The 57,671-nt window shown below is 56.8% G+C and carries 51 protein-coding genes and 2 pseudogenes (1 of these 53 running past the window's edge); 24 read left to right on the top strand and 29 right to left on the bottom strand.

The window, feature by feature from the left end:
• On the bottom strand, window positions 1-3,582 hold the beginning of the coding sequence (locus AC6R19_RS07855; RefSeq protein WP_500579244.1) for a tandem-95 repeat protein. 5,184 nt of this gene lie to the left of the window's left edge; the window shows 3,582 of its 8,766 coding nt (coding positions 1-3,582); the start codon lies at window positions 3,580-3,582; its stop codon lies off the left edge, out of view.
• An 824-nt stretch (window positions 3,583-4,406) separates the two neighbouring features.
• Here AC6R19_RS07855 and AC6R19_RS07850 point away from each other — a divergent pair.
• Window positions 4,407-4,598, top strand: a complete 192-nt coding sequence (locus AC6R19_RS07850; protein ID WP_500579243.1) for a hypothetical protein — start codon at window positions 4,407-4,409, stop codon at window positions 4,596-4,598.
• On the opposite strand, the gene AC6R19_RS07845 is transcribed toward AC6R19_RS07850, so the two are convergent.
• Complete coding sequence (locus AC6R19_RS07845) at window positions 4,574-5,602, bottom strand: DNA-binding protein (RefSeq protein WP_500579242.1); 1,029 nt, start codon at window positions 5,600-5,602, stop codon at window positions 4,574-4,576. The two genes, AC6R19_RS07850 and AC6R19_RS07845, sit on opposite strands and share 25 nt — an antisense overlap.
• Window positions 5,603-5,837: 235 nt before the next feature.
• Here AC6R19_RS07845 and AC6R19_RS07840 point away from each other — a divergent pair, with 235 nt between their 5' ends.
• Window positions 5,838-6,761 carry a site-specific integrase gene (locus AC6R19_RS07840; protein WP_500579241.1) on the top strand — a complete coding sequence of 308 codons (924 nt, stop codon included), beginning with the start codon at window positions 5,838-5,840 and terminating at the stop codon, window positions 6,759-6,761.
• A 281-nt stretch (window positions 6,762-7,042) separates the two neighbouring features.
• Here the strand turns inward: AC6R19_RS07840 and AC6R19_RS07835 are convergent, their stop codons facing one another.
• From AC6R19_RS07835 to AC6R19_RS07780, 12 genes are all read right to left on the bottom strand, one after another.
• On the bottom strand, window positions 7,043-7,174 hold the full coding sequence (locus AC6R19_RS07835; protein ID WP_500579240.1) for a hypothetical protein: 132 nt from the start codon (window positions 7,172-7,174) through the stop codon (window positions 7,043-7,045).
• Between the two features lie 1,496 nt (window positions 7,175-8,670).
• Window positions 8,671-8,889, bottom strand: a complete 219-nt coding sequence (locus AC6R19_RS07830) for a hypothetical protein (RefSeq protein ID WP_500579239.1) — start codon at window positions 8,887-8,889, stop codon at window positions 8,671-8,673.
• Window positions 8,890-9,006: 117 nt separating this feature from the next.
• The gene (locus AC6R19_RS07825) at window positions 9,007-9,783 is read right to left on the bottom strand and encodes a hypothetical protein (RefSeq protein WP_500579238.1); all 777 of its coding nucleotides are present in this window, start codon (window positions 9,781-9,783) and stop codon (window positions 9,007-9,009) included.
• A gap of 67 nt (window positions 9,784-9,850) precedes the next feature.
• A complete protein-coding gene (locus AC6R19_RS07820; protein WP_500579237.1) occupies window positions 9,851-10,774 on the bottom strand; it encodes a hypothetical protein in 924 nt (307 codons plus the stop codon).
• A gap of 318 nt (window positions 10,775-11,092) precedes the next feature.
• Window positions 11,093-11,572 (bottom strand): hypothetical protein, encoded by a 480-nt coding sequence (locus AC6R19_RS07815; protein WP_500579236.1) that lies wholly within the window; start codon window positions 11,570-11,572, stop codon window positions 11,093-11,095.
• A gap of 8 nt (window positions 11,573-11,580) precedes the next feature.
• A complete protein-coding gene (locus AC6R19_RS07810; protein ID WP_500579235.1) occupies window positions 11,581-11,784 on the bottom strand; it encodes a hypothetical protein in 204 nt (67 codons plus the stop codon).
• 15 nt (window positions 11,785-11,799) lie between these two features.
• Window positions 11,800-11,994 carry a hypothetical protein gene (locus tag AC6R19_RS07805; protein ID WP_500579234.1) on the bottom strand — a complete coding sequence of 65 codons (195 nt, stop codon included), beginning with the start codon at window positions 11,992-11,994 and terminating at the stop codon, window positions 11,800-11,802.
• Between the two features lie 280 nt (window positions 11,995-12,274).
• Complete coding sequence (locus AC6R19_RS07800; protein WP_500579233.1) at window positions 12,275-12,445, bottom strand: hypothetical protein; 171 nt, start codon at window positions 12,443-12,445, stop codon at window positions 12,275-12,277.
• 119 nt (window positions 12,446-12,564) lie between these two features.
• Window positions 12,565-13,683 (bottom strand): SAVED domain-containing protein, encoded by a 1,119-nt coding sequence (locus AC6R19_RS07795; protein WP_500579232.1) that lies wholly within the window; start codon window positions 13,681-13,683, stop codon window positions 12,565-12,567.
• A gap of 12 nt (window positions 13,684-13,695) precedes the next feature.
• Entirely contained in the window at window positions 13,696-14,157 is a 462-nt protein-coding gene (locus tag AC6R19_RS07790; RefSeq protein WP_500579231.1) for a M67 family metallopeptidase, read from the bottom strand.
• Entirely contained in the window at window positions 14,154-15,188 is a 1,035-nt protein-coding gene (locus AC6R19_RS07785) for a HesA/MoeB/ThiF family protein (protein ID WP_500579230.1), read from the bottom strand. Before AC6R19_RS07785 ends, AC6R19_RS07790 begins: the two co-directional genes overlap by 4 nt.
• An 803-nt stretch (window positions 15,189-15,991) precedes the next feature.
• Complete coding sequence (locus AC6R19_RS07780) at window positions 15,992-17,206, bottom strand: nucleotidyltransferase domain-containing protein (RefSeq protein ID WP_500579229.1); 1,215 nt, start codon at window positions 17,204-17,206, stop codon at window positions 15,992-15,994.
• Window positions 17,207-17,448: 242 nt separating this feature from the next.
• Between AC6R19_RS07780 and AC6R19_RS07775 the strand changes: the two genes are divergently transcribed.
• The 6 genes from AC6R19_RS07775 (at window position 17,449) to AC6R19_RS07750 (ending at window position 23,178) form a co-directional block, all read left to right on the top strand.
• Window positions 17,449-18,531, top strand: coding sequence for a bifunctional nicotinamide-nucleotide adenylyltransferase/Nudix hydroxylase (locus AC6R19_RS07775; RefSeq protein WP_500579228.1), 1,083 nt, complete (start codon window positions 17,449-17,451; stop codon window positions 18,529-18,531).
• 201 nt (window positions 18,532-18,732) lie between these two features.
• Entirely contained in the window at window positions 18,733-19,575 is an 843-nt protein-coding gene (locus AC6R19_RS07770) for a metallophosphoesterase (RefSeq protein ID WP_500579227.1), read from the top strand.
• Entirely contained in the window at window positions 19,572-20,132 is a 561-nt protein-coding gene (locus AC6R19_RS07765) for a 3'-5' exonuclease (RefSeq protein ID WP_500579226.1), read from the top strand. The genes AC6R19_RS07770 and AC6R19_RS07765 overlap by 4 nt, the downstream gene beginning before the upstream one ends.
• 109 nt (window positions 20,133-20,241) lie before the next feature.
• The gene (locus tag AC6R19_RS07760) at window positions 20,242-20,949 is read left to right on the top strand and encodes an AHH domain-containing protein (RefSeq protein ID WP_500579225.1); all 708 of its coding nucleotides are present in this window, start codon (window positions 20,242-20,244) and stop codon (window positions 20,947-20,949) included.
• Between the two features lie 8 nt (window positions 20,950-20,957).
• Complete coding sequence (locus tag AC6R19_RS07755; protein ID WP_500579224.1) at window positions 20,958-21,521, top strand: hypothetical protein; 564 nt, start codon at window positions 20,958-20,960, stop codon at window positions 21,519-21,521.
• Between the two features lie 241 nt (window positions 21,522-21,762).
• Window positions 21,763-23,178, top strand: coding sequence for a nicotinate phosphoribosyltransferase (locus tag AC6R19_RS07750; RefSeq protein WP_500579223.1), 1,416 nt, complete (start codon window positions 21,763-21,765; stop codon window positions 23,176-23,178).
• Window positions 23,179-23,334: 156 nt separating this feature from the next.
• Here the strand turns inward: AC6R19_RS07750 and AC6R19_RS07745 are convergent, their stop codons facing one another.
• The 4 genes from AC6R19_RS07745 to AC6R19_RS07730 all read right to left on the bottom strand — a co-directional run bounded on the left by AC6R19_RS07745 (window position 23,335) and on the right by AC6R19_RS07730 (window position 26,759).
• Window positions 23,335-23,820: a 5' nucleotidase, NT5C type gene (locus tag AC6R19_RS07745; RefSeq protein WP_500579222.1), complete on the bottom strand. Its 486-nt coding sequence runs from the start codon at window positions 23,818-23,820 to the stop codon at window positions 23,335-23,337.
• Window positions 23,821-23,858: 38 nt separating this feature from the next.
• On the bottom strand, window positions 23,859-24,572 hold the full coding sequence (locus AC6R19_RS07740) for an NUDIX hydrolase (protein ID WP_500579221.1): 714 nt from the start codon (window positions 24,570-24,572) through the stop codon (window positions 23,859-23,861).
• Between the two features lie 187 nt (window positions 24,573-24,759).
• A complete protein-coding gene (locus tag AC6R19_RS07735) occupies window positions 24,760-26,217 on the bottom strand; it encodes a DEAD/DEAH box helicase (RefSeq protein ID WP_500579220.1) in 1,458 nt (485 codons plus the stop codon).
• A gap of 5 nt (window positions 26,218-26,222) precedes the next feature.
• Window positions 26,223-26,759, bottom strand: a complete 537-nt coding sequence (locus AC6R19_RS07730) for a VspR family transcription factor (RefSeq protein ID WP_500579219.1) — start codon at window positions 26,757-26,759, stop codon at window positions 26,223-26,225.
• A 58-nt stretch (window positions 26,760-26,817) separates the two neighbouring features.
• Here AC6R19_RS07730 and AC6R19_RS07725 point away from each other — a divergent pair, with 58 nt between their 5' ends.
• Window positions 26,818-27,075 (top strand): helix-turn-helix domain-containing protein, encoded by a 258-nt coding sequence (locus tag AC6R19_RS07725; protein ID WP_500579218.1) that lies wholly within the window; start codon window positions 26,818-26,820, stop codon window positions 27,073-27,075.
• Window positions 27,076-27,320: 245 nt separating this feature from the next.
• On the opposite strand, the gene AC6R19_RS07720 is transcribed toward AC6R19_RS07725, so the two are convergent.
• Window positions 27,321-27,953: a tyrosine-type recombinase/integrase gene (locus tag AC6R19_RS07720; protein ID WP_500579217.1), complete on the bottom strand. Its 633-nt coding sequence runs from the start codon at window positions 27,951-27,953 to the stop codon at window positions 27,321-27,323.
• 301 nt (window positions 27,954-28,254) lie between these two features.
• On the opposite strand from AC6R19_RS07720, the gene AC6R19_RS07715 reads away from it, so the two are divergent.
• Genes AC6R19_RS07715 through AC6R19_RS07700 form a run of 4 tightly spaced genes read left to right on the top strand, consistent with a single transcriptional unit; the run spans window position 28,255 to window position 33,226 of the window.
• The gene (locus tag AC6R19_RS07715) at window positions 28,255-28,974 is read left to right on the top strand and encodes a hypothetical protein (RefSeq protein WP_500579216.1); all 720 of its coding nucleotides are present in this window, start codon (window positions 28,255-28,257) and stop codon (window positions 28,972-28,974) included.
• A complete protein-coding gene (locus AC6R19_RS07710) occupies window positions 28,947-30,839 on the top strand; it encodes a hypothetical protein (protein WP_500579215.1) in 1,893 nt (630 codons plus the stop codon). Before AC6R19_RS07715 ends, AC6R19_RS07710 begins: the two co-directional genes overlap by 28 nt.
• Window positions 30,836-31,792, top strand: a complete 957-nt coding sequence (locus AC6R19_RS07705; protein ID WP_500579214.1) for an ATP-binding protein — start codon at window positions 30,836-30,838, stop codon at window positions 31,790-31,792. Before AC6R19_RS07710 ends, AC6R19_RS07705 begins: the two co-directional genes overlap by 4 nt.
• Before the next feature lie 3 nt (window positions 31,793-31,795).
• Window positions 31,796-33,226, top strand: a complete 1,431-nt coding sequence (locus tag AC6R19_RS07700; protein WP_500579213.1) for a hypothetical protein — start codon at window positions 31,796-31,798, stop codon at window positions 33,224-33,226.
• A 662-nt stretch (window positions 33,227-33,888) separates the two neighbouring features.
• On the opposite strand, the gene AC6R19_RS07695 is transcribed toward AC6R19_RS07700, so the two are convergent.
• Window positions 33,889-37,161 carry an autotransporter family protein gene (locus AC6R19_RS07695; RefSeq protein WP_500579212.1) on the bottom strand — a complete coding sequence of 1,091 codons (3,273 nt, stop codon included), beginning with the start codon at window positions 37,159-37,161 and terminating at the stop codon, window positions 33,889-33,891.
• Window positions 37,162-37,437: 276 nt separating this feature from the next.
• Window positions 37,438-38,499 (bottom strand): DNA-binding protein, encoded by a 1,062-nt coding sequence (locus tag AC6R19_RS07690; protein WP_500579211.1) that lies wholly within the window; start codon window positions 38,497-38,499, stop codon window positions 37,438-37,440.
• Window positions 38,500-38,740: 241 nt separating this feature from the next.
• Here AC6R19_RS07690 and AC6R19_RS07685 point away from each other — a divergent pair, with 241 nt between their 5' ends.
• The 6 genes and pseudogenes from AC6R19_RS07685 to AC6R19_RS07660 all read left to right on the top strand — a co-directional run bounded on the left by AC6R19_RS07685 (window position 38,741) and on the right by AC6R19_RS07660 (window position 43,254).
• Complete coding sequence (locus AC6R19_RS07685; protein WP_500579336.1) at window positions 38,741-39,742, top strand: tyrosine-type recombinase/integrase; 1,002 nt, start codon at window positions 38,741-38,743, stop codon at window positions 39,740-39,742.
• A 327-nt stretch (window positions 39,743-40,069) separates the two neighbouring features.
• Window positions 40,070-40,369: pseudogene (locus AC6R19_RS07680) on the top strand (BufA1 family periplasmic bufferin-type metallophore).
• A gap of 21 nt (window positions 40,370-40,390) precedes the next feature.
• Window positions 40,391-41,365 carry an MNIO family bufferin maturase gene (gene bufB, locus AC6R19_RS07675; RefSeq protein WP_500579210.1) on the top strand — a complete coding sequence of 325 codons (975 nt, stop codon included), beginning with the start codon at window positions 40,391-40,393 and terminating at the stop codon, window positions 41,363-41,365.
• Window positions 41,362-42,120, top strand: coding sequence for an HvfC/BufC N-terminal domain-containing protein (locus tag AC6R19_RS07670; RefSeq protein ID WP_500579209.1), 759 nt, complete (start codon window positions 41,362-41,364; stop codon window positions 42,118-42,120). The genes bufB and AC6R19_RS07670 overlap by 4 nt, the downstream gene beginning before the upstream one ends.
• Before the next feature lie 15 nt (window positions 42,121-42,135).
• Window positions 42,136-42,633 carry a DoxX family protein gene (locus AC6R19_RS07665; RefSeq protein WP_500579208.1) on the top strand — a complete coding sequence of 166 codons (498 nt, stop codon included), beginning with the start codon at window positions 42,136-42,138 and terminating at the stop codon, window positions 42,631-42,633.
• 279 nt (window positions 42,634-42,912) lie between these two features.
• Window positions 42,913-43,254 (top strand): BufA1 family periplasmic bufferin-type metallophore, encoded by a 342-nt coding sequence (locus AC6R19_RS07660; RefSeq protein ID WP_500579207.1) that lies wholly within the window; start codon window positions 42,913-42,915, stop codon window positions 43,252-43,254.
• A 65-nt stretch (window positions 43,255-43,319) separates the two neighbouring features.
• Here AC6R19_RS07660 and AC6R19_RS07655 read toward each other — a convergent pair whose 3' ends face one another.
• Window positions 43,320-44,600 carry an aminotransferase class V-fold PLP-dependent enzyme gene (locus tag AC6R19_RS07655; protein WP_500579206.1) on the bottom strand — a complete coding sequence of 427 codons (1,281 nt, stop codon included), beginning with the start codon at window positions 44,598-44,600 and terminating at the stop codon, window positions 43,320-43,322.
• A 358-nt stretch (window positions 44,601-44,958) separates the two neighbouring features.
• Between AC6R19_RS07655 and AC6R19_RS07650 the strand changes: the two genes are divergently transcribed.
• The 3 genes from AC6R19_RS07650 to AC6R19_RS07640 all read left to right on the top strand — a co-directional run bounded on the left by AC6R19_RS07650 (window position 44,959) and on the right by AC6R19_RS07640 (window position 50,033).
• Complete coding sequence (locus tag AC6R19_RS07650; protein ID WP_500579205.1) at window positions 44,959-46,641, top strand: VRR-NUC domain-containing protein; 1,683 nt, start codon at window positions 44,959-44,961, stop codon at window positions 46,639-46,641.
• Window positions 46,642-46,658: 17 nt separating this feature from the next.
• Complete coding sequence (locus AC6R19_RS07645; RefSeq protein ID WP_500579204.1) at window positions 46,659-49,136, top strand: ATP-dependent DNA helicase; 2,478 nt, start codon at window positions 46,659-46,661, stop codon at window positions 49,134-49,136.
• Window positions 49,137-49,229: 93 nt separating this feature from the next.
• Window positions 49,230-50,033, top strand: a complete 804-nt coding sequence (locus AC6R19_RS07640) for a CLCA_X family protein (protein WP_500579203.1) — start codon at window positions 49,230-49,232, stop codon at window positions 50,031-50,033.
• Window positions 50,034-50,054: 21 nt separating this feature from the next.
• Here AC6R19_RS07640 and AC6R19_RS07635 read toward each other — a convergent pair whose 3' ends face one another.
• The 6 genes from AC6R19_RS07635 to AC6R19_RS07610 are packed head-to-tail and all read right to left on the bottom strand — an operon-like array spanning window position 50,055 to window position 55,082.
• Complete coding sequence (locus tag AC6R19_RS07635) at window positions 50,055-50,543, bottom strand: hydrogenase maturation protease (RefSeq protein WP_500579202.1); 489 nt, start codon at window positions 50,541-50,543, stop codon at window positions 50,055-50,057.
• The gene (locus AC6R19_RS07630; RefSeq protein WP_500579201.1) at window positions 50,543-51,853 is read right to left on the bottom strand and encodes a Ni/Fe hydrogenase subunit alpha; all 1,311 of its coding nucleotides are present in this window, start codon (window positions 51,851-51,853) and stop codon (window positions 50,543-50,545) included. The genes AC6R19_RS07635 and AC6R19_RS07630 overlap by 1 nt, the downstream gene beginning before the upstream one ends.
• Window positions 51,840-52,661, bottom strand: a complete 822-nt coding sequence (locus AC6R19_RS07625) for an NADH-quinone oxidoreductase subunit B family protein (protein WP_500579200.1) — start codon at window positions 52,659-52,661, stop codon at window positions 51,840-51,842. Before AC6R19_RS07625 ends, AC6R19_RS07630 begins: the two co-directional genes overlap by 14 nt.
• A complete protein-coding gene (locus AC6R19_RS07620) occupies window positions 52,637-53,455 on the bottom strand; it encodes an FAD/NAD(P)-binding protein (RefSeq protein WP_500579199.1) in 819 nt (272 codons plus the stop codon). The genes AC6R19_RS07625 and AC6R19_RS07620 overlap by 25 nt, the downstream gene beginning before the upstream one ends.
• Entirely contained in the window at window positions 53,452-53,934 is a 483-nt protein-coding gene (locus AC6R19_RS07615) for a cyclic nucleotide-binding domain-containing protein (protein ID WP_500579198.1), read from the bottom strand. Before AC6R19_RS07615 ends, AC6R19_RS07620 begins: the two co-directional genes overlap by 4 nt.
• Entirely contained in the window at window positions 53,931-55,082 is a 1,152-nt protein-coding gene (locus tag AC6R19_RS07610; RefSeq protein WP_500579197.1) for a 4Fe-4S dicluster domain-containing protein, read from the bottom strand. The genes AC6R19_RS07615 and AC6R19_RS07610 overlap by 4 nt, the downstream gene beginning before the upstream one ends.
• A gap of 132 nt (window positions 55,083-55,214) precedes the next feature.
• Here AC6R19_RS07610 and AC6R19_RS07605 point away from each other — a divergent pair, with 132 nt between their 5' ends.
• Together AC6R19_RS07605 and AC6R19_RS07600 are read left to right on the top strand one after the other, a co-directional pair.
• Window positions 55,215-55,775, top strand: a complete 561-nt coding sequence (locus tag AC6R19_RS07605; protein WP_500579196.1) for a GNAT family N-acetyltransferase — start codon at window positions 55,215-55,217, stop codon at window positions 55,773-55,775.
• Window positions 55,776-55,828: 53 nt separating this feature from the next.
• Window positions 55,829-56,377, top strand: coding sequence for a GNAT family N-acetyltransferase (locus AC6R19_RS07600; protein ID WP_500579195.1), 549 nt, complete (start codon window positions 55,829-55,831; stop codon window positions 56,375-56,377).
• A 144-nt stretch (window positions 56,378-56,521) separates the two neighbouring features.
• Here AC6R19_RS07600 and groEL read toward each other — a convergent pair.
• Window positions 56,522-57,538: pseudogene (groEL, locus tag AC6R19_RS07595) on the bottom strand (chaperonin GroEL); the annotation flags it as partial.
• Window positions 57,539-57,671 lie beyond the last annotated feature (133 nt).

Raw genomic sequence — 57,671 nt, 5'->3', positions numbered from 1 at the left:
ACCACCAGAGCCGTTTCGCACCATATGCCGCACGGTGATTGAACGGCCACCGAGGCGCACCAGGTCGGGCAACCCATCTCCGTTCATGTCGAAAAGGTCGTAGGACAGTGCCGCACAGCTCCCCGATGAGCATAAATCACTTTCCTCACTTTCGGTTTCAAATTCCGTGCCTTTCGAGAGCGCCACTTTCCAGTTGTCTATGGTCCCACCGGCGGTGCTGGTAACGCCGTGGACCAGATCTGCCTTTCCGTCATTGTTGACATCTACGACATACCACGTATTTCGGTCACTCGAATGTGCCTTATGTTTGACACTTCGTTTATAGAGCCAGCCGTTCAAGCCACCGGTGGACACCCTGAAATAGATATTCTCATTGGAGTCCATCTGAAGCCAAACCAGGTCCATTCGGCCATCGCCGTTGACATCTCCCGGTTTACCGCCGAGAAACTGCCAATCCATCCCGAAAGCGTGTGTAGGTCCCGATATGACATCTGCGGCACCAAAAACCTGCGCAGGATCACTCCAAGTGAAGCTTGTGGCGGGTAGGCAGTTGTTATTGACACATTCTTCAATGCTCTCCAGCAAGCTGCGATTACTAGCAGCACTAGCCTTGTAGTTAAGAACGTAGCTACGTAGTTCTTGGCCCTCAGAATAGGATTTGATCTCCCTGAGGCGTTTGCGCAATGTCTGTTCAGCACCCAGGAAATATCCTTCAGAGCTATCCAGCCTCGAATCATCATAGACAAAATCAATATAACTGGTCGCGGCTGTAGACCCATTACTGGCGTAATCGATACGATCTATGACCAGCTCACCAAGCGTTAAATCAGACTGATAGGAGAAGTGGATGGTATTGCCGGCACTGTCGCCAAAGGTAGTCTGTGCCCAAACAGTCTTGCCACTCCGCCCCTCTACCTGGCCTTCCAGATAACTGTCGGTCGAGTCTCCATAATATGATATCGATCCATCCTTGCGCTGAACGACAAAGTAATCCGGGTTACCCGAGGGACCTCCAACCGATTGCACGCGAACAAAAGTATCGATTTCCGTGCGATAGTAAGTACCGCTTTCCCCGTAGTTTCCGGAAACCGCGACGAGACGACGACCATCCAGACAGAACCTGTCTGTCGATGACAAGTTGATAGTGGCATCCGCTCCATCCTGCTCATAGGTCTGTCGGCAGCGCGTAATGGTTGACAGGCCGGCAATATTCCAGCCCACTCCCATCAAGCCATTTCCAGCCTGACTGGAGTAGTTCAAGGATATTTGGGGCGCAACACCACCAGACGAAGGGCCAGTCATAATGGGGATGGAGTATGTGGCCGCGCCGGATTCATCTACCCTAAACTCACCTGCAGTTTCTCCAACCAGATCACTGGCTATCACTGCGGAGCCGCTAGCCGGAGGAATCGCAATTTGCGCAGGGGCTTCACCCGACTGGCTCGGCGCCTCGGAGATCGCCACTTGGAAATTGCTGGACTCTATATACTCTGAACAGGATTCGGTGCCGGAAACATTGCTGCACACGGCGACCCTGGCCCGGTAAACACCATCCCCCTCACCAGCCAGATCTATATCCGTACCCGTGCCTCCGCCGAGGTAAGTATTGAGCATATTCCAGGAAACGGTGTTGTTGGCAGTATCCACCACGCCGAGATCCAGCTTGTAGGTCTGGGAATCACTCTTGGCACTGGCCCATACCAGGTCGAACTCACCGTCGAAACTGACAAGGGGGCTCACAGCCAGGCGATCTACAAGGGGGTTTACCGTGACAAAGAAGCTCTCCGTTTTAGAGGCGGAGCCGTCAGAAACGGTTATGCTGATTTCCGAGCTGCCATATTGTTCCGCTGCTGGGCTTATATTGATTGTCCGGGCAGAACCGCTGCCGCCCAACTGCAGGTTCCCTGCAGGAACAAGGAATGGGTTACTACTCGAAACTGAAACATCAAGATTTGAAGCCGCGGTCTCGACATCGCCAATAGTAAATGGGATCTCCGTAGATCCTTGGCCTGGTGCCAGTACGACGTCAGATATCTGAGTAATGGTTGGAATATCGTTGATCGGGTTTACAGTCAAGTTAAAAGCCATTTCTGCTATCTGCGCGCCATCAGAAACCTTAACCGTAATGGTCGAGCTGCCGCTTTTATTTGAAACCGGTGTAACTTTAACTGTTCGATTAGTCCCGCTTCCACCGAATACTATGGCACCATTAGGAACCAATGAGACGTTGCTCGACACCCCGGTAACAGTCAGTGAAGCGGCTGCAGTTTCTTCATCACCGACAGTAAACCCGATATTGCCGGTATTGCCATCTTCATTAATGGTTCTATCAGAAATCGAGGTTATCGTTGGGAAATCATCTACAAATCGAATAGTCAATGACTGGTTATCTGAATCCTCGCCAAACTGATTAGTGCATGTGATAGATGTGTTGACAATCTGGTCAACACTCATTACCGAGGATGCGGTATAGACAAGACTTCCCGAAGCTCCGCTCACACCGGATATTCCAGTTGCCGAACAGTTTGTAATATTGGTCCCACTCCAGGAGTAAGTGGAGGCACCCCCTTCATTAATCGTAGCTGGCGAAAAACCAGCACTTACCGTGGGCGGCCTTTCCACAGACACTGTCGTCGTGCCTAGAGTAGATGACGTAACAACGTCGTCATAAGTAACGGGATTGATGTTACTTATCCAGGCTTTAATCGTGTATTCATAATTGCCATTTAACGTTTTATTAAATACCTTACTCGTAGAGGATCCATTATTATAAGTCGTTGATCCGGCACCGCGGGTTTCGATTATTTCATAAAAGAGAAGCTCTCTGCGTCCGGGAATTTCTGATATCGGGCTCCATGAAAGCGTAAAACTTCCGGTAGAAGTAGAGTTCGGAGCAGTAAGGCTCGAAACGGAAACTGGAACAGTAATTACATCGGCTGCAGATCCATCGCTAACCTTTATCTGGAACGAATCATCACCGCTATACCCGGCAGATGGAGTGTAAGTAAATGTCCTGGATATGCCCGATCCAAAGCCGGTAACGGATCCATGGGAAGGAGTACTGTTTTGACTCCAGGTCAAACCATCTCCGTCTGCGTCGTCGGCCGACAATTCAAAAGCAACTGAATATCCCTTTCCAGTTTCGATGGCGAAACTGCTGCCTTCCAAGATAACCGGAGGAGCGTTTACTTCATTTACCGTGAGCATAAATGATTCGGTAGCCGTTTTAGCGCCATCAGAGACCTGAATTGTGATAGTGGCTGTTCCGAAGCTATCAGCCTTGGGCGTAACCTTAACCGTGCGATTGGTGCCACTCCCTCCAACGTTGATGTTGCCATTGGGCACCAGCGAAGTATTGCTTGAAGAGGCGCTCAACGAAAGCGAGCCGGCGCTGGTTTCTTCGTCGCCTATGATAAATGAGATATTTCCAGTGTTAGTATTTTCGTTAATCGTCTTATTGGATATCGAGGAAATACTGGGGTTGTCATTTATATAGTTAACTGTCAGGGATTTCGTTATTGAAACTGATCCCCCGGTCCCGGAGCATGTCAGTTTTACGGTAACCGTTTGGTTGCCACTCATATTGCTGGAAGCATTGTACGTTTTGCTTCCTGATTTACCACTTACTCCAGATATACCTGTAGCGGAACATCCGGTAGCGTTTGTTGAACTCCACGAGTAGGTAGAGCTTCCGCCCTCGTTGATGGTATTTGGATTGAAACTAGCACTTGCGGTCGGTGGTTTTTTTACTGAAACAGTTTTTGAACCTAATGTTGAAGATGTGACATAGTCGTCGTGAGTAACGGGGTTTATATTGCTTATCCATGCGACTACTGTATATACATAATCCCCGTTAACACTCTTGTTAAAGGACTTACTACTGGAGCTAGAAGCCACGTTGTAACTATTGGTGGCGCCTCCTATAGTTTCCTTAACCTCATAATAGAGTACTTCTTTACGGCCCGGGACTTCCGAAACTGGATCCCAAGAAATTGTGTATGACCCAGTTGTCGAAGTGCTTGGCCCGTACACGGCAGCGTTCGCGACATTTCCTATTGCAAGCAAACACCAGACTATCAGCTGTACAGCTATGGCTTTTGCCATTTTCCCCAACCCCTAAACCCGTTATGTATTTTTTTAAGGAATATTTAGAGTAATATAACCAAAGTTTAGGGTTAGAGCGATAGCGAAACGCGCAGAGCAAAGCGTGATATGCGTCACGTTTTGCGAGAGGGAGAGGGGATTCACTGGTGTCGAGGGTTGGCAGGGATTCTGGAAATTTTCGCCAAAACGGCGGTAACTTGTTGTTTCTATAGGTTTTTTTCGAAGAAAACCCCTTGCAAACCGTTCTTATTGTTGATTAAGAAGCCACCTGTTGGGATGATCGCCCGCAAACCATACAGGATATGGAGATCATCGAGTTCGGCTACGCCATTGCCGCCATTGAGGGTATTGTCACCAGTACTTGTCTCACCGCCCCTCACATCAATCTCGAGGCCCTCGTAGGGCTGAAGTTCGAGGGCCGTCAACACCGCGATGAAGGCGGCGCAAAAAACATCGCCCGCCTGCTGCCTTATATGGGCCTGTCCGGAGTCTGAGCCTCGGCCACTGTGGGATTGCTGTCTTTCGCCTCTGCGATCGCCTTGAAGTGGCTCAAGCTGGTCCGAGCCTCGGCGAGAGAGATCTCGAGTTCTGTTTGCCGACGCGCATTTTCTTTGAGTTCCTGTTGAGCTTGTGCCAACTGCTCCTGCATCAGATTGCTCTCACTGGATTTCGAGCTCAACTGGGCGTTGGTTTTGCTGAGCTGTTCGCGTACGGCCGTCAGCAGCTGTTCTAACTTTCTGAGCGCATCTTCCTGGCCGCCGACCTGCTTGCGTGCTGCACCTAGCTCGCTGGTCAGGCGGGCGTTGTCCTTATTAAGCTGGGTGAGTTCGCCCTGCTTTACGATGACGGACTGGTTGGCCTGGCGGAGTTCGGCCTGCAGTTGTTGCACCTGCTGTTCGTGCCGGCGAATGTCCTGGTCTCGTTGCTCTTTGCTGGCTTGGCGGAAATGCTCAAGGGCATCCCTCGCATGCTGGTGCTTGTCTTCCAGAGACTTCAGGTGGGTATCTTTGTCTGCCAGGCGCCCCTCCAGATCCGCCACCTGTTGTGCCAGTCGCTGGGATTTCAGCTGTTCGGATTGACGCTCTGCAGAGGATTCTTCCAGTGAGGCCCTGGATGTCGCCAGCCGCTGATCCAGGCCTTCTGCCTTCTCCCGGCTCTCCTTCAGCGCGGCCTCCAGGTTCTCACGCTCCCGCTTCCATTGGGCTTCCCGCTCAGCGTGGCGCTTCTCGGCCTTAGTGACCAGCTCGCTGGCTTCTTCCCGCAGCCGGGCTGCCAGCCGTGCCACTATTTCCCGAAGCGTTTCGCTGAGGAGTTGCTCGTCGTCGAGGCGGGTGCTTTCGGCCTCCTCGATCTCCTTGAGATACCGGTGAATGGTGGACTTGGAGCCGGTATTGCCCAGCTCTATCCGTATCGCATCCAACGAAGGGTTCTCGCCCCGAGCCAGCACCGCATCGCGGGCCAGCTGGACCTGGGCTTTGTTGATGCCTGCGCGCGCCATTGGTGCCTCCTATTATTATGTACCATAGTATGTATTATGTATTTACATACTAAATTGAGGTGTGGTGCTGCGCAATAGTTAGCCAAAATTATCTAGAGATAATATGGAATTATCCATTGTTAGATGCCCTCTTTGCCGTAGAATGGCCACTTCACAGTACGAAAGCTCTGTCACTGGGTTCATTCCTAGCGACTCCACCAGCACCCCTACCCCGGCAACCCGGGAAGAAATCGCCATGAGCAAGATCGAGCAGTACATCCACGCAGCCACTCGCGACAACACGCGGCGCAGCTACCAGGCAGCGATCCACCACTTCGAGGTGAACTGGGGCGGCTTCCTGCCGGCGACCGCGGACAGCGTGGCCCGGTATCTGGCGGACCATGCAGAGACCCTGGCCGTCAGCACTCTGAGGTTGCGCCTCGCCGCACTGGCGCAGTGGCACAGCGATCAGGGCTTTCCCGATCCCACCAAAGCGCCAATCGTCAAGAAGGTTCTCAAGGGCATACGGGAGTTGCATCCGGCACAAGAGAAGCGGGCGCGCTCACTGCAGTTGGAGGAGTTGACCGCTCTAACCTCCTGGCTTGAGCATGAGTACAAAACCGCTATAGCCGCGGAGGATCACAAGTCGTCGCTCGCACATGCCCGCAACAGAGCGCTACTGTTACTCGGATTCTGGCGAGGGTTCCGCAGCGACGAGCTTTGCCGCCTGCGAGCGGAGTTTGTGACAGTGAGCCGCGGAGAGGGGCTGACAATCTTCCTGCCCAGGAGCAAGGGCGACCGACAGAGCGCAGGGAGAGAGTTCAGAGTGCCGGCACTAAGCCGGCTATGCCCCGTTTCTGCTTATGAGGAATGGATTCGCGTGGCGGACATCGACGAAGGCCCGGTATTCCGCGGCATCAACCGCTGGGGTCATCTTTCCGAGCGGAGCCTAAAGCCCAACAGTGTCTCTGCCCTACTCCGGCGCGTATTCGAGGAATCACGGATCTCAATGCATGCGGGCATAAGCAGTCATTCGTTGCGTCGCGGATTGGCCAGCTGGGCGAATAACAACGGTTGGGATGCCAAGACTCTGATGGAGTATGTCGGCTGGAAGGATATTCAGTCTGCTATGCGATATATCGATGCCCCCGATCCCTTCGACAATACACTTCTTGAGTAGAGTAGAAGCTCCAATAACCTGCCATTACAGTCATCGGCAACAACGGTGTGCACCCCGGTGAGATTGAGCATATTGTCAGCCCGGAAATCGCCTACAGCTTATTTGAGATGATGAACTTCATTGTGGAAGACAGGATTTCTCGGCCCAAACAAGTCGCGAATCTGTACAGCATATTGCCCGAAGGGGTCCTTAAGGCCGTCGACAGACGCGATGGCGCAGTGAAAGAGCAAGTTCCAGAGGGGTGATGGAGGCGGCGCTACCAAGCGCCCCCAATTCCTCCTTCAGCCCATACCCCACAGCCGACTCCCGTTCTCCCGCATCCTCTCCACACCCGCCCCTTTGCTGTACAGGTCATAGGACAGCGACAGCTGTTCGGGGATGCCCAAGACCCACACCGCCTCATGCTCTGGCACACCGGCCCGCTCCAGGTGTAGGTGCGCGGCCTACTGCCTACTGATTGGGCTAATGGTGAGCGCTGTATCTGCCCCTGTACGGCACTTTGCTGACCCTCAGTGGCGAGAAATGCTTCTCGGGGCGGTGGTGCCGGTAGCGGCAGCGAGAGAGGCGGACAGGCTGCGCAGTGTAGGCGGAAGGAGGACGCGGTGTGGACGTTGGGAAGTTAGGGGGGTGGAGGAAAATAGCGACGCGTGTATATATTGAAAAGGCGCTCAGATTTTTCGGCCAAACAATATGTGCGGCAAAACTTTTTGTTGCGGCGATAGTTTTGTTCTAAATTTGGCGCATTTTTCAACCTGGATAGCTAAAATTGAGAGCCTGTACGTTTACACAGTGCTTAGAATGGCGGTAAAATAGCTTGTCGCCGGAATTTTATTCCGCAGGTGCGTGAGGGATTGTCCAATAAGGGCGAGAACTTGAGTCCTGTAAAAATGGCTACCCAAAGTGTTGCTACCACTTTGGGCGCCGGTGACACCTCACACACAAGAGTCGAGGGTGTCTTTTTCTAGCGAGGCGCAATAGAACTACATTGGTATCATTGCGTCAAGAGAAAGTTGTTTTACAGCGCCTCTCGCTCTTGTATTGCTTTAGACCAATACGAGACTTTTTATTATGTATAGGTACATTTTGAACAAACATGCTCAGTCATCAGGTGAGCACGAAGTACACAAAAATGATGGCAGCTGTAATTATATGCCTTTGCACTCTAACCAGATCGACCTGGGGGTACACGCGAACTGCCACAGCGCCGTCACTGAAGCTCAAAGGCGTTACCCTGATATTCAGGTAGACGGTTGCTATTGGTGCTCGAACGCCTGTCACACTCGTTAAGGGGGCGGTATGAGTAAGTCAACCAAACATCGATCTGCAGTTTCCGGAAGGTACGTGACGGAGCGGTACGCGAAGTCTCATCCCCGAACTACCGTCTCCGAAAGGAGTAAGAAGCCGTCACCTAAAACCAAGAAATAGCGGGATTAGATTGACGGGTAGCAGGGAGGGGCCCCCTCTCTGTGTTCAGCCCTTAGATGTAAAGAGAGGGGCACTTTTGTGCTCTACACTGGGTTGAAGATAAAGGGGGTGGTGTCCGCCGGTTTTTGTTCTCTTAATCTCTTCTGAGGCCTGGCAACCTGCTGAAACGAGGCGGTAGGCAGTCAGCTACCGTAAGGAGGTGATTTGTATGGCGACAAAAACCAAGTGCAGGCCAACTCGCACTTCTGGTAAGCCTGGGCCGAAAACGGTTCGCGTGAAAACGTATACTCGTTCAAAGCCCAAGCGTCTCCCGAAGTGTAAGTAGTAGTTAGTCCTGGCGGGCGTCACCCCCTTTGTTTTTACACGTAGATTGCCTACCAAGCGCCCACCAGCTCCCCTTTCAGTCCATTTTCTACAGCCATCTCCACGACCTCCTGCAGTCTCTCCAGGCTCGGTCCAACACTGCACGGCCCATAGGACATCCTCAATCTATGTGCTTAAGGCCAAGTTCTCTTACATAGTTTGGCCAATCGTCTGATGTGAGCTCGGTTGACATGGCATCGAGATCCTCTGAATCTTCGGATTCAACCAATTCGAAAGTATAAAAACCTTCATCGATGAACTGAATGTTGGTAACGCTGAAGATTTCACCTTCCGCGCTCTGATACCGGCCCTCAATTGGCCCTTCTATTTTCTTGCTCATTTCAATAGTACCCTTTTCCCGTTTAGCCGATAACACCATATTCCTATCACCTTAACGAACAGTCCAGAATGGACTGTAGTAAGCATCACAGCATCATACTCGAATAGGCCTTGAGAGCTAAGCGACCGCAGGCCCATCAATTACCCTCAGGTCTAAAAATGAGCATTTTTCGTTGGAAGCTTCCACTAATCTAAGTATTTCTTCAGCCGAAACTGGAGCCGGACCAATTGGCTTTTCAATCTCTACTAGCTCAGGAAACATGCCTTGCATTTCATTATAAACCTGCTCCATATTCAGTGCGGCTTGAAAATCGAAGTTGCCGTGAAATTCGTTCAAACCGTTATAAGCATCAACCACAAAAGAGCACGTACCCAGAAGTTCATCAGCGGCTGCAACAAAGGTTATAACCTTTGGATGGAGTGATGAGTCGAGTGCGACGATGTTATACTCCAGCATCTTCTTCAGTCTTTCCACATGGAATTTTAAATGCTTAAAGTGGAAGTTCTGTCTAGCTAGGCCATCAGCGTGGCGTTGACTGATTCTTTCTGGGAGGTCTGGCCGCGATAGGTCCGTATGGCTGTCAGGATCAACTATCCATCGCAGAGAGTTGAACAGCATCTGATGAACACGGCAGATGTGCCTTGCAAGGATCAGCCGAGCTGGGCGCCACCTCTTTTTCTCTTTCCTAGCGGATAACCACGAAATAAGACCGACAATTACTAAAGTTTCAACCACCATACCGTGTGCTTCAGCGAGTAATCCCTGGATAAAATCTGGGTCACTAAATGAGCTAAACCAATAGCCAAAAAAACCTCCAAGATATCCCGCCGTGATGAGCCCCGCAATGCCCAGAAGGCTCGCCCAAAAAAGCGGTCTCTTCAATATTCTCATCATCGCTACGCCATTGCTCCTTAGCAAATAGTTAAGTGCTCAAATTTCTGTACTGCCGCTTGAACTCCCATTATTCCCACCTTATAGTCGACTGAGCAAACCTATAGTGAACGCCTGAGTGGATGCGGCTTAAACTCGCTGGGGAATCTGTCTTGACTGCGGGGTCCACTTTACCCTGCCCGTTTATTATGGTACCAAACTGGCCGGCCAAAGCCTCGTTGTTCAATACTTCTTCAATTTTCCAAGTTGGTGACACAATAGATACACCGGTATTTAGTTCGACTTTCAAATCAGTTTTGCCGTCTCGGTCGAACACTGGCGAACTCGTGAGCTTGTGGCCTGTATCAATTCCTATGAGCCCAATGGTCTCTTTGAAGAATGGCATCATCCTTCCATCCCCTCGGTAGGTTCCCGGCCCCATGTAAACAAATGTTGGAGAGCCGCTGAACCCTGATAGGGATCGCATTTCTAACAGGAATGCTTCGACTCCGAACTGTCTGCCATCTATAACCGGCTCTCCGGGCATCATGGCAATATTTCCGAAGCGAGCAAGTGGTTGGTTCCGCAATTGGCCGCCATGAGCAATGAAGCGACCAAGCATAAAAACCTCATCACCGACACCAACATTAAGCTCGACCATGCGATTAGGAGTTACTGCCATTTCATGCCACACGATTGCGCTTACCGCCCAATTGGACTGGATTGATAACGCACACACTGCAATATCGTCTGCATCCGGATGTAGTACCCACTGGGCGGCTGAGATGCGGGCTACTTCAAAAGAACCGCCTTTTGTGTTGACGCGAAGGTACCGGTCAGCCTCCTGGGCTACGTGTATGTTTGTAACGAGATAGTGAAACTGATCGGAGGAGTTTTCACGGGATACACAGACAATGAAGCCGGTACCGCCCGCTCCCTGTCCTTCAGCCGCGGCCTCCTCCGAAGGGTAAATAAAAACGATAGATTTCTGCAGGGTGTCAGGTATTCTTGGCATTCTTTAGACAACTCCCACATTCCCACCTAAACCTTCTTTTCAGCGCGGATTCGTTTTATGTGCTTCCTGATAAATATTAGATGTTCTTCAAAGCCGCATGCGCGTGCGCATCGCAATGCATCTTGAAATGCGAAAAATCTCTTTACTCGTCCAACATCGTCAGTGATCGCAGTTCTATCACCTCCTTGCCCATCTTGCGCTCGTGTTACTACGATCCAATCGTCTACTTCTCTTTCAACTGTGCAATCTACAAGATGGCCTATGCGGATCATATTTAGCGCCATTACTTCTGTATGAATTCCTTTGCTCATATTCCAATCACTTTTTATTTAGCTTTCTATTAAGAAAAACGTTATCAATCTCTGGCGCAAGCAATTCATCACCTATCGATCGGCAGCGCTTTATCAATGAGATACAGTCCATACAGGTTATTGCACCAATCGAAAATTCACAGCCTTCCATTTCTGGGTGCAACTCATGGCTGCATAGGGCAAACCCTTCGTTATTAGTGCCGTGATTACGAATCCATGAGTCTCCATGTATATTCCGGTACCGCTCCTTCAATATCTTCGGTATCGAAGCATTTGCTTTCTGATTGTACCCTGTTGGGGGCCATTGCCCTTCGCTTCGTAAGGTCACAACCTGATCCGAAAGCTTCTTCTCGAATTTCTCTATTTGAGCACGATCCAACCTACCACTAACGTTTTCAATTTCACGAATGAAGGATCTATTTCCTAGGCACTCAGCTAAGGCGTACATCACTAGAACTCTGTTAACATTGGCTATGTCATCTGCCATATTCCCACCTAATTCTCTTCACTAACGAGCTGGTATTCCCAATAGCTTTGAAGCGCCAGCATTACTCCGAGAGGAAGACAAGCCATTGACAAAATGTGAACAAATCCTTCCTGAACCTGCTCGACACTATCATTGTAAATTGCAAAGGCACCGCCAAACCCGGTAAATAAGCAGAGAAAAATTGCTATCAATGAAAGCTGCAAGTTCGTCATCTTCCTACTCCACTGCTAGCCATTTTGGTCTATTTCACAATTGTCACTTTTGAAAAACAATTTCCTAAGTAACACAAAACCCACGCCTACAACTAACCAAGCTGAAGCAATCAAGAACTTATATAAGAAGCTATCCTCTTCAATAAGCATTCCAGCTGCACCAACAATACTCGCTACCAAGAGAATGGTAAAAACAGTACGTTCTTTCATATTCTCATCCTTATGTTAATGCGAGATTTTCAAACCCAAATCGAGACGGGTTGCGAGATTTGACACATTTGGATATCCGATAACCGTTTACACAAGAAAGTTCTATAAATTTCTTTTCATGTCCTTCATCTATAGCTGCACCAAGATGAACGTGTCTGACCTCTATATCCAAGTGGGACAGCTGTTTTAACCCCCCCCTCCTTTTTATTATCCGTATCCTCTGGCAGTACTAGCCTGCACTCATTTTCATTGACCCAAACACTTTGCTTATTGCTCAAAATCAGGTTAGATAGATGCCTAAAATTAAATTTGCAATAGCGAGAATATCCTTTAATACCTCAGCCTTCTCTTTCTCGCCAGCCTTTACGAAGCGGTATTGGGCCTGCTTGAAGTCAAGGTCCGTTCCTTCGCTTTTATAGCGAAGCACGTCAAGTACTTCATCTGTCGTCATACTTAAAATACTCTTTTATAATCCCAATGCCGTTCGATCCATGAGCTCAACCGACTACCGCAGCGGTGAAATATCCTACAGTTCGACTATAAAATTACTATCTTGGTCAAGCTGCGGTCTTACCCGGCAGGCAAGAGTGTCTCAGCCCCTTCAACATGCATCACTTGAGGATTTGATGCTCCCGAAACCGGCATCTCAACTCCCCAGGGATACCGCGGTTCCTGGGCACGCTCAAATTGATAGACAGTGAGCTTTGGCAAATTTCGTTTATCATAACGGCGGGCGAGATTGAAGACGACACTGTTTTGAGCAGCTAGTACCAGATGAATTCGATCAACTCCCATAGCATCTAGCCTCTTCAAGACCCCGAAAAACTGATCTGCGAGGGCTGATTGCTTAGCCTGGGACCAGTGCGAAGACTGTATCTCCGGCATTGTCATCCGAACAACTGGATACGTGAAAGTAGTGGCCAAATCATCTGACTTCACCATATATGAAGCCGAAATGGCTAGCACCACCTCGCAGGCTCGCTCGACTTCCTCTATGCCTGTAACTTCCAAACGCAAACCGTCATCTGGTTCATCTAGCAAGCGCCATCGACTACTAGTCCGATCCCAGTCCATGACAACTATCTCGCCTTCGTCGTCCAGGAGCAGCCCTGTCAGGAAGGTCAGCGGTACAGCTGTCAATCCGCCATAAACAGTAGTCAAGTCGCTGCGATCACCGCCCCGCTGCACTTGGTGCAACCATATTTTCATAGCGCTGACTGGCGGCAGAAGATCTTCAGGCTCAACTATGACCCCATCCTTGCGTTGTCGTAAATCGAGAAGGTATTCCAATCGGTTGCCGGCGATACTATCGGGAACAGCAGCCTTCAATGGCGAACCGTCATCATCCCTCAACCCTCGGCCTTCAATGACAAGCACCTGTTTCCGCAGGAGCTTCTTTTGTTCTTTCGTGTAACGATTCCAAGCCCACGCTGCTGAGCCGATCATCAGCAAAACGCAGGTCACGCTGACGCCCCATAGGATCCCCTCAGGAGCAGAGCCTGCCATACTGATTTCAATGGAGCCGGATGAGTCCCCGATAGGGCCAGAATACTTGATGATCCAGTTAGCACCATGAACAGCGATAAATACTAGAGCGGCACCACGAAAAATCCAGCTCTCCGCATTGCGAACTCGAAAGAGCCAGCCCACTGCAGCTCTAATCACAAAGTCGACTGTATCCCATCTCATCAGTGGTTCCTTTCAGTTGGCTTTTAGGTGGACAGGTTCCGGTCTCTGACCACGGCGATGCAGGCCTGCGGAAGCAACGAAGCGACCGAAAAATCCCAACTTCACGACGAGAAGGACGGCAAACTCAATACCTCTTTCGCCTTCAACTAAATCCTGCATCGACAGAAGGTCAGTGATACTCGGTCGCGCAGAATGGTTCGGATGAGAGTGCCACTCGCCAAGATAGTTGAATTGCTTGTAGTTGTGATCTGTTCGATCGAAGAACGCTTCGAGCGCTTGCCGGTGATGGTCAGCATCACGCACGAAGTGTGCCCTATGTCCTGAAATTTCGTCTAGAGAAAAGTCGATGATTGAAAAATGGCCAGGCGCGATTTCTTGCCCCATAAGAATACCGCCAATTTCACGGACACGGGCTCGCCGAAGCGCCTGTTTCATACGAGCGTGCACCTCCCCAGAGATATCGACTCGAATCATGTTTCGCTTCCCGGGAAAAACGAGGCAAGAATTTCCTGAAAGGCTTCCTTAGATTCACTTTCTTGACGCTCTCCCCATTCTCCTTCTCGCCGAAGATCAACCGGCAAAGTATCGAAAGGTGCCCGGAAGATCCATTCGGCCGCCAGGCCGACCGCATAGGCCGATGACGGAAAGATGCTCTGCTCTCGAGTCAAAATATCCAATGCCAATCTAGACGCGTGACCGGCGATGACAGCGACATCAGCGTCGTCGGCGATAAGAGGGGAACCAAGCTCCGATTGCACGCCATAGTCCGCTTCAGTGGCAGCCTCCCAAGGAACGCCATGATCATCGCACCAAGCACGTATCTGGCCTCGAGCAATGGTTGGTATTGGGTCATAGCCCGGTCTAGCCCTTGCGATAATTCCCCCAATTCCACCAGCAAAAACCTCGCACCAGACCATCGGTATGCGCTGGCGGCGCGCAACCGTCGCCACGAGATTGAATGCGCGCGGGTCAGCGGTCGCATCAATCAGCAGGTCAGCTTTGGCCAGCTCCTCCATCACGGACTCAGTTGTTCCGGCACTCTCCTGCTGACCAAGGGACACTCGACGATTAGATATCTCCGGGACAGCTACTACATCCTTGATGCGAACCGCCAAGGAGTTAACCTTGTGTTGTCCAATAGCCCGTGCGTCGAGATCGCTCCTGACAAGGTTAGCTTCGAAAAAGATATCGTCATCGACAAGCGTGAATTTTCGGACACCGGACCTTCCAAGAGAAGTTGCCACCTTGGAGCCGACTGAACCACATCCAACAATTGCAACCCGTTTCTCCGAAAGGCAAGTGTGGGCTGCAGGCAGCCGACCCGATGAATCGGGTGCAATAATCGTCTTGTAGAAAAATACAGTCTGTTTGCCTTCGTACGCAAAGAGATTAAGTACGATCCACTTTTTCGCGTCTCCGAGTAACACAAAACCTGAAAATGGGTTTTCGGGAAGTTGCTCGGCAATCTCAGGAAACTCGACAGGTAACAGTTCCGTAAACTGCATGGGGCTTACCCGGAAGCGATCGATCCCTCGCTTTGTCCGAAAGGCAAATCCCTTCATTATCGTCGAACCCGATGGTATTGGGCCGCCTTTTGACCATAGCGCATTCTCAGGACCGATACTGAGGAGAGACGCAGTCCATGTCGGCTTCTCGATTCGATCCCAGGCTGTGATGGGTACAGGCGTATCGAATGGGAGTTCTGCGAGGACTTCGATGGCACTTACTACCGGGTCGGAAGCAAAGAATACCCCTCTCCCGGGACACGCTGTGAATACGTCCCTGTACGCTCGTAATCGGCATCCCTGCCTCATACGGTCCCGGGAGAGGGGTATTCTTCCCTTCCGCCTTATTAGTATATCAATTACGAATCTCATGTTCTCGCCACGAGAGTCGCGGCCAATCGATGTCTGATGAGCCGAACGGACGACGCCATCCTCTTCCCCTGCGGGTCTCTCACCTGACAGAAGACGATAAGCGCTTTCGGCCATCATCGCCCCAGTAATCGACGGTTCCCAATTATCCGGCCGAAATTCGAGACAGAGCTCTCCCCCGCTCCCATACTGGTGCCCAGAAAGCCTTATTCCATCCCGGGGTAGTACCATTGGTGGCGTATCAGGAAACGTTGACGGATATGCCATGAAGAGCTTGAATACCTCCCCATTGTGAGAGATATCAAAGTTCACAATCAGCTGCAAGTCGTCGCCGACCCTCCAGTTGACACCCGAGAGCCATTCAACGCTTTCCAGCAATTGTGTAAGTGCGGCTTGCTCGGCCTTAGCGCGGGAAGCGTTCGTCAGCCACCACCTCATGCAAAACCTTTTGGTGTCGTTGGTACTCGAGGCTCGTTCCCGAAGGTCGGAACAGCTACCGCCGGGGCAACGGAGGCGGCACGCAGGAGTCCGCCACTATTTCCGCTGATCTTACTTGCTGCCCGCTCCGTCAACGCCGTGCCCATGTGGGCAGAGACCGCTTTGCTCATTCCCTGTAACGTCTTCGCACTGGTTGTGCGATCAAAGTCCTGGCGCGCCTGTTCGAGCCATTGGAAGAAAGCCTTCGCCTTGCGCGGCTCATTCCCCCATTTGTCTGCGAAATTCTCGGACGGGTCAGTAGGGTTCGGAATGATGAATTTGGTGCCATCGTGACGAATGTGCCGGTCCATGTCTTCGAGAATCGAAAGTAGCGCTCCGGTTATCGTTTCCTGTTCACCGTATGAGTGGCCAGCCAAGGTGGTGATGATGACGGATATGGGCTTCATATCGGGTTTACTTGCGAACATACAATCTCGGTGCCTCTTCAAGAGCATCACCGCCGCTTGCAAAGGCGTAAGAACTCGATAGTCCGGTAATTTCTCGATGCTTGCGGTAATGCCCTGCTTCCTCAAAGAATCAACGAGGAACTGCTTGTGCCGAGCCAGAGCCACGGTCATCCGAGACTTGAACCACTCCGCATACCCCCTGGGATTAGAACGCGGCCAGTCGTTCGTCTGTACTTGGTAGGTCGGAACATCACGATCTGTGATGGCAATTGCTGAATCTGCCCACTGTGGGTCAAATTGAGCGCGCTCAAGAAGAAGCCTCTGTTCAACGCCATTCGGCATCGCAGGCAGGATGTCCATGTGGAATTGTGCGCCATCTGCATAAGAGAGAATCCAGCAGCGCCGCCCTTCACGCACTGGCTTGGTCATCCCTTTGGCATCGTGATAGGCCTTGATTTCGTGGCCCAGAAGCTGCTTCAGGTCGAATTGTGTGAGAGCATTTTTCGTCAGTCTCTTGAGCTCACATACAGAGTCGATGTCATACTCTTCGGAGTCATTGACCGGCCTGATCGCCGTTCCGAGGCGAAACGATCCTTGTACATAGACTGCCGGATCGAAATTTCTTACTGTGCTCTCAGGCCGGTGTAGCCAGTCGCCCAAGGACTTATAGCTCGTCTCGGCCTCTTCGTACCGATACGCCGGAATAACGAGCTCCTTCACGAGCGCCTGAAGGAATTCCTCAACCTTACCGTTTGCACCTGCCATCTCCGCCCCCTCCGCAGCCATTGCCTCAATGAGAATTCCGTGTTGCGCCATGCGGGATTAGTTTACAAAACCTGGCCCTGATGCAGCGCTTAAATCATATTGGGACACATTTTGTTGTATTCAAGAGGGGGAGGACTGGTGTACCTCTTACTTATTTGGATAGTTGACTGTAAGTGTCTGAAAGACAATAATTACGAAGCTATACAAGAGTACCTACGAGTGCCGGACAGACCGGTACTCCATTGCCCAGCAAGGAGCTTGCTGCCATGTCCAGAGACTTCGATTTCGCCGTCTTTATCGGCCGCTTTCAGCCATTTCATACAGGTCACCTCAAGGTGGTCGAGGAAGGGCTGTCCCGGGCGGAGCGCCTGATCGTTCTGATCGGCTCGGCCTTCCAACCACGCAATCCCCGCAACCCTTGGACGCACGTCGAGCGGGAGACGCATATCCGGGCCTGCTTGCCGGAAGCAGACAACCGACGTCTCATCTGCCTGCCGCTGATGGACGTGCCCTATAACGATGAGTTGTGGGTACGCAACGTGCAGACTTCAGTCTCTGGAATAGTGACCGCGCATCACCCGGTGCCGCACAAGCCTCCGAAGATCGCGCTGATCGGTCACCGCAAGGATCACACCGGCTTCTACCTGAACCTTTTCCCCCAGTGGGATTCTCTGGGCGTCGACAATTTCAAGAGCATCAGCGCGACGCCCATCCGGGAGCGGGTATTCGGCGATAATCCGGCTGGTCAGTTGCGGGATATGGAGGATTCCCACCTGCTGCCGCCGCCGGTGGCGCAAACTCTGCACAGCTTCGTGGACTCTGATCCGGCCTACCAGGCAATGCGCGAGGAGGCTGAGTTCGTGACCAAGTACAAGGCCTCCTGGGCTGTCGCGCCCTACCCGCCCACGCATGTGACGGTGGATGCGGTGGTAGTTCAGTCAGGGCACGTGCTCCTGGTGGAGCGGCGCGCCTTCCCGGGACGTGGCCTCTGGGCCCTGCCCGGCGGCTTTGTCGATCCGCATGAAAAGCTGGTGGATGCCTGCCTGCGGGAACTACGCGAAGAGACCCGGCTCAAGGTGCCGGCCCCGGTTCTCAAGGGCTCGATCCGCCGTCAGGACGTCTTCGATGAGCCATATCGCTCCGCCCGCGGTCGGACCATTACCCACGCCTTCTATATTGAACTGGAACCCAGCAGCCAGTTGCCCAAGGTAAAGGGCGGCGACGACGCCCGCCATGCCAGGTGGGTGCCACTGGGTGCACTGGATCCCCAGGAGATGTTCGAGGACCACTACTACATCATCCAATCCTTGGTAGGGACAGCGTAACCTTCCGGCATCATGAGATGTGCTCGCAGGTACCCGCACCCCACCGCGGTCGATTTATAGCGAGTTTAGGGAGTTATAAGTGATTTTGATAACTTCGCCATCTGGGAAGCCGTCGGCCACCTGAGTGCCAGCAATGAGGCCGGAAACAACGGCTTCTTCGATGCCGGCAACGCGGCCTATGGTCAGTCATGTGAGTCTTCCATGAGTCTGTTCCTCAAAGTCGACAGGAATCTTGCCGGACGGGACTTCGTCGTCGGGGACCTGCACGGTCATTTGCAGCAGCTCAATAAGCAATTGCGGGAGGTTGCCTTCGATCCGGCTTGCGATCGCCTCTTCTGTCTCGGAGACCTGGTCGACCGAGGCCCGGATAGCGAATCCCTGCTCGCAATGGTCGATCAAAAGAGCTATTTCGGCATTCTCGGCAACCACGAGGCGATGATGATCGCCGGGTTCGAGAATCCGGAAACCGCGCCCCGGCACCGTGCCAACGGCGGCGACTGGTTCTACAGGCTGCCGCAGACACAACAGCAGCCTCTAGTGAGCCAAGTCAGGCGCTGGCCCTGGGCCATCGAGCTGGATGCCGGCAGCCGGCGCATCGGCATGATCCACGCCAACGTCCTCGGCGGCAGCTGGCCGCGAATGCTGCGCGCCCTGGCTACAATCGAAAAGTCCTGGTCCACTGGCGTATCATTGGAAGAAGACGAACAAGTGGCGAGTACCGCGGAACAGTTCCTGTGGGATCGCTCCCTCGCCAGCCAGCTATACAGACGCCTTCTCGGTCTGGGCGAGACAAAACGTACCATCGCTGAATACAAACGACTATTTCTGGAGCGCATTAGCACGATTGCCCAGGCCGAACAGGATGCCCTCGCTCCTTTCTGGATCGACGGAATCGAAGCACTCTACCTCGGCCATAACTTCGTACCCAGAGCGATCGCCGTGGGCAATTGCCACTTCCTGGATACCTATCGCGGAGAGGACGGCGAGCGGCTGGCCCTGGTGTGCGTCAGCGAGCCCCCAGAACCAACGGAGTCCCTTTCATGACGCTGCCGATTACAGATCCCATTCACCAGTTGCTGATCGTCGATCTCGAAGCCACCTGCTGGGACGACCGCCCGCAGTCCGTCGAGGTCATGGAAGTCATCGAATTCGGGCTGGCCCTGGCAACCCTGGAGGGAGAAGTCCTGGCCAGCCACAGCCAATTGGTGAGGCCCACCCTCAACCCCGAACTCAGCGATTTCTGCAGCCAACTCACCGGCATAGATCCCGGACAAGTAGCGGCGGCGCCTGACTTTGCAGAGGCGACGGCGCTGCTGAACGACTGGCTGCAGGGGCTCGAGTACCAGGCCTGGGCCAGTTGGGGACAGTACGACTTCAACCAGGTCCGCGTCGAGGAGGCGCGCCACGACTGCGCGCCGGCATTTTTTGCCAAGCCCCATATCAACCTCAAGGCGCTGTGGCAGGAGAAGACCGGCAAGAAGCGTCACGCCGGCCTCGAAAGCGCACTGCAATCCCTCGGTCTGGAATTCGAGGGGCGGCAGCATCGCGGAGAGGACGACGCGCGCAACATCGTCCGGCTACTGCCGAACCTGGATTTGTAGTGCCGGTCGTCACGGCGCGCCGGAGCTTTCCTCCGTATCCGGAGAATGTTGTAACATCCCGTTTTGAAAAAAAGCACCCTTCGCATCAAGCAGCAATGGAGTAACTGCGATGGAGTATGATCACGGACGACGAATCACGCCTCACTACCACGAAATGAGCCCTCTCGAACGGGCGATCGCCGGTTTCGAGAAGAAAGCTAAGTCCTATTATCGCAAGTCGATAGCACCGGCCAACGAGACGCTGGAGCAACGCGAGAAGCGAGAAAAGGAGCTTGGCAAGGCGCTTGCGCACCTGAAAGCCCAGCGGCTGGCCACTTTGACGCAGGTTCAGGTGCAGACACGGCTGGAAGAATATCGCGCAGCCCTTCAGCCGGGATACGGCGCAACCCGCCGGGCCCTGCGAGGGGCGATGGCGCTTGAGAAACATCACCCCACGGAGATGCTCGCCAGGTTCATGCGCGCGGATGGACGGCCCCAACCCGGCCCCCGCTTCACGGCACACCACATCGTGCTGGGCAAGGGGAAAACCCAATATGCGGCGCAAGCCCGAATCGACCTGCACTTCCACGGCATACGCATCAACGATCCTGACAACGGCGTCTGGATGCCCCGGCAGAAGCAGGACAAAGGGCATTGGGCCATGCCGCATGCCGCGGCGCACTCCGAGATTCATACGCACAACTATGAGCACTGGGTTCATACCTCGACGAATGTCATCTCTGACAGCGAGGCATTCCGGGCCAAACTGATAGCCCTGCGCAACCTTCTGCGCGACGGCCAGCAGCCCGACTACGTCACCCAGCCACCGCTAAGGTAACGACGACCATGATTTATAAGATCTTTGAAGACAGCCAGAATTACCAGAGCTTTACGCTGGACGTCGAGGACTATCTGGACCTGCTCGATCCCCACATAGGAGAACAGGCTGCAATGCAGCTGGGCACCCTGGATGTGCCGGTCGCCGACTTCTGGAAGCCTTTGGACGTTACCTATTTTCAAAATGAAGACGCTGTAGCGCTGCCGGACATCGGCATGTGGAGGTCCGGCTTCTTGATCCTGGATCAGAAGGCCGAGGAGGTGCTCCGCGATCTTCTCTCCCCCTTTGGAGAATTCTTGCCTTGCAACCTGCCGGGTGGGCGTTGCTACCTGTATCACTGCCTTAACAGCAAGCCGATAGCGGCCGATCGGATTTCCTACCGGATGCACGGCGAAACCCATGTGGAAGTCGAATCCCTGACCTTCCCAGAGTCCTTGAAGGACCACATCTTCAAGGCCCGGAATGAAGTGTCGTTCGATCTGTTTTGCTCTGACGAAGTCGTATCGAGAATTGATGGCGCTGGATTGAGGGGCCTTCTGTTCAGCTCCGAGCTGTCTCGGCTAAGGCCGTGAAGTTTGCTCGACGCGCCGACTACTCCCTTCTCGACGACTTGATCTGAGTCGCTAATCCTACCTGCCCGCACCCTTCTGCCTTCGCAACGCGGAATTCCATGGACGTGCGCTTGACACGATAGTGTCTATCAGCCACTATCTGGCCATTAGAGGCGAAACGTCACTAATGGTCTGGCAGCTCCCGCTGCTCAACGTGCCGGATAGACCGGCGCCAACACCACTTCGACGGAGGATTTCCGCGATGCAGAACTACAACCCGATCCTGAACGTAGACAGCTACAAGACCAGCCACTACCTCCAGTACCCGGAGGGCACCCAGTACGTCAGCAGCTATATCGAGAGCCGCGGCGGGCAGTTTAAGGAGGCGGTCTTCTTCGGTCTGCAGGCCTTCATAAAGCAGTACCTGACCCGCCCAATTGGCCAGGCCGACGTCGACGAAGCGGAGGAACTCTGCCTGGCCCACGGAGTGCCTTTCAATCGCGAGGGCTGGGAGTACATCCTCGATGAACACCGGGGTTATTTGCCCATCGAGGTACAGGCAGTGCCGGAGGGCACGGTGGTCCCGGTGCAAAACGTGCTGGCCCAGGTGATCAATACCGATCCAAAGTGTTTCTGGCTCACCAGCTATGTGGAAACCGCCCTGCTCCGAGCCGTCTGGTATCCCACCACCGTGGCCACCCAGAGCCGCGAGGCGAAGAAGATCATCCAGCGCTACCTGGAGGAAACCGCAGACAACCTGGACGGACTGCCCTTCAAGCTGCACGACTTCGGCGCCCGCGGCGCCAGCAGCCAGGAGACCGCCGCACTGGGCGGCCTGGCCCACCTGGTGAACTTCCAGGGCACCGACACCATCGCGGCGCTGGTCGCCGGCCGCCGTTTCTACAACGCGCCGATGGCCGGCTTCTCTATTCCGGCCGCGGAGCACAGCACCATGACCAGTTGGGGCCGGGAACACGAAACCGAGGCCTACGCCAATATGCTGACCCAGTTCGCCGGCAATGGGCGCCTGGTGGCGGTGGTCAGCGACAGCTACGATTTGTGGAACGCGATCGACAACATCTGGGGCGGCGAACTGAAGGAGCGGGTGGAGAACAACGGCGGCACCCTGGTAATCCGCCCGGACAGCGGCGATCCCGTGGATGTAGTCACCCAGACCATCGAGCGTCTGATGCGCATCTTCGGGGCACGAATCAACGACAAGGGCTACCGGGTGCTGCCGGACTATATCCGGGTGATCCAGGGAGACGGCATCTCTCTGCACACCATCGAGGGCATCCTGGCGGCAATGAAGGCCCGCAAGCAGAGCGCCGACAATATCGCTTTCGGCATGGGAGCCGAGCTGCTACAGAAGGTGAACCGGGACACCATGAAGTTCGCCATGAAGGCCAGCGCGGTTCGAGTGAACGGCCTGTGGCGGGATGTCTACAAGGACCCGGTGACCGATATCGGCAAACGCTCAAAGAAAGGCCGCCTGGCGCTGGTCCGCCGCGGCGACGGCGCGCTGGGGACAGTTCGCGAACAGGACCTGGGAAACCGCCCCAACCTGCTGCAGCCGGTATTCCGCGACGGGGAGCTGCTGATCGAGCAGGACCTGGAGGCAATCCGCGAGCGCGCGGCCATTCCGCGCAGCAAAATGGCAATGGCTGCCGTCTCTTGATCGCATCCCACCGGCGCCGTGAAAACTGAGGCGGTACTGGGTTTTCACGGCGCAAAAATTGTTCGACGCCTACCGAACGATTTCTATGACTCACAATCTGCCCGCAGAATGGGTCATAGAAACCCATTCTATGACTCACATGACGTACGACTTGATCTAAGCGCCTACCTCGGCACCAGCCGACAGGCGCTCAAAGAAGCGCCTAACCTCCAGCCAATCCGGGAATGGAGTCTGTCCAAAGTGGATCAGCTCTCCCTCGAAATACTCCTGCCCCCGCCCTTCGGCATTGTCATCGATCAGGTAGTGGCCCCGGTTGAGCCCCTTGTGCGCGCTGATGATCAGGCGGTCGACTACATCGAAGCCGAGGTGCTGCTCCACCCAAAGTCGCTTCTCCGTGTAGCAGTGGGGATTCATGGTCGAGGGCGCGGTCAGGACGAACACAGCGAACTCCTCCTGTTCGTGGAGCCAGCGATAGGTCTCCACAGCATGAGGCAGCGGTTGAAGCCCGGCGTAGAAGCCGGGAATGCTCTGCGGGAAAGCGACGTCTGGCCGCTCGCACTGGTACTGCCGGTAGGCTCCATCGAAATCGCACAGGGTGCGATCCATATCCACGTAGATGACGGTTTTGTCTTGCCAGGACATCGTTTTACCTCTCACCACTGGGCCACCGATTGCGGCGACTACTGTTCCAGATTGCGCACGAAGGTGTAGTCCCCGGACTTCGCCCGCATCCTGTAGAGCGTCGCCGGCCGTCCGCCCTCCGAACGCTTCTCTCCGGTATCGATCAGCAGGCCCGCCTGCTCGATCCGGCGCCGGAAGGACTTTTTCTGCAGCGGCTTGCCGATGATCGCCTCATGCACTCGCTGCAACTCCGGCAGAGTGAATTTTTTGGGCAGCGCATAGGCGGGTACGATGCTATACAGGGCCTTCTGGCGAAGACGCTCCTGGGCGTAGAGCAAGATCTTGCTATGGTCGAACGCCAGATCCATCTTCTCCGCGCGGGCGACCTTTACCCAGGCTACGTCGGAAACCGTATCAATATGAGTCTGGCAGTCCTGGTGGGCGATCAGGGCGGTATAGCAAACGGTAACCGACCAGCCGCGCTTGTCCCTGTCGTCGCCGCCGAAGGTATACAGCTGCTCGACATAGGGGGGCTCTACTCCAGTCTTTTCCTTGAGTTTGCGGACGACTGTATCCTCCAGGGTCTTATCGACGTCCTCTGCGACGAAGCCTCCTGGCAGGGCCCACTTCCCCTTCTCCGGGTGGCTGGAGCGCTCAACCAGGAGCACCTTGAGTTCGTCCTGGTGGTAGGTGAACAGCGCGGCGTCCACCGTGAGCAAAGGGGCCTCGAACGCCCCCTTGTCATAACCTTGTAGGTATTCTTCCTCGTTCATTCAGAGCTCAAATAGTGTCGTTTGGGCACTATATTACCTCTGATAACGCGGTGGTCACAATCTCACAGGCTCACAGGACAATGGGATATCGACCGAAGAATTCTTTATCGCAAGTTATGAAACGCCTTCCACCATTGAACGCACCTCTACTCCCCTACTCTCAACCTGAAATCCTGCCATCACAAATTCAAAGGGGAGCCTGTAATCCGCCAGATGGGGTGCCGCGACCACCAAGATCGGTTCCGCTTATCTCCAGCAATTTCTGTACGAAGTACCCAGAAATATTGATACAGGCTTCGTAGGATTGCGCCAGCGCCGATTGGGTACCGGCCAGCTCTTCAGGGACGCTTTCTCCACCAGCAGAATCGGTGGTGATATCGATCGCTGGGCTGGTATTTGACCGCTTCCTCTCTTGCTCATCTGAGGATGAACTCGAACCAACATCGACTTCGGTTGCGGGTTCTATCGATTCGAATGTCAGAATGTTGGTTTCGGGAATATCCTCCGATACGCGCAGGGCATACTCGATCAGGGTCGGTTCAGCGGGCATAAAGAGATAGCCTTTCTCGCCCTCCTGCCCCGTGGCGCGAAGAATGCGCCCCAACACCTGACGGAAGTAGAGTTCTGTCTTGACGCGCGTCAGATAACAGCAGACCCGTAGTCGCGGTAGATTGGTGCCCTCGCTGATCATCCCGACAGAAATAATCCATTTGCTGGTGCTATTGCGAAATTGGCGGATGGTCGCCAGCGGATTGTCCTCAGCGTAAGTTGCGATCTCTGCGGTTTCATTGAGCTCCGTATGCAGCAAATGAGCTATTTTCCGCGCATGAGAAACGGAGGTCGCAACTATTAACCCGCCGGCATTGGGGGCCCTTTCCCTCAGGCTATCGAGTTTACGCGCCGCCCGGCACAAGACTTCCGTAATTAGGGCATCGTTATCCAAGAGATCCTGGTAACTGCAGCAATCTGACTGCGACAACAGCTCTTTGAAGGAGTGGTAGCAATGGGTCTCCACGCCTTCAGTGACCCGGATTTGTGAATTGTCGACAGCGGTGATGCTTGGCTCTCTACAGACGCCGTCAGTGATGGCCTGTCCCAGGCCATAACGGTAGTCGCAATGTACCTTACCGGATTCCCTGCAATAGTCCGCCAATACGATGGGGATATTGTCAGACCTCCACGGTGTGCCCGTCAGCGCTAACGAGTAAGCTGAGTTACCGCGGATATAACGATAAATGGTTTCTCCCCAGCTATTGCTTTTACCTTCTTCCCCGGCCGCACAGTGGTGAATTTCGTCAAATATTACGAAGACTCGATAGTTCTCCAAAATTTTCCAAAAGGAACCATCTAAAGAACTCATGGCCTGATAGGTCAAAGAACATCCATCGGCGCCGAGCCGTCCATTCAGCCTTTTACCTGTCTGCACTTCCAGTTCCCTCTGAAAATCCTCAGCCACGACGATCGCAGGGGAAAAACACATCACCATGTCAATCATTCCGGCTTCAAACAGTCGCTTGGCCAACAAAGCCGCCATGATTGTTTTCCCTGCCCCAGGGGTAGCCAGGCACATGAAGTGGCGAATATTTGAGCAATACTGTACATAGGCCTGAGAGATGCTCTCGGCCTGCCAACGGCGTAAGTTCATAGCAATTAAGGACTAGGCTGGAGGTCGATTAGGGACTCGAGAGCTCTCACTTTCCCGAGAGTTTTGGCGTATTCCTCACGGGTTTGGTCATACTTCTTCTGGATTGTCTCTTTCAGGCCGGGCTGTTCCTGGACAATGGTCTCATACTCTTCGAGTGCGCCCGTTGCCGAGAGCATATCTGTTCGATATTTGTTCAACTTCACTTTGAGCGTACGAACTACCTCGCCGGACAGTGGCTCGTCAGCCTGTTCGGGCATAGCATCCAGATTCATTGGAACGGAAGGTACCGGATCCAGCCGGGTGAGATCCTTTATCCGATACTCGATCGGATGGGGCTTACCGGTATTGATCCTTTCCAGCACTCCCCGCTCTTCCAGCTTGCGCAAATGCCGCTTGACCAACTGGCTGACCACTTTCTTGGACTTGGAAGCTTCACCTACCAGTTCCTGGTAGGCATCCCTAAAACGGGGTACAGAAAAGGTATCAAAGTTCCCGGTCTTCAGTAGTGAGACGAGTTCGGGCTTTACCCTCAAAGCTTTCATAGTACATCTAGCTGTCTCGAATTTCGCGCCATTGTACTTCGTCTCTACTATCGAGACAATGAAGTCCTCCCCCTATTCACCCGATGCTGACAAGCTCCGCAAGTGGCTCAAGCAAAAGCGCGAAGAGCGGGGACTCTCTATCCGTGCCGCGGCCGGGGTGCTCGGCCGTCACCATTCGATCATTGGCAAGATCGAACAGGAACGAAAGAAGATCGATATCGTTGAATTCGTGGAGTACTGTGCGGTCCTGAATGCTGACCCCCACGAAGGGTTAGATGTCCTGATTAGCTCCCTTAAGAGCGCCAAAAAGATATAGACTTCTCTCCGGCTGCACCTCCAAGCTAACTTTTCACACTAACAGCTGCCTAATAATTGAACAAGAAGCCATCCACCCGCGATACCCAAGCCTCGGAGAATGGCGACCCTTCACCATGGACGAAACCCCAGGTTTGTTAAGGAGCTTCCCCAAAGGAAGCGCCCTGACGAACCTGCTAACATCTGCGACCGACTCCCCTTGGCACTTCACCTACCACAGTGATCGAGTCATCGAGTCTAGGTTGTCTAGTGAAAATCGATACCGTCCAGACAGTCCGCACCATCAACGACAAGCACATTGGTATAGATCTCGGTGGATTCGGTGCGCCTGTGTCCCAGTAGCTGGCTGACATACTTCAGCGGACGCCCATGTAACAGCAGGTGAATCGCAAAGGAGTGCCGAAAAGTGTGGGCACTGACCCGAAACGGCATGCTATCTACGCGTGCTTCCAGATCATGTATATGGCGGTTAATCGTCTGCCGAGCCATCCGGAACAAGCGCTCGTCTCGGCGGAAATGTCCGGCCGCCAGATAGCACGCAATGCGATCGCGCAGTACCACATCGGAAATCGGCACATAGCGTCTCGGCCAGCGTTGCCGCTGCCGGTTGGACGGGCGCCCCGGACCCTGCTTCAGGTTCTTCAGTAGGATCCCATAGCCGTAGCCATCGTCGATAAAGCAGTTGCGGGTGATCGCCAGTACCTCCGAGACCCGCGCGCCGGTGGTCCACATCAGGTCCAGGATCAGGCGGTAGGCGGGATGCTTTTCCGCCTCAAGTAATCGCAGCACCTCGGGCTTAAGCAGATAGCGCGGCATGGCATTCACTGACCGCAACAGCAGCGGCCGCCGGGCGATCAGGCACTGCCAGTTGATGTCCACGGAGCGGATTGGGAATGCCGCTGCCTCGGACGATGGGGGGCGGGAAAGATTCGGCGGTGCGGAGATTCCGCGTTGGTGTTCAGAGTATTGCACCATTTGCCTCCATGAATGGGTTCGCAATGGCAGCAAAATACGCTGTCGTTTTTGTCGGTTCGGAGGTGAAAAAGACGATTCGGTAAAGGGTATCCCCTTATTCGAACAATGCACCAAAATATCGGGAAATGGTGCATTTTCGTATCAATACATGGCGGAATGCGCAGTGTACCATGACGCGGATAAAAAATAGGCTCTGGGGACTCCTATGACGCCAAACGCCTTACCATCCATCCAAGGCGGCCTCGCCGATGCCGCCAAGGTCCAATGTCGAAGCCTGATTCCCAGCCAGCAGCGGACAGAGGTGAAAATTCTCAAGCGTACCGACTGCTATCAGCAATACTGCCTAAAATTCGATGACGTGGCAGTGCTACATTCCTATCCGATGTATCTGCATACCCTACTGCTCGAGAGCGACCCGGACGTCATCAGCTTCGTGCCCCGTCCCTACCGATTGCGCGTCGGGCGTCGCGATTATGTCCCTGCCTGCTACGTGGCCCGCAACAGTGGGCGCGAGGTGATAGACATCAGGCCGGGCGGCCAGATGGCGGAGGCGCTGCACCGACCACTGGCGGCCTACTTCGACTGGCACGGCCTGATCTTCTCGGTAATCAGTGAGGAAAGCCTTCTGGAACAGGAGACATTGGCCCTCAACTGGCTGCCGCTGATCCAGGTGCTCGTCGCAGCCAGGCAGCTCGGCCTGGAGACCACGGAACTGGAATGCCGCCTGTTGCAGGAGATTGTGGCTGGATCCGCGAGTGAGGTGGGCGATCTGCTACAGCCGGGCCGCCGCGAAGAGCAATATCTCGAGGAAGTCGCCCTTTATCGACTGATCCACCAACGGCGTGTCGCGGTGGATCTCCGCCGCGCACCACTGGACTTCGACACGGTAGTGACACCATGGCACTCACCTGGCGCCAGCGACTGATTCAAGAGCCCGAACTGGCCGATATCCGCCGTTGGCCGCTGGTGGATACCCAGAGCCTGACACCCTCTGACCGGAAAGCCTATCAGCGCAATCTCTCCATTGTGGCTCAGGCATTGGACGGAGGCAGGAGCCTGTCGGCGATCGCCGCCGCTAACGGGGTTTCCCCGAGCCGGGTCACCAAGCTGATGACCCGCTGCCTCGCCGGCCCCGCTGAGGAGCCACCACAGCTCAGCTGCGCGCTGATTCCCCGTAAGCGCCTACAAAGGAGTCAGCGCCAGTCGCCGCTCAGCCGGCTCACGGCGTGTAGAGGTAGCCGTTGCTCCTTCACCTATCTCCTGCAGACAGTCCCAGGGCTTCAACATTACCTGGACAACATGATCCGAGCCTCAGTGAAGCGTGCAGCCTATGGGCAGAACCTAAAGCCTGCACCCTTTCACGCGGCCTTTATCCGCTATCTGGAAGAGCGGGACTGGCCGCGCGATACCTATCCCTTCACCGAAATCTCGCGGGGCTACGAGTCGCTGCGCCAGTATCTCAACCGAAAATGTGCGGCAATCAGTTTGCCCAAGCCACCGAGACGGGTGATCCTGACAAGCCGCGCTCCCAATCGCATTTTCTCCCAAATACAAATCGATGAACAGACGGTGGACTGTAACGGCTCAGTCGCACTGATTCTCAACGAGCAACTCGAGTTTCTGCGCCTCTCGCGTATTACCCTGCTACAGGCGCGCGATGCCGGAACCAGCTGTTCACTGGCTTTCACGATCGCTTTAACGAAAAAAGTAAGAGCCGACGACATCCTCACGCTGTTCGAGCTACTGACACAGCCCTGGGAAGCCCCCGCGTTAAAGACGCCTGGCTTTGCATATGATCCCGGCGCCTGCCTTCCTTCGTCCCTGCATGCCGACTTCCGGCGTCCCGCCTTTGGCATTGTGCGCATGGACAACGCCTTGGAACACCTGGCGCATAGTGTCCGCGATATCGTCTGCCGCCGCCTGCACGCCACACTGAATTATGGACCTCCTGCGCTACCGAAGGGACGCAATGTAATCGAACAGGCTTTTGACCTGTTGAATCACCCGGTACATCGCTTTGCCTCCACCACAGGCAGCCACGTTCAGGATCCGGTGCGGGAGGATCGCAAGAACCGTCGCAAGCCGCCGGTGCTGTCACTGCAGTCATTGGAAGAAGTCATCAGCATAATCATTGTAAACAACAACTTGAGGGCACTGGCGAATATGGGCGCGAAGAGCCCGCTGGATCAAGCCCGCTATCAAATGGCCAATCACCTGCTACCGTTACGGCCCACTCTGCCGGACACCGCTTTGCGACCTTACTGGAGTTCCCGCCGGGCCTTCATCCGAAAGACAAAAAATGATCCGCACGCACCGCACATCAATTTCGAAAAGGTCCAATACCGGGGTGAAGCAATTAATAGAGCAGAACTGATTAACCGGGAGGTCAATGTGGAGTTCGATCGGCGTGATATACGCGTACTTCGAGTAACAACCCTGGACGGAGAATATCTAGGGGAAGTCATAGTCCCGAAAACATGGCAGCGTTTCCCACACAGCCTGACCACCCGAAAATACATCAACGAGCTGATTCGTAAGGAGACAATCGAACGGCAAGACCCGTTGGGCAAATACTTCGATTATCTATTGGATAGACGGCATAACCCGAAAGATGCGATGGAAATGTTGCGTGTCGGCCGCGAGTTCGGCGCCACAGCTGAGAAATCGCTGCCTGAGACAGCGCCGCAACCCGAAGAACCTTCCCGCCAGGAATCATCGAACACTGAACTTGAGAAGGCACTGAAAGAAATTCCGGATTGGAAACCCGATATGGTTGTCAAGAGAAAATGAACGGCGCACACGATTTCTCGTCAATACTGGAGAATTCCAGCAACTTCTATATTTCCACACCGATGGCCAGAGAGCTTCACGAGCGCATCACCCAGTGGACTTGGTGTGGGATGACTGGTGGAGCGATCGTTGGAGAAGCACGCTGTGGCAAGTCGTTCGCAATCCGAGCCTTGTCGGATCACATTAAATCTCGATCTGGACAGAGAATCCCAATTTTTAGAATTTCATATGGAAATCGAGACAAAAAAACGATTCGAGAAGTCTACAGTAAGACCGCAAAAGCCTTGGGTTATAAAGTTAATGAGAGAGCGTCATCCGAAGACCTTTCAGAGATGATTTGCACAAAACTATCTGAAGCAGCAGAGGCAAATGATACAAAAAAAGTAATCTTAATCATAGATGAAACACAATACCTAACCATAGATCAATTATCCGTATTCGCGGAAATCTACAACACGCTAGAGGAGGTAAAAGCAAATTGCGTAGTATTTTTTGTTGCCAACGAAGACACTTTCTCACCCCTTGTGAAAAAATTACATGAAAAGGAAAACAACTATATCATGGAGCGATTCTTTACTCATACACATCATCAGTACGGCATTCGAAACGCACAAGAGCTAAAGCTATGTCTAAAAGAGTTTGACAAATACATCGTAGACTACGAAAACAAGATTTCCGCAACGGAAGCATTCTGCCCTCACTTATACGAGAAAGGGTGGAGGCTTACAGATTTAGCTAAGCCTTTCTGGCGATATTATTGCGAAGAATACAAGATACCACTGCAGCATAAATCTTGGCGAATGAATCAGTTTATCAGGGCAACAAACATTCTGTTGATGGACTATCTACCGGAGTGTAAACATGCAGATGATCATACTTATATGGAGGCCGCAATTATAAAAAGCTTGGACGCCGCTGCTATTACTCCTGATATTATGAAATATATAAGTTGAAAAATGATCAATTTAAATACTGGATTGAACCTTAGAAAGCCCTATGAAAGCCGTTACAATGCATATAGGCGGTTCCTGATCGCAAATCGGTTTCAGGATCAAAAAACATTAACTAGCGAACTCAAAAGACGCTTCCTCCATATTTACCAGGAGCCTAACCGTAGATTTCTTCACAGAGGGAACTTTAGCCCAGCGCCCCCATCTTGTGCCCCATTAGCAGAATTGCTCGAAAAAGAAGTTTGCGGCAAAGTAGATATCCCATATATAGCACCTAAGCAGCTGCATAAAAATGAGGATCTTAGAAACTGTCCAGAGTGTGCCAAGCGCTGCTACCATTGCTATTTGTTTGAGCTGCCTTGGCTTACCAAGTGCCCACTGCACAATATGGATCTGACCGAAAAGTGCCCAGACTGTAATGAACGATGGCCGAAGCTATACAAGCTCAAAAGAACAAGTTGTCTTACCTGTGGTACCCACCTAAACCTGCAGTCCCTGAGAAATTCAGGATCACTTGAAAGTTTGGGTGATGTTTCATCTCTAGAGCTCATTGAACAAACTCTTAAAGCGTATGGGGCCATGAAAAGAGGAACAACAATATCGAGTGAAAGAGCAGAAAACTATTGGAAAGAACATTTTTCTATAAGTATATTCGATCCATACTTTCCGTCTATTATATCGTCAGTGGAGGATGTATATAAAAATGCATTTATAAATTTTGGAATAAAATTACCAAAGGTAATGAACAAGCCATTTAGGTTGTTAGATATGGCACCCCAAAGAAGTCGATGTCATATTGACAACAAAGATGCGACGCGAGAAATTAGGATAAAGGTTGCTAAAAGGATATGCCAGGCAGCCAAGCTTAAGTTTGATATCGATCCAAGTGAACCTAAAGATCGTTTTTTAGGATTGATCGAGAGAATATCCACATTAGAGAATCTTTTTAAAACAACTTTTAATATATGGATAAGCATAGTATGCGATACACGTAGAGGAAATCGAGGCATGTCCCATCATTATGGTTGCGACTATTTCTACCACACTTATGCCAATAATATGCCATCAACACCTTGCATGATGGACAGAATATATTTTTCGGATCAAAACAGGCCTTCGTTTCCTTTAGACCCTGGGAAAAATTTAATCTATTCCACACCAAGAAATATTCAAATCTGGCTTTATGAATCTGACTTATGGAAAACTTTTCGAACGCTGCTTATTTATCTGGATACACTGAATTACGTACTCCAGAAGCATGGGCATAGTTACAGACTCGATGAGTACCTTCCTGAAGACTCTTGCCCATACACTTGGCATCACTATTCTTGTGCGTTCCTTCAATTGTCACCGGATGACGGGGTATGCATAATTCCCGAAAGCATCGGAAAGATATCCTTTGACGACATAAAACTTTATATCAAGAACAATAATTGAAATGTTCGGGTTTCAGCAATATCGAGATTTATATTATTTCTTACGGAAACTAATGCTATTTATGGAAACACCATAATCCCTACTCAAAAAGTGACCTGATGCCAAGTAAATATCATCCCGTTACACACCGTATAACATCCTGCCACCACTGGATCCCCTATCTATTAGGGTGCATCGCCCAATAAAAATTTCTTATCAAAACCCAACCCCGATATAGCCTTCGCCCTCGGGGAAGGCTGGCATACAAATAAACGAGTCGTCCTAATGGCGGCCACATCTTCCATTGAGTGGATTCCTTTTTTCCAACTTTACTTGGAATTTTGCTATCCGGAGCGAACTAGCCTAGGGTCCTCTCATTTTCCATATTTCCTTGGAATTTACTTTGGCATTTCCCTTATAAATCAACTAGTTAAAAGAATCTGACCTTTCCATCTTTAGTTGGGCATCCATCAAGTGCACGCCGCCCTCCGCACAGCACGGCTTGAGCGCGCAGCAGCAGAATCACCAGATTCTGCTGCTGGCGTACGGATCACAGATCGTCAACACCTTGCGCTCCGCATAGACCACCCATGGTCGTCAGCGCGTTGTTCAGCAGGACGGCATTCGGGGCATCGGATGCTTTCACCGATTACAAAGGTTAGACCTTCCCCCCCTTAGTCTAGTCACCAGTTGGCCCGGAAGCCGATCTGGGCCTCCCAGTTGTGGGAGCTGCTGTCACTGGTGCCCTGCTCGTAGCCGAGGCTGCCGTAGAAGGTGGCGCCAGTGGAGAACTGGAGGCTGGCGCCCAGATTGAGCTCGAGCCAGGTAGCGTCGAGTTCCGCGGTAAAAGGTACGAAGCCCGCGGCGGAAGAAACGCCGGTTTGCGGGTCCCCCTCAAACTCGTGCCACAGGCTCAACCGTCCCCAGGCGGTATAGCGCTGCGGCGCGGCACCCCAACTGCGCGCCAGGCGCGGACCCAGGCGCGCGGCCAGGGAGTTCAGATCCCGGTAGCGCACCCGGGCGAAGCCGTCGTCGAAGCTGTCGAGGTCTTGATCCTGATACACGAGCTGCGCCTGTGGCTCGAGAATCCAGCCGTCGCCGAAACCCGAGGCATAGCCGGCCTCCAACGAGGCAGCCAGGCCGCTGCCGTCTGTGTCGCCCCCGCGCAGGGCGGGGATGCGGCGCTCGGCGTGCATGTCCAGTTCGTAGCGACTGGCCTGCAGTACGCCGTCGACGTACCAGCTGTCGATGCCCGACCGGCTGCCAAACCAGGTGCCATAGATGCCGAGGGAGTAGCTGTCGAGATCCATGTCGCCGGCACGCAAGCTGGCGCCGTCGGGCCGGTCGTGGTCCACGTCGGCATCGGCGCGGCCCGCGGCGATATACACGCCCGCTTCGGTGCGGCAACCGGCAGCGCCGGCGCGGTAGACGTCAACTCCCAACTGCAGCGCGCCCAGGTCGTAGTCGAAGCCGGGCCCCTCGCCCCAGATGCCGCGCTGGTCACCCCCGTGCTCGCCGCCGCGGCCAATAATCCGCGCCCAGATCCGGCCGGACATGTCGGCGGGCACTTCCGGTCGCGCGGCGTTGCCCCCGCGGCGTTCGTGCAAGCTGTCGATCAATTGGCGCGAGTTGATCAGCGCCAGTGCCGGTGCGCCGCTGTAGAGCGACACTTCACGGCGGTAGTGCGGTACGGGCTCGGGGTCTGGACCCGGCTCCGGGCCTGGCTCGGGACCGGGATCGGTGTCCTGCAGCGTCGAGCGCAGGAACCAGCGTTCCTCCGATCCGGCGCCGACACCGCCGCGATAGAGGGTGTATTCGTAGGGGCCAGCCAGCAGCGCGGTGCCTTGGGTGAAGGCGCCGGCACTGGTGGTGGCGCCATTGACGGCGTCCACTACCAGTATGCCGTTGCCCGTGGTCAGCGCGCCCTCCCCGCCCACTTGGCGGATTTGCAGGCTGCTGTTACCGCTGGCCCTGCCACCGTCGATCACGAGCAGGTCGGAGGGCGAATCGTCGCCGCCGAGAAAGGTGTTTAGGGCGACAACGCTGCCGGAGCCGCCGGTGTAATTCGCCACCACGAGCCGGTTGCCGACACCGCTGCCGGCGATCTGCGCAAGCGCATTGTTGACCAGTCCGCTGCTAATGGTGAAATCGCCCTTGGCTCCGCCGGCAAAAATGGGTAGCGCATCGGCGACGGCAATAGTGCCGTCATTGGTCACCGTTCCCGTTACGCTACCATAGCCGCCCAAGGCGGCAGCGGCGGCCACGGTGCCGCCCCCACCGCCTGAGAGGGCCGCATCCACGTGACTCTCATCGCCCACCGCGAGCGAGCCCTCAAGCACCTGGGTGCGACCCGCATAGGGGTTGTCACCCAACAGAATAAGGTTGCCGCTGCCCTGCTTGGTGAACCCGCCCTCGCCGCTGAATACGGAGGAGACATCAGTGGCTACCGTGAAGCCGTTGTCATCGACAGTGACGCCGCCGGATTCGACGTTGAGTTCGCTCCCTGAGAAGCCGGTGACGAAATCGGCATTGTCGGCGAGGGCGCGCAGTATGCCGCCATCGAAGTTGACCTGGGCTGCACCGTCGCCGGGCATCAAAGACAGGATATCCAATGCACTGCCGCTGTTCACGTCGATCGTACCGGTACTACCCGCCTCCGAGGCGATGCTCAGACCTTCCTGCACAGTCCAGACGGTGCCATTCTGCAGGGTGGCGCCAAAGCTGCTGCCGTCCCCGGTCACGGCCGCGCCGCCGAGCGTGGAGGCGCTGGCGCTCAGGTGGAGGGTGCCGCTGTTGATCACCTCGAACAGCGCCGTGTCGCCGCCGATGGAAGAGCCGCTGGCACTCACATCCAGGATGCCACTGTCCACCCCGATGGCGACACTCTGCTCCGACGTCAGGCTGGTATTGTCGAGCGTTGCCGTATTGGTTCCCAAACCGCCGAGCAGGGCATTGGCATCGGCGCCGGCAGCGGAGAGCGAGCCGCCGTCGACATCCAGCGTGCTGCCTCCGGAAAGCCTGGCCCCGTGTGCGGCTGCGCCGCCGGCCGCAACATCGGTACCGGTCAGGGTCGCAGTGCTGTTGGAACGCAATAGCAGCCCGGTGCCATCGCTGGTGACCGAGCTGTCCGAAAGCGAGAGGCTCGCGCCTTCGGTGACCAAGGCTCCAAGCGTGTCGGTACCCGTCCCCTGAATGGTGGTGCCGGTGGCTGTAATCGTGGAGCCTGCCCCGGTGGACCAGAGAGCGGCTTCTCCGTCACCAAAGCCCGTCACCGAGCCGCCATCCAATTGAATGCTGGCTGCGGAGAATACCGCCGCGCCGCGCCCTCCACTCAGGGTAACGCCCGACAGGGAGATTTCGGCTCCACTGCCAGCCACGGCGCCATAGCCGGCAAAGTCATCTTCGCTTGTCGTCGCCGCGATGGTGGCGTCGGTGGCGGTAATCAGTGAGCCGGCGCCGCTCGCGGCGAGCCCATCCCCGTTAGTCCCTCCGGCTTGGATCGAGGTGCCGCCGAGGATGGTGACCTTGCCCCCTCCCGAGGCTAGAGCGCCGAGCGCATTACGGCCCGAGGTCTGAATCGAGGAGTCATTGGAAATGGTGATGCTTCCACCATTCTCTGCTGAGGCCCCGTGCGCGGCGCCTCCTCCGGTGATTATGGTAAGGGGGCTGAAACTCTCGATGACGCCATCATTCAGCGCCCGCAAAGCGATGCCGTCGACCCCGAAGGTGGTGCCGGTATCTATGGTCCCGCTTGCGGTCTCCGTGGTGCCGTCGGCAAGAATCTGTTGCGCCATCAGGGGCCTGGGCAGGGCGGTCGCCAGTGCGGCAACGGCGAAAAGCGCAACGGAGCCTGCCAGCCGGCTAACCCAGGCCTGTAAACGCATAACTGCGCCGCCGGTGGCCGGCAGAATCATGTGCATTGCGGTAATGGGGGTTGAAGTGGAATCGTGACACATCTTTTTTTCCTATCTTGGCCTGAGCAGTGCAAGCGGCCCGCGCCTCAATCACCATCCGCAGCGAGAACGACAGCAGCAGACTGGCGCTGCCGGCTCCGGGGATATCCTTGAGCTGATACCGGGCTCCAGCCAGTCTAGCCCGATTTTTTTAAGCCGATTGCACCACGCGGGGATTGATCCGCCTTATCGTAGCCGTCACCAAGGCGGCGATAAAAAGGCCCTGCAAAAGCGAATACCGCAGGCATGTTTCCGGTAGTTCAACCCATAATGGCGAAATCACCCGGGCTCAAGTGAGTTTTCGAGCTGCTTGAACTGCCCCTGAAGAAGCGCCTTCTCCTGCAGGATCACCCTATTCTCATCCGTCAACAAAACGACCCTGTTCTTTGCGGCATCCAGTTCTGATTCCACTTTATCCAGCGATTGCCGCAGTAGCTCGACCTCTTTGTCAGTGGATGCCTTGTGACCCAATAAAGAATCGATTCTATCCCGCATGGAGCTGATCTCGGCGGTCTTCTTCGCAGCCTGCTCTACCTGGTCGGCATTCCTCCGCTCCAGGGCCTGTATCTCCTTGCGATACCCGGACACTTGCTGCAACAATCGCTGCTTTTCGGCTTCCAGCTCCGCCGCGGCCCTCTGCAGCCGATCGCACAGGGTTTCGCGTTCCGCGAGCCTCCGACCGGCTTCGGACAGCTGTTCGGAAAGGCTGGCCACCTGCCCCCGGAGCTGCTCATTGGCTGCCCTGAACTGCTCGCGCTCCTGCTGCCGGTCGTCGGCGGTACGCTGCTGAAAGTGCTCAAAGTGATTGCGGATATCGCGGTTTTCCTGCTTCAGTTCGTCCAGAGCGGACTTGAGCTCTGAAATCCGCGCGGCGCCCTCTTCCCGCTTGAACTCACTCCTGGCGAGCACCGCCTCCGATTCGTCCCGATCCCGCCTCAGTTTCCGATTTTGCTCCTCGGAAAGCTGCAACCTGTGCTCCAGGCCCCGCAGATCTTTCTCAAGCTCCGCGGCTCTGGCGCGGACCGCCTCCAGTTCCGCCCGCTGCTTTTTGGTGGCGGCCTCAAAGCGCTCCCCGGCCTCTTCCACTTTTCGTTCGGCTTCCTGTTGCACCCGCTCATGTAATGCCTTGAGCGCATCCACCAGGTCTTTGGGCAGGCCGGCGGTGTCGGCCGCCTCGCCGGTACTTTCGGCGCGCCAGCGCTTCAGTAATGGAGCTATGGTGCTCTTGCTCCCGGTGCCGAGTTCCGCCCTTACGCGATCGACGGTTGGTTCCTCGCCGCGGCTTTTAATCGCTTCGGCGGCCCGAGCTACATCCAGATAGGTGACTCCTGTACGCGCCATTCCCCTGTCTCCTGATTTTTTGTAACGTATTACGTGATACGTAATATTACATTATTTTAGATTTTTTAATCATTCCTTGAACCACTTCATTTAACTCTCGATAATAAAACTTATCGTTGATTAGCTATCGAGGGAGATGCCCGCCCTCCCCTGTCGTCGGTACAGATACAGCTTCTAGGGACGTATTCTTCCAATGGATAAAAAACACCCACCCTCACGATCGCCGGGCGAACTCCCCGGAATGTCGACGGCAGCGCAGGAATTGCGATCCCGGGAGGAACTGCAGAAGTACCTGCGCGCGGCCACATCCGACAGTACGCGCAAGGCGTACCGGTCCGCGATACGTCAGTTCGAGAAATGGGGAGGAAGACTGCCCACAGATAGCCAGGTACTCGTGCGCTATTTGCTCAGCCGCGCCGAGGCCGTCAACCCCCGGACACTGGATCTGCATCTCACTGCCATTGGCCAATGGCATCAATACCAGGGCATCGCGAACCCGGTTACCGAGCCCCTGGTACGGAAAACGATGGACGGTATCCGGCGTATACATGGCAGGCCAAAGCAAAAGGCCAAGGCCCTCCGGCTTGAGCATGTCGCGGCCATGGCAGGTCATTTGCGGAAGCTGCCCAATACCAGGAAGAAACTGCGGGACCTCGCCCTCCTGCTCACCGGTTTCTTTGGCGCCTTCCGGCGCAGTGAGCTGGTGACAATACAGGTTGCGAATCTGGCCTGGGAAGAAGAGGGGCTGGTTGTACGCCTGCCCAGGTCCAAGACCGACCAGCGTGGAGAGGGACTGACCCGCGCCCTGCCCTTCGGCGACGAGCTTGTCTGCCCCGCTACTGCCCTGAGACGATGGCTGGAGGCGGCCGCCATTACCGAAGGACCGGTATTTCGCGCCGTCAACCGTTGGGATCAAGTCCAGCCGGGACAGTTGAGCCCGGGTGCGGTCAATGATCTGCTGAAGAAACTTGGTACGTCCTGCGGGTTCGACTTCGTCGGCGAGTTGAGTAGCCACAGTTTTCGCCGCGGCCTGTCTACGTCGGCAGCTCGGGAGAAAGTGGATTTCGAACTGATCAAAAAGCAGGGCGGATGGAAGAGCGATGCTACAGTGTGGGAATACATCGAAGAGGGGCAGCGATTGACCGATAATGCCACTCTCATTTTAATGGAGAAGATGGCGGCACTGGCGGAGGCCGCCGGCATTGAATCATCGGACGAAACTCCTTCCGACCGGGGTTCCTGAGACAGGCGGAGGAAATCCGGGCCAGCGCGACGCCTTAGTCGGAAGCGCAATCGATACAGCGGGTAATGGTGGGATCGAAGTCCAGCTTGGATTTGAGTATCCGGATCTGATCGCTATTCATTTATTCATCCCCCGAAAGTGGAATATGTTTGATTTCGGCCATGGCAACAATAGCCTGTTTCGTGGCCGGAAAGAAAAACGGTCCCAGTATCTACAATAGAGCTGTAACAGGCTGTGTCTTCGTGGCGACGAGGAATTCGGAACCGGCCAGTGTGTCACCCGACAGGATGCCGACGTTTGTGTACCCAAGTTGAAAAGGAGCGCGTTATGAACAGCAGACTGACTTCCACCTCCCTGGCCATTGCCTTGAGCGCCGCGGTGTCCATCACCGCCACACCGGCCAGTACTGCCGGAGGAGAGGACAAGGAAAAATGCTACGGCGTCGCCCTCAAAGGCAAGAACGACTGATCAGCCGGCCCCGGCACCACCTGCGCGGGCACCTCCACGAAAGATTACCAGGGCAATGCCTGGAAGTACGTGCCCAAGGGCGAGTGCGAGAAGACCCCGTCCCCCACCTCGCCCACTGGTTACGGCCAGTTGCAGCCATTCGAGGAGAGGGAGTCCTGAGCCGGATGGGAGCGCTATTCAATGAACAGGGATAGTCCAAGTGGCGCTCCCGCTGGTGCGGACGGCATTCAATTGCCTCCCCGCGCCGGCGTGGGGCTGAAGCCCGAACATTTTGCCAGGATAGTCGAGTCCCGGCCGGACATTGGTTTTTTCGAGATACACGCGGAAAACTATTTCGTCGCCGGCGGCCCCTTTCACCACTATCTGGGACGCATCCGCGAGCACTATCCGCTGTCGGTTCACGGCGTGGGTTTGTCCCTTGGTGGCGAGGCACCGCCGGACCCGGCGCACCTGGAGGCACTGCGCGCGCTGCTGGAACGTTACCAACCGGAATCCTTTTCCGAACACTTGGCCTGGTCCGGCCACGGCAGTACCTATGTCAACGATCTCCTTCCCCTACCCTACACCTCGGCGACCTTGGCTCGTTTGTGTGAACATATCCAGCGGGTACAGGACTTTCTCGGTCGGCGCATGTTGCTGGAAAACCCCGCCACCTATGTGGAATTCGAGCAGTCCGCCTATAGCGAGGCGGACTTTATCAGCGATCTGGTACAGCGCAGTGGCTGCGGGCTGCTGCTCGACGTCAACAATATCCATGTCTCCTGCGTCAACCACAACCGCGATCCCCATGCCTACCTGGCCGCCCTGCCGCTGGATTCGGTGGGGGAAATCCACCTGGCCGGATTCTCCCGGGACCGGGACGCGGCCGGTGCGCCGCTACTGATCGACAGCCACGGCAGTCGCGTGGATGAAGTGGTGTGGCAGCTTTTTGGCGATGTGCTGGCGCAAACTGGCCCCAGGCCGACGCTGATCGAATGGGATAACGATGTACCCGAGCTGGGCACGCTGCTCGCGGAGGCGCACCGGGCGGAAGCGCTGCTGCAGCCGGCGCGGGCTTCAGCCGATGAAGGAGCCTTCAGCCATGAAAGAGCCTTCAGCCATGAAAGAGCCTTCAGCCATGAAAGAGCCTTCAGCCGTGAGAGGGACGCCCCGTGAAGCCTGAAGCCGAGTGGATAGACGCCCTGCTCGACCCGGAGCGGCCGCCGCCCCCGGGGCTGCGAACCTGGAACGGCTCCGACCCGGCGCGGCGCTTTGCGGTCTACCGCAACAATGTCACCGTGTCGCTGGTGGATGCGCTGGCGGACAGCTTCCCGGTCACACAACAGCTGGTGGGCGAGGAATTCTTCCGCGCCATGGCGCGGGAATTCGTTCGCGCTGCACCGCCGCGGACCCCGCTGCTGGCGGAATACGGCGGGGAATTCCCGGCCTTTGTCACCGCCTTCCCCCCGGCGGCGGCACTGCCCTACCTGGCCGATACCGCGCGGCTGGAGCTGGCCTGTATCCGCGCCTACCACGCCGCGGACGCGGACCCGGTTGCCCCGCAGCGGATCCGGGCGCTGCTGGAAGATGCGGACGCCCTGGCGACGAGCCGTTTCACCCTGCATCCATCCCTGTGCACAGTGCAGTCCCCCTGGGCCGTCGCCTCCCTGTGGTTGGCGCACCAGGGTCACGGGGAAATCGCCCGTGTGGACCCGGCTGTAGAGGAAAACGCCTGGATACTGCGCAGCGGTCTGCGGGTAGCTTTGCTCAGGATGCGCGCCGGCGACTGTTGCTTCGCCGGGGCCCTGCAGCGGGGCGCAACCCTGGCGGAAGCGGCGGATTTCGCCTTGGAATCTGACCCGGATTTCGATATTTCCGCCTGCCTTGCAGTACTGCTGCGCGAGCAGATGATTACCGCCATCGAGCAATAATCAGAGGAGCCCGATATGGCTATCTTCCAATCCCTGCGCCGCTCCATCAGCCACTGCATCAATGGGCTGCGCTGCATTCCCTACAGCCTGGTGGCGCTGTTGGGCCGCTTTGCCATCGCCGGCGTCTTCTGGAGATCCGGGCAGACCAAAGTCAAAGGATTCGAAATCGATCTGGTGGACGGGACTTTTCATCTGGGCTGGCCGCACCTGTCCGAGTCGGCGGTGGCGCTGTTCAAGAACGAGTACCGGTTGCCGCTGATCTCCCCGGAACTCGCCGCGTCCATGGCCGCCGTTGCCGAACACCTCTTCCCGGTCATGCTGTTGTTCGGTCTCGGCACCCGCTTCGCCGCGCTGGCACTGCTGGTGATGACCGCGGTGATACAGATCTTCGTCTACCCAGACGCCTGGCCCACTCACGGCACCTGGGCGACGATACTGCTGATGTTGATGGCCACGGGGCCGGGGCGAATTTCTCTGGACTGCCTGCTGGCCCGGCATTTCAGTGGAAGGTAATCGTTGAACCGCGTTTTAAACAGTCTCGGTAAATGACTGGCGCGCTATCTCGAGAAACCTCACCGAGCTCATGCCGCCGCCGCACGCACGCCGATCGAACGGCTGCGAATCCGGCCTTGCGCTCAATAGCAATGATGAAGTGACGAAACGACCTCAATATCTACACTTTAGATGTGACAGGCCGCCCCCCAGCGGCTATGAAGTATTCGGAACCGCCCGGTCTGACGATCGGTCGGGCTGCCGATGATCCCCCCGTCCATCTTGAACAGGAACGCGACAATGAACAGCAAGCTGACTTCCTCCTCCCTGGCCCTCGCTTTGAGCGCCGCCGTAGCGATCGCCGCCGTATCAGGCTGTGCCCGAAAAGAGGGCGACAAGGATATGGCCAAAGACATGGACATGAAAGACAAGGAAAACATGGAGAAATGCTACGGTGTCGCCATGAAGGGCCAGAACGATTGCGCCGCCGGCCCGGGCACAACCTGCGCTGGCACCTCCACGAGGGACTACCAGGGCAACGCCTGGAAATACGTCCCCAAGGGCACCTGTGAGAATATGCCCTCCCCCACCTCGCCCACCGGTAAGGGCCAGTTGCAGCCCTTCGAGGAAAAGAATGCCTGATCCGGGTAGGGAGCACCGCTTTTCATATACGGTGCTCCTCTCCCCCGCTCGTCACGCCGCCTGGTCTATTTCCCCAATTTACTGAGGGCCTGCAAAACGGGCTCGACTTCTGACGTGGAATTGATGAGTCCCGGCGCGATACGCGCGTAGGAAGGGTTGTAGGGGGTGGTACTGGCGACGATGTTGCGTTCCAACAAATGACTCACGACCCGCTCGGGTGACATCCCATCGACTTCAAAGCAAATCATGCCCGCGGAGAGATTTTCCTCCATGGGGGTATGCAGTTTTATATGAGACATTTCGGCCATTCCCTCCTTGAACTGTCGATTCAGGGAGTGGATGCGCTTGGCGACACGGGCCCTGCCGATCTTCCGGTGGAATTCAAATGCCTGCCCCAGCGCCCAGAGATGCTCAAAGGCTTTATATCCACCGGGAGACATGGCGTCTCCCCACGCGTCACCGCGAGTAAAAGTGGGGATGGTCGGTGACACGGCGCCCTGCGAGCGGGGGTTTCCCCAGATAATCCCGGTCCCACGGGGACCACAGATCCACTTGTGCGTTCCGGCCATAAAAAAATCGCAGCCCAGGGCACTGACATCGACGTCTTCAACACCAAAACCGTGCACCCCGTCGACACAGAGCAGTGCCCGGTCATCTTCGTCGCGGTTGGAATTGATTTCTGCGACGGCATCGGCAACACCGCGGACAGGAAACTTCAGTCCCGTACTCGAGTGGACCCAGGTAACTGCGATCACGCGCGTGTTGGGGCGAACCTCTGAAACCAACCTGTCCACAATTTTACTTTCAGAGACAGGTTCAATTCCGTGGTAGAGGGGAATCTCACGTACGGAAGCCCCCGAGCGGGCGGCCTTGTAACGCAGGGATTCACGGGTAGCGTAGTAATCGTTGTCCGTGGTCAGCATTTCCTGGTCTTTGCGGATTGCCACTCCGTTGTAGACAAGGGCCAACCCCATGGTGGTGCTGTCGGTCAGCGCAACGTCATCGTCTTCCACTCCCATGTATTTGGCGGCACTTCGCCGCACTTGTCGTTGGAGTTCCGCGTTGTTATCCAGCAGATATACCGCCGGGTTTTCATCCAGTGCTTCCCTGTACTTCTGGATCGACTTGCTTACGGGGGCGGGATGAGAAGCGATCAACAGGCCGGCGAGGTGTATGTAATCGGGAGACAGCCGAAAGTTCGCTCGTATCTTCTCCCATTCGTCAGAATGTTTTTCTGTTGTCCGCTTGGCATCGGTTGACTCAGCGCACCCGACAAGCCCCTGAAGGCTGCCGATCGCTGCCCCCGCCCCCAGCGAGGCCAAAAATTTCCTGCGGCTCAATGTCATCCCAATCACCTTCGGCTCAGTGGTGCCGTTGTTGAACCTAGTGCCGCCTCAAGAAGACATACACGTTTAATCCAGGAGGATGTCGACAGGAAACTATAGATCAGCAACAGGAACTGGCGCTGACCCAGATGGCCATAGAGAGTCACAGTCGGGGCGGGCTGTGCAGCCAGAGCCAGCCATACGCACCTGACATGGCCGGGCAGTCGTCCCACGGTTTGTTCATTCCCGAAACATGCTGTATAACCATACAGCTCTCAAGCGGCGGGAGAGCTCCCCGCCGCGCTGCTCAAAAAACCACCACAAAGAAGCGCTTTCGCAACAAGCCCTGCAAATCAACCGCGATCAATAGCAGTAGAACATGGCCGCCCCCATTGAACTGGCACCGGATTATTACCTGACCAACTTCCACACCCTGGTGGAGTTTGTGATGGCCCGTTATGAGGCATTGCTCTCGGACGGGGAGCGGCGGTTCTACGCCGCTTTCCGGGCACTGGACCTCGACAGCCAGCGGCTGTATGTCCGGCTGTTGTCGCGCAAGGGGGTGCCTTCCTCAGCCGGTGCCCTGTTTCGCCAGGGCAAGCTGGCTTACGCCGAGATCGACGATCTGCCCCGGGCCGCTGACCGGTTGACCGGGGCCGGCTTGTTGCGACACAACCCGGTCTTGCCGCTGGAGGAGTACCTGCCGCTGTTCACCAAGGCGGAGTTGCTGGCCTCCAGCCCCACTCCCCTGCCCCGGACGCTGAAACGCCAGGCGCTGGAGCAGGCCCTGCTGGAGGAAAACGCGGAACCGGCGCTGCTGCTCGACGCTCTGCTGGCCACTGAATCCCTGCTGGCGGTGCAGGGGGCTGAGCACTTCGAGACCTTCAAGCTGTGCTTTTTCGGCAACCTGAACCAGGACCTGACCGACTATGTGCTGCGGGACCTGGGCTTGTACCGCTACGAGGAATACCCACTGGATCAACAGCACCTGCCGTTCCAGAGCCGCGCGCAAATTGACCGGCACCTGTGCTATTACAACTGCCTGGCGCAGTTGGAAGGGGCACTGGAGGCCGGACAGGAAGTCATTCTTGCACTGGCCGGGCAGTTGCCCGATGCGTTTGACGGCGATGCCACCCTGCACCGGCGCGTCGATCGCCTGCGCCTGACACTGGCCCGGCAACTGGAGCGGTTGGAGAAGCTGGAGGCCGCCGACCAGTTGTACCGGCGCTGTACCCGGCCTCCGGCCCGGGAGCGCCGGGCGCGTATCGCCGTCAAGCGCGGCGATATAGACACGGGCCTGACCCTGTGCCGAACCATACTGGCGGCGCCCCACAACGAAGCCGAGCAGGTTTTTGCGGAGAGTTTCGGTTACCGCACTGCGAAGAAAGCGCGGCGCCTGGCGGGCTGGGAAGCACCGGCCCGCTACCGGCCGCCGACGGAAACTGTGGTGCTGCCACGGGCCCCCGAACGCGTGGAACAGCTGTCGGCGACGTACCTGGAACAGGCTTCGCCCGGCCCGGAAACGGACCGATGCTTTTACGTGGAAAACAGCCTGTTTAACGGGATTCTGGGGCTCTATGTCTGGGACATAATCTTCGCCCCGGTGCCCGGAGCTTTCTTCAATCCGTTCCAGGCGGCACCCAGCGATTTCCGCAGCCCCGATTTTTATCCCCTGCGCCGGGCCGCGTTCGAACAGCGCCTGGCTGAACTCGACAGCGACAACCTGCCGTGGCGGGTGTGGCAGCACTATCGCCAAAAACGGGACATCGCCAATCCGCTGGTGGCCTGGGAGGCCCTGCCGGAAGCACTGCTGGAACTGGCGCTTGAGCGCATACCTGCCGACCACTGGCGGCAGCTGTTCCGCCGCCTGCTGAGCGATATCGTCCATCACCGCAACGGCCTGCCGGACCTGATCCGGTTTCCGGCGGCGGGCGGCTACGAACTGGTGGAGGTGAAGGGACCCGGCGACCGCCTGCAGCAGAACCAACAGCGCTGGCTGGCGTTTTTTGCCCGCCACGGAATCCCCCACCGGGTCCTGCATGTGGAGTGGCAGCAGCCTTGAGCGGAATGACAACAGCCTTGAGTGAGGTAAAAACGACCGAGAGCAGCTCCCCGCCCCTGCAGCTGTCGGTGGGAGAGCTGGTGGCCTTTGCCTGCCGCCGCGGCGACCTTGTCGGCGATGCCGTCTCCGGGCCCTCGGCCCAGGAGGGAATCCGCGCGCACCAGAAACTGCAAAAGCAGCGCCCTGCCGGCAGCGAGGCCGAGTACAGGCTCGAAGTGCAGTGGCAGGGCCAAGTACAGGGGCAGCACCAATCCGCGATCCTCAGCGGCCGCGTGGACATCCTGCACCCGCAAACGGACCTGCACCGGCCGGCGCAGCTGGACGAAATCAAGACCACCTACTGCCCTCCCGAGAAACTGCCGGAGTCGGTGCGCCAGCTGCACTGGGCGCAGCTGAGAATCTACGGCTTCTGTTATCTCCTGCAACAGCGGGCGGAGTCGGCCGCTGTCGATGAGCGTCTGGCACTACAGATGGTGTGGCACAACCTCAAAGAAAAAAAGTCCTACCCGGAACTGCGCGAGTTCAACTGGCCTGAACTGGAAGCCTTTGCGCGCACCGCTCTGACGGAATATCTGCAGTGGCATCGAAGCTGGCAGCGGCATCGCGGGCAGCTGCGCGAGTCCGCCCACGCGCTGGCGTTTCCCTTCCCCGCCTACCGCCCCGGCCAGCGGCAGCTGGCGGTGGCGGCCTATCGCTGCCTGCGCGACGGCGGCGAACTGGTGGTGGAAGCCCCCACCGGCATTGGCAAAACGGTCAGCACCCTGTTCCCTGCCATCAAGGCATTGGGGGAGGAACAGCTGGACCAGCTCATATACCTGACCGCCAAAAACTCCGGCCGCCAGGTGGTGCGGGAAACCGCAGCGCGGCTGCACGACAGGGGACTGAAACTGTCGCTGCTGGAAATACAGGCCCGTGACAAGACCTGTGCCTGTCGCCTGGGACTGTGCAGCCGGGATGCCGAGGGCATCTGCCCGCGCACCCGCGGTTTTTTCGACCGCCTGCCCAAGGCGCGGCGGCAGCTGCTGGGCGCCCCCCTGTTGACACCGGCGGTGGTGGCGCGGGTGGCGGATGACTTCCAGCTGTGCCCGTTCGAGTTGTCACTGCAGATGCTGCCCTGGGTCGACCTGGTGGTGTGTGACTTCAACTATGTGTTCGATCCGCTGGTCCATATGAGTGCCCTGCACGACCAACGCCGGCGGCGGGCCCTGCTGGTGGACGAGGCCCACAACCTGGGCGACCGCGCGCGGGCCATGTACAGCGCAATCCTGACGCGCAGTGACAGTCGCCGAGCCGCAGCGGCCTGTAAAGGCAGCCACCCGGCGCTGCGCCGGAGTATCCAATCGCTGGTGAAGTCCCTGGACAAATGGGTAGCGGAGCGGCGACAACTGGGAGCCTCTGCCAGCCGGGATAGCGAACTCTGGGTGACATCCCTGGCCAAAACCGAAATCAGGCCGGCCGCCATTACCCGCGCAGCCCACAAGGTGATGGCGGTGGTCACCCAGCTGTGGGAGCAGTCCCAGTCGCCACCGGAAGCGATCGGCGACTGGCTGAAAGCGCTCTACCGCTACCTGTGTATTGAAGAACTGGCGGCAGGACAGCACCGCTGCCTGACCCGGGTGGAAAACCGGGACTCGCGCTGGCAGGAGCAGCAGCTGAAACTGCTGTGCCTGGACGCCGCCGATTATCTGCAGCAGTGTTACCGGCAGTTCCACGCCGTGATTGCATTTTCCGCCACGCTGCGGCCCGCCGCCTATATCTATCAGCAGTTGGGTTTACAGGCACAATCACCCTTCCTGATGTTGCCATCGCCGTTCCAGCCCGAACAGCTGGGGGTTTACCTCTGTCCCTATGTGGATACCCGCTACCGGGCCCGGTATCGGGCCACCGATGCCCTGGTGGAGATGGTGGCCCGGGTCTATCACAGCCGCCCGGGCAACTATCTGGTGTTCTTCCCCTCCTATCACTTCCTGCAGCAGGTGGCGGAGCGCTTTGCCGAGCGGTTTCCGGGACTCGACCTGGTGCAGCAACAGCCGGGAGCCGGCGAGCGCGAGCGGGCGGCGTTCCTGGAGTGCTTCAGTGAGGGCCGCCGGAGCCTGGGCTTCGCCATTATGGGTGGCGTCTTCGGCGAGGGGGTGGATTACGTGGGCGAACGGCTGGTGGGCACCATCGTGGTGGGTGTGGGTCTGCCGCAGGTCAACGAGGAGCAGGAGTTGCTGCGCGAGGCCTGTGACACGGCCGGCGGCCAACTGGCGGGCAGCGGGTTCGATATCGCCTACCGCTACCCGGGCATGACCCGGGTGCTGCAGACCGCCGGGCGGGTGATTCGTACCGAGTCGGACCGGGGCGTGTTGATCCTGGCCGACTGCCGCTTCGCCGATCCCTTTTACCGGGCCCTGTACCCGGACCACTGGCAGCTACGGACCTGCGGCAGCGGTGAGGCGCTGTCGGGCGAACTCAGCCGCTTCTGGGGATCGGAAGTATCCGTGCCTGCGTAGGGTGCGCCCTGCGCACCAGCGAGTTCCGGTCGGGCTTCGCCGCTATCGGTGCGCACGGCGTACCCTACAAAGCCGATTTTTGGAGGTGTCCTTGTGTTATCCCGACAGTTCTATCGCCGCGGACCCGATCGACGGACTAGGCATCCGGTCACCTTCGCGGATGTCAGAAGACGATTCGGTTTCAGGTCCATCAGTATCGGTCGCTGGGTCACCAAGGAAGAGCGCGACCGCGCTGCCGGCCTTTTTTATGATGCCCTCACCGATTTGATGTCGATACTGCAGGGGCCCGAACTGCTGATCTCGCTGCGGGAGACGCTGTCTTTTCAATACGGCATTGGCGGGCGCCCCGGGATATCGGCCTTCTACCAACCCGCGACGAGGAGTTTCTCGCTGGCGAAAAATGCCGGCCCCGGATCGATTGCCCACGAGTGGTTTCACGCACTCGACCACTACCTCGCCGATAAAGCCTTCAGCGATGCTCCCGGGAGTATGTACGCCTCGGGGGCCTGGCTGCGGGACGCCACCCCGGTGCCCCACCCGCTCAATGACCGTCTCTTCACCTGTTTCAGGTGCATCATGTTGGACGAGGGCGGGGAAAACCCCAGTGAATTGTTCCGGATATCCAGCCAGGTCGATCGGGCAAATGGCTGTGTGTATTACAGCGAACCGGTGGAGCTGTGCGCGCGGGCATTTGAGGCCTTCGTCCAGGATTCCAGTATCAGCAACAATTTCCTGGTATCCGGAACCAAGGCCACGGAAGAGGCTCGCATGGGGCTCTACCCGACGGGCGAGCATCGCCGGCGTATCAATGCGGCATTTACAGAATACTTTAGTTGTCTCGGCAGGGCTTTGCGGGCGAACCTGAATCATTCGGGCGAAAACCTGACGGAGTCTTAGTGCTCCCGGCGATATCGGATTTTATCCGTTGTTACTGCCAGATCCTCGCGAGGCTCCTGGCTGCATCGCGAAGTATTCCAGGATTTCCTGTTCCACCTTGGCCGCGGCTGCCTCCACCGCTGGCGACAGGGCCGCGCCGACAGTGAAGTTCTCGCCACAGATCCCGTAGATATCCAGCCGCCGCGGCAGCGCATCCATAATCCGCCCCACTTCAATCGCCTCCGCCAGGTTGAGGCCGTGGCTGGATGTCGTGCACGCGTTGCCGGGCATCGCCTCCGCCAGCCCGTCCAGGCGGATGATGTCGCCGGCCTGCCGGCCTTCTGCCCTTACTGCATCAATCAGGAAAACTCGCCGTTCCTTCCAGTCTTCCAGCAGCAGGGTCATATCGCCGCCGTTCTCGATGCAGTCCGCGGTGTCACCCATCTTTTCACGAAGCCTGTGCAGCAGGTAGGGGCCGACGCTGTCGTCGCCGCGGAAGCGGTTGCCGAGACTGATGATCGCCCAACGCATCACTTTCCTTCCCGCTCCAGATGCAGCTTGAGAAAATGGGTGGAACAGGAGATACAGGGGTCGTAGTTGCGAACCGCCTGTTCGCACTGGGCCTGCAGTCTGTCCTCCGGCAGGTGCAGGAATTTCGGCAGCATCAGGCGCAGGTCGTCCTCGATGGTTTTCTGGTTCTGGGAAGTGGGCGGTACTATCTTGGCATCGGTGATCTTGCCCCGCTCGTCGATACTGTAGCGGTGGTAGAGCAGCCCGCGGGGAGCCTCGGTGGCGGCGCAGCCGGTGGAGACGCGCGGTTCTGTATTCAGGTAGGGCTGCTCCGGCTGCCGGTAACCGTCGATGATCCGCAGCGCCTCGTCAAAGGCGTAGAGCACTTCCAGGCTGCGCACCACGATGCTCTGGAACGGATTGGCGCAGAAGGGCGCGAAACCGATATCCTCTGCGACCTGCCGCACCAGCGGTGACAGGCGGTCGTAGTTCAGGTTGTAGCGCGCCATGGGGCCGACGAAATAGGCTCCGCGCTCCACCAGCCTGCTGTGCAGTGCATTGGTGTACTCGACCTGCTCCTCGCGGAAGTGGGAGTCGTACTCACTGACGGGAATGTCCAGGCCGCGGGTGGAGGCGATGCGCCCTTTATTCATCGGATATTCGTGGGGATTCGACAGTGCGACAAATTCGTACTGGTCCTCCGCCGCGCGCTCAAATTTCGGAAACGGCAGCGATGCCGCCCAGCGCACCATCTCCGCGGCCATATCGCGGGCCTCCAGCAGCCGTTCCCGCAAGGGTTGCAGTTCGCCGGCTGTCGGCACGCGGTAGAAACCGCCCACGCGCACATTGATCGGGTGAATCTCCCGGCCGCCCAGCAGGCGCACGATCTCGTTGCCGGCTTTCTTGATCTGCAGTCCATTTTGCACTATCTGCGGGTGGTCCTTGGCCATGGCCACCGCGCTCGGGTAGCCGAGGAAATCCGGCGCGTGCAGCATGGCGATATGCAGCGTGTGGCTCTCGATCCACTCGCCGCAGTAGATCAGCCGCCGCAGCGCGCGCAGTTCCGATGTCGGCACCAGGCCCAGGGCATCCTCCATCGCGTGCAGGGCACTCATCTGGTAGGCCACCGGGCAGATGCCGCAGATACGCGCGGTGATATCCGGCGCTTCCAGGTAGCCGCGCCCGCGCAGAAAGGCCTCGAAGAAGCGCGGCGGTTCGAAGATTTTCAGCTTCACCTCGTGCACGCCGCCGTCGTCGTAGCGGATATACAGCGCGCCCTCCCCCTCCACCCGCGCCAGGTAGTCGACCCTGATGGTTTTACTCTTCGCCACCCGGTTCCTCCTCGCGGCGGCTCGCCGCGTCAAAGGCCGGCGCAGCGGCGTTGACGTTGCGCAGGTTCTCGATAAGGGTGGCCCTGTCCGCGCCCAGTTCCTCCTTCCACCAGTGGCCGAGGGACCGGATATTGGGATTCTCCTTGGGGCCGTAGCAGGCGTAACAACCGCGGTTGTAGCTGGGGCAGAGGGCGCCACAGCCGGCGTGGGTGACGGGACCCATGCAGGGAGTGCCGTGGGCAACCCAGACGCAGACGTTGCCGCGGATCTTGCACTCGATGCACACCGAGTGCGGCGGCACCTGCGGCGGGCGCCGGTACAGGAAGGCGCTGATCACCTCCAGCAGTTGCTTTTTGTTGATCGGGCAGCCCTGCAGTTCGAAGTCCACCGGTACATGGGCACTGATCGGTGTCGACGTCTTCAGAGTGGCGATGTATTCCGGTTGGGCGTAGACCGCGGAGGTGAATTCCTCCACATCGGCAAAATTGCGCAGCGCCTGTATGCCGCCGGCGGTGGCGCAGGCGCCGATGGTGACCAGGGCGCGGGAGTCGGCGCGCACGGCGCGAATGCGCTTTTCGTCCTCGGCGGTGGTGATGGAGCCCTCCACCAGTGACAGGTCGTAGGGCCCCTCCACCGGAGCACTGGAGGCCTCCATGAAATAGGCGATGTCCATTTTGTCCGCCAGCTGCAGCAGCTCGTCCTCGCAGTCCAGCAGGCTGAGCTGGCAGCCGTCGCAGGAGGCGAATTTCCACACCGCCAGCTTGGGTTTTTCCGGCGCGTCATTCACAGGGCGCGGATCTGGAACCATGACTGGATATCCTTGTAGCAAAACACCGGGCCGTCCTTGCAGATAAAATTCGGGCCCCACTGACAGTGGCCGCAGTGGCCGGTGGCGCACTTCATGTTGCGCTCCATCGACAGGTAGATCGCGGATTCCGGCAGGCCCTGCCTGCGCAATGCCTGGATACAGAAACGCATCATGATCTCCGGCCCGCAGAGGAAGGCCACCGTCTTTTCCGCCTCTATCTGTGCCGCCGCCAGCGGACCGGTGACCACGCCGATATGCCCCGGCCAGCCGGTGTCGGCGTGGTCCACCGACTGCACCACTTCCATCCCCTGCCCCCACTGCGCCAGTTCCGACGGGTAGAGCCTTTCCTCCGGTCGGCGGGCGCCGTAGAAAAGGCGCAGGCGCCGGGTGCGCCGCCTTTTCTGCTGCAGGCTGTAGATCACCGGGCGCAGCGGCGCCAGCCCCAGCCCCCCGGCGATGACCAGCAGATCCCGGCCCTTTGCCCTGTCCAGCGGCCAGCCGCTGCCGAAGGGGCCGCGCACACCGATCTGCTCGCCCTCCTGCAGGCGTTCCAGCGCCCGGGTCACCAGCCCCTGGGTGCGGATGGTGTGCACCAGGGCGCCGTCCGGCGATACGGGGCCGCTCATCGAGATGGGCACCTCGCCGGCGCCGAAGGCGTAGAGCATATTGAACTGGCCTGGGGACCAAGCCCGGGATTGGCGCACGGCAGGCCCCCGCTCCGCGGACAACTGCAGGGTAAAGGTGCCGGGATATTCTTCCGTCCGGCGTTCGATACGGTAAAGCTGTGGTATCACTGCCTGTCACCCATCGGCGGCGGGCGCTGGCCATAGACGTCCAGCAGCTGAATCCGCGCCGCCTGCAGCCGCTCGGTAGCGATGCGGGCAAAGCGCTTCATCAGTTGAAACCCGAGCCTGGGTTCCACCTCGCATTTTTCCCGCAGGCATTTGCCGCCCAGGCGTATCGCGTGCACCTCATCCAGGGCGCGCGCATCGAAGGTCCACAGGTAGGGCGGGAACAGCCAGGACCAGCCGAATACATCGCCGTCGTGCAGTGTCTGCAGGCACAGGGGGCCGCGGTCGGGCAGGAAGGTTTCCACCGCAACGCGCCCCTTGCGGATCACGAAGAAGTGGTCCGCCGATTCATTCTCCCGCGCGAGATAGTCCCCGGCAGGGTAAATGGAGATCTCACCGCAGCCGCCGATAAATTCCAGGTCCGCCTCGGCCAGGTCGCGGAAGAAGGGGTGGTCGCGCAGCAGGTCGGCAATGGTCTTCATGGTTTTTCCAAGGGTGTCTTTTCAAGGTCCGGTTGCTCCAGTTCGCGGATGCGTCGCACCTCCTCGGTGAGATCGATACCCACCGGGCACCAGGCGATACAGCGGCCGCAGCCGACGCAACCGGAGCTGCCGAACTGGTCGTACCAGGTGGCCAGCTTGTGGGTCATCCACTGGCGGTAGCGGGAGCGGGTATCCGGGCGCACCGGGCCGCCGCTGACATAGCTGAAGTCTGCGGTAAAACAGGAGTCCCAGCGCTCCCAGCGCTCGGCGTGGTCGCCACTCAGGTCGGTGGTGTCCTCCACCGTGGAACAGAAACAGGTGGGACAGGCCATGGTGCAGTTGGCGCAGGACAGGCAGCGCTCCGCCACCTGGTCCCAGGAGGGGCTCTCGTAGTTGCGGTATAGCAGTTCCTTCAGGTCCGAGCTGTCGAAACGGCGCGGTCCCTCTTCCATCTGCCGCACCGCCCCCTGCACGGCGCCCTGCGCCAGCTCCAGGTGGTTGCTGCCCGCGGGCGTCACCGGCAGCTGCTGCAGTATCTGCCCGCCGCGGTAGGAACCGCTGCCGATCAGGAAATAGTGCTCTTCGCCATCGATTACCTCGGTCATCGCCAGGTCGTTGGGCAGGGTCACTTCGGGCCCGGTGTTCATCGAGGTACAGAAGCAGGTGGCCGCGGCGTAGGTGCAGTTGACCGCGACGATAAAGAGTTTCTCGCGCCTTTGCGCATAGCTGTCGTTGCGGTAGCGGTCGTCGACAAACACGCGGTCCTGGATGGCGATGGCGTGCAGTTCACAGCTGCGCACGCCGAGAAACGCCAGCGATGGCGCCTCCTCGACGATTTCGGTAAATGCAATCCCGCGGTTATTCTTTTTTGCCCTCCATACAGGACGCCGCGGCAGTTGCAGGAACTTCTTCCACGAATGGGGACTGGCGGCGTAGCCGAAATAGGCGCCGTCGTCGCGGGGCACGACCCGGTAGTAGCCCTTTTCCTGTTCGTCGCGCCAGCCCCTGGGCAGGTCGGCGGCGGAATTTATCTCATCGTAGACGATGGCCCTGTCCCGCAGCGCCGGCCCCAACAGCTGGTAGCCTGACCCGCGAATCGCCTGGATCAGTAAATCCAGGTCATCTGCCTGCAGTACGAACTCTTGCATTGTTTGGGTGCCCACCCGGCTCAATCCTGCGCGTCAATAAATCTGTCCGGTTGGCCAGGAGCAACGACACAGACCTATTATTGAGGGAGATTGTAGAGACCGGCGGTCCGGCTTGAGAGGAGACAGGTGACAATGTCGAACGAGCAACACCACGAGGCACTATCGAGAACCGTGACGGAAAAGCTGCACAACGGCCAGGTGGTGCAAATCCGCCCGATGGACCGGGACGATATCGAGCTGGAGCGGGAATTTATCACCAATCTGTCACTGGATGCCCGGCGCTTTCGCTTTCACTGTGGTATCGGCAAGCCGAGCCAGAAAATGCTGGAACAGCTGACGGATATCGATCATCAGCTGCGGGAGGCATTTATCGCCACCATACAACAGGACGGCGGCGAAAAGGAAATAGGCCAGTGTCGCTATGTGCTCGACCCGGATGGCAAAGCCGCCGAGTGCGCCGCGGTGGTCGGCGACGACTGGCAGAAGCAGGGCCTCGGCCTCCTGTTGGTCAACCGCCTGATAGAGACGGCCCGCGCCCGCGGCATTGAACGTCTCTACTCGATAGATGCGGCGGACAACTACAAGTTGAACGAGGTTGCTCGGAGATACGGGTGGGACTGTCACTTGGACCCGAATGACCACACCCAGGTGATATACAGCCTCGACCTGACCGCCACTCGGGCAGGTCTTTAACCGCACTGACAGGCACAAACCCGCCGTGAATGGCGGGAGGAGACCGGTAAACAATGTCGAACGAACAACACCACGAAGCGCTATCGAGGACCGTGACGGAAAAACTGCGCAACGGCCAGGTGGTGAAAATCCGCCCGTTGAACAGAGATGATATCGAGCTGGAGCGGGAATTCATCACCAACCTGTCGCCGGAATCCCGTCACTTCCGCTTTCTCGGGGGCGTCGGCAAACCCAGCCAGCAGTTGCTGGAGCGGCTGACCGATATAGACCACGACCAGCGGGAGGCGTTTGTCGCGACCGTTGAGCAGGATGGCGGGGAAAAGGAAATCGGTGTATCCCGCTACGCCCTGGAACCCGCCGGAAAGGCCGCCGAGTGCGCGGTGGTGGTCGCCGACGACTGGCAGATGCAGGGCCTCGGTACACTGCTGCTCAACCGCCTGGTCGAGTCGGCCCGCGCCCGCGGTATAGACCACCTCTATTCGATCGACTCGGCGGCGAACGCCAAACTGCGCCAGGTGGCGCGGGAAATGGGCTGGGATTGCCGGACCGATCCGGAGGACCACTCGCAGGTGATCTATACGCTCGATCTCACTACTGCGTAGGCTTTAGGGTACCTGATGTAGTTTATTTCCTTGTCATACCCGCGCAGAGACTGTGCCGGCCTTGATCCGGTACCGGTATCCCGATCAGTGGCACCTGGATTCCGGCCTGCGCCGGAACGACGACAGGATCCGGGCATCCCACGTCTAGATTCCACCCTCCATCGGCGGCATCCTCTCCTCCGCCTCCGGCACAATCGCAATCATCGCCGCGGTGGTGATCATCAGGCCGGCGATGGAGGCGGCGTTCTGCAATGCGGAGCGGGCGACCTTGGTGGGATCTATGATGCCCATTTCGATCAGGTCGCCGTATTCTTCCGTCTGCGCGTTGTAGCCGAAGTTGCCCTTGCGCTTCTTGATGTCGTTGATAATGACGGAGGCGTCCTCGCCGGCATTGTTGACGATCTCCCGCAGCGGCCGCTCCAGGGCGCCGATGGCTAGGCCTATGCCCACGTCCTGGTCGTGGTTGGCACCCTTGAGTTTGCTCTTCTTCAGCGCCTGCAGTACTCGAATCAGCGCCACGCCTCCACCGGGCACCACACCCTCCTCCACCGCCGCGCGGGTGGCGTTGAGGGCGTCGTCCACCCGGTCCTTTTTCTCCTTCATCTCTATTTCGGTCGCGGCACCGATCTTGATCAGCGCCACGCCACCGGACAGCTTGGCCAGGCGCTCGCGCAGTTTTTCCTTGTCGTAGTCCGAGGTGGTGCGGTCTATCTGCCCCCGGATTTTTTCCATTTGTGAGTCGATTTCCTCTTGGGAACCGGCGCCGCCGATAATGGTGGTGTCGTCCCTGGTCACAATAATTTTGCGCGCGCGACCCAGATCCTCGAGGGTCGCATTTTCCAGGGTCAGGCCCAGCTCTTCGGTAATCACCTTGCCGCCGGTCATCACCGCGATATCCTCCAGCATCGCCTTGCGGCGGTCGCCAAAGCCCGGCGCCTTGACCGCGGCCGCGTGCATGGTGCCGCGGATGGCGTTGACCACCAGCGTTGCCAGCGCATCGCCCTCGATATCCTCGGCGACGAACAGCAGCGGCTTGCCGGTCTTGGCCACCTGGTCGAGTAGCGGCAGGCACTCGTGGATATTGCCGATCTTCCTGTCGTAGAGCAGTACGTAGGCGTTTTCCAGTTCCACCCGCATGGCGCTGCGGTCAGTGACAAAATAGGCGGAGAGATACTACCTAGGTGGCAGCAAAGGATACAGCCGCCTCTTGGAAAAATGATTTCACGAGTTTCTTGTTTTTCTTAATGCTCTGCAAATCTTTATTGGCACGACTCATCAAAGATTCGCCCTCCTT

This window comes from Microbulbifer sp. SE14, assembly GCF_059834885.1.
The sequence above is the reverse complement of the archived record's forward strand: the minus strand, read 5'-3'. Positions and strand labels throughout refer to the sequence as shown.

Excerpts from the sequence above, each read along its gene's own strand:
- AC6R19_RS07840 (WP_500579241.1), top strand. The coding sequence starts at position 5,838 with ATGAGCAAGATCGAGCAGTACATCCACGCAGCCACTCGCGACAACACG.
- AC6R19_RS07615 (WP_500579198.1), bottom strand. The coding sequence starts at position 53,934 with ATGAAGACCATTGCCGACCTGCTGCGCGACCACCCCTTCTTCCGCGAC.
- AC6R19_RS07690 (WP_500579211.1), bottom strand. The coding sequence starts at position 38,499 with ATGGCGCGTACAGGAGTCACCTATCTGGATGTAGCTCGGGCCGCCGAA.
- AC6R19_RS07665 (WP_500579208.1), top strand. The coding sequence starts at position 42,136 with ATGGCTATCTTCCAATCCCTGCGCCGCTCCATCAGCCACTGCATCAAT.
- AC6R19_RS07655 (WP_500579206.1), bottom strand. The coding sequence starts at position 44,600 with ATGACATTGAGCCGCAGGAAATTTTTGGCCTCGCTGGGGGCGGGGGCA.
- AC6R19_RS07695 (WP_500579212.1), bottom strand. The coding sequence starts at position 37,161 with ATGTGTCACGATTCCACTTCAACCCCCATTACCGCAATGCACATGATT.
- AC6R19_RS07755 (WP_500579224.1), top strand. The coding sequence starts at position 20,958 with ATGATTTATAAGATCTTTGAAGACAGCCAGAATTACCAGAGCTTTACG.
- AC6R19_RS07730 (WP_500579219.1), bottom strand. The coding sequence starts at position 26,759 with ATGAAAGCTTTGAGGGTAAAGCCCGAACTCGTCTCACTACTGAAGACC.
- AC6R19_RS07820 (WP_500579237.1), bottom strand. The coding sequence starts at position 10,774 with ATGCCAAGAATACCTGACACCCTGCAGAAATCTATCGTTTTTATTTAC.
- AC6R19_RS07715 (WP_500579216.1), top strand. The coding sequence starts at position 28,255 with ATGACGCCAAACGCCTTACCATCCATCCAAGGCGGCCTCGCCGATGCC.
- AC6R19_RS07725 (WP_500579218.1), top strand. The coding sequence starts at position 26,818 with ATGAAGTCCTCCCCCTATTCACCCGATGCTGACAAGCTCCGCAAGTGG.
- bufB (WP_500579210.1), top strand. The coding sequence starts at position 40,391 with ATGAACAGGGATAGTCCAAGTGGCGCTCCCGCTGGTGCGGACGGCATT.
- AC6R19_RS07625 (WP_500579200.1), bottom strand. The coding sequence starts at position 52,661 with ATGGTTCCAGATCCGCGCCCTGTGAATGACGCGCCGGAAAAACCCAAG.
- AC6R19_RS07850 (WP_500579243.1), top strand. The coding sequence starts at position 4,407 with ATGGAGATCATCGAGTTCGGCTACGCCATTGCCGCCATTGAGGGTATT.
- AC6R19_RS07600 (WP_500579195.1), top strand. The coding sequence starts at position 55,829 with ATGTCGAACGAACAACACCACGAAGCGCTATCGAGGACCGTGACGGAA.
- AC6R19_RS07610 (WP_500579197.1), bottom strand. The coding sequence starts at position 55,082 with ATGCAAGAGTTCGTACTGCAGGCAGATGACCTGGATTTACTGATCCAG.
- AC6R19_RS07650 (WP_500579205.1), top strand. The coding sequence starts at position 44,959 with ATGGCCGCCCCCATTGAACTGGCACCGGATTATTACCTGACCAACTTC.
- AC6R19_RS07805 (WP_500579234.1), bottom strand. The coding sequence starts at position 11,994 with ATGAAAGAACGTACTGTTTTTACCATTCTCTTGGTAGCGAGTATTGTT.
- AC6R19_RS07705 (WP_500579214.1), top strand. The coding sequence starts at position 30,836 with ATGAACGGCGCACACGATTTCTCGTCAATACTGGAGAATTCCAGCAAC.
- AC6R19_RS07830 (WP_500579239.1), bottom strand. The coding sequence starts at position 8,889 with ATGAGCAAGAAAATAGAAGGGCCAATTGAGGGCCGGTATCAGAGCGCG.
- AC6R19_RS07635 (WP_500579202.1), bottom strand. The coding sequence starts at position 50,543 with ATGCGTTGGGCGATCATCAGTCTCGGCAACCGCTTCCGCGGCGACGAC.
- AC6R19_RS07745 (WP_500579222.1), bottom strand. The coding sequence starts at position 23,820 with ATGTCCTGGCAAGACAAAACCGTCATCTACGTGGATATGGATCGCACC.
- AC6R19_RS07785 (WP_500579230.1), bottom strand. The coding sequence starts at position 15,188 with ATGCAGTTTACGGAACTGTTACCTGTCGAGTTTCCTGAGATTGCCGAG.
- AC6R19_RS07780 (WP_500579229.1), bottom strand. The coding sequence starts at position 17,206 with ATGGCAGGTGCAAACGGTAAGGTTGAGGAATTCCTTCAGGCGCTCGTG.
- AC6R19_RS07735 (WP_500579220.1), bottom strand. The coding sequence starts at position 26,217 with ATGAACTTACGCCGTTGGCAGGCCGAGAGCATCTCTCAGGCCTATGTA.
- AC6R19_RS07815 (WP_500579236.1), bottom strand. The coding sequence starts at position 11,572 with ATGGCAGATGACATAGCCAATGTTAACAGAGTTCTAGTGATGTACGCC.
- AC6R19_RS07760 (WP_500579225.1), top strand. The coding sequence starts at position 20,242 with ATGGAGTATGATCACGGACGACGAATCACGCCTCACTACCACGAAATG.
- AC6R19_RS07795 (WP_500579232.1), bottom strand. The coding sequence starts at position 13,683 with ATGAGATGGGATACAGTCGACTTTGTGATTAGAGCTGCAGTGGGCTGG.
- AC6R19_RS07800 (WP_500579233.1), bottom strand. The coding sequence starts at position 12,445 with ATGACGACAGATGAAGTACTTGACGTGCTTCGCTATAAAAGCGAAGGA.
- AC6R19_RS07710 (WP_500579215.1), top strand. The coding sequence starts at position 28,947 with ATGGCACTCACCTGGCGCCAGCGACTGATTCAAGAGCCCGAACTGGCC.
- AC6R19_RS07605 (WP_500579196.1), top strand. The coding sequence starts at position 55,215 with ATGTCGAACGAGCAACACCACGAGGCACTATCGAGAACCGTGACGGAA.
- AC6R19_RS07845 (WP_500579242.1), bottom strand. The coding sequence starts at position 5,602 with ATGGCGCGCGCAGGCATCAACAAAGCCCAGGTCCAGCTGGCCCGCGAT.
- AC6R19_RS07770 (WP_500579227.1), top strand. The coding sequence starts at position 18,733 with ATGAGTCTGTTCCTCAAAGTCGACAGGAATCTTGCCGGACGGGACTTC.
- AC6R19_RS07660 (WP_500579207.1), top strand. The coding sequence starts at position 42,913 with ATGAACAGCAAGCTGACTTCCTCCTCCCTGGCCCTCGCTTTGAGCGCC.
- AC6R19_RS07700 (WP_500579213.1), top strand. The coding sequence starts at position 31,796 with ATGATCAATTTAAATACTGGATTGAACCTTAGAAAGCCCTATGAAAGC.
- AC6R19_RS07790 (WP_500579231.1), bottom strand. The coding sequence starts at position 14,157 with ATGATTCGAGTCGATATCTCTGGGGAGGTGCACGCTCGTATGAAACAG.
- AC6R19_RS07740 (WP_500579221.1), bottom strand. The coding sequence starts at position 24,572 with ATGAACGAGGAAGAATACCTACAAGGTTATGACAAGGGGGCGTTCGAG.
- AC6R19_RS07810 (WP_500579235.1), bottom strand. The coding sequence starts at position 11,784 with ATGACGAACTTGCAGCTTTCATTGATAGCAATTTTTCTCTGCTTATTT.
- AC6R19_RS07750 (WP_500579223.1), top strand. The coding sequence starts at position 21,763 with ATGCAGAACTACAACCCGATCCTGAACGTAGACAGCTACAAGACCAGC.
- AC6R19_RS07825 (WP_500579238.1), bottom strand. The coding sequence starts at position 9,783 with ATGATGAGAATATTGAAGAGACCGCTTTTTTGGGCGAGCCTTCTGGGC.
- AC6R19_RS07765 (WP_500579226.1), top strand. The coding sequence starts at position 19,572 with ATGACGCTGCCGATTACAGATCCCATTCACCAGTTGCTGATCGTCGAT.
- AC6R19_RS07685 (WP_500579336.1), top strand. The coding sequence starts at position 38,741 with ATGTCGACGGCAGCGCAGGAATTGCGATCCCGGGAGGAACTGCAGAAG.